Source organism: Chryseobacterium sp. 27AL (assembly GCF_057815395.1).
In genome coordinates this window covers 1-57,671 of record NZ_JBYRIW010000012.1, presented here as the reverse complement: position 1 = coordinate 57,671, position 57,671 = coordinate 1, and the positions used below count along the sequence as shown (strand labels likewise).

51 protein-coding genes (1 of these 51 running past the window's edge) are annotated in these 57,671 nt (G+C 37.1%); 24 read left to right on the top strand and 27 right to left on the bottom strand.

The features are described 5' to 3' along the window. On the top strand, positions 1-213 hold the final stretch of the coding sequence (locus AC3WV0_RS14765; protein WP_488846859.1) for a DUF2062 domain-containing protein. 960 nt of this gene lie to the left of the window's left edge; only the last 213 of its 1,173 coding nucleotides appear in the window; the start codon falls outside the window, past its left edge; its stop codon occupies positions 211-213. Here AC3WV0_RS14765 and AC3WV0_RS14760 read toward each other — a convergent pair. After that, positions 210-1,928, bottom strand: coding sequence for a helix-turn-helix domain-containing protein (locus tag AC3WV0_RS14760; protein ID WP_488846858.1), 1,719 nt, complete (start codon positions 1,926-1,928; stop codon positions 210-212). The two genes, AC3WV0_RS14765 and AC3WV0_RS14760, sit on opposite strands and share 4 nt — an antisense overlap. 240 nt (positions 1,929-2,168) lie before the next feature. Between AC3WV0_RS14760 and AC3WV0_RS14755 the strand changes: the two genes are divergently transcribed. The 5 genes from AC3WV0_RS14755 (at position 2,169) to AC3WV0_RS14735 (ending at position 5,115) form a co-directional block, all read left to right on the top strand. After that, a complete protein-coding gene (locus tag AC3WV0_RS14755; protein WP_488846857.1) occupies positions 2,169-2,387 on the top strand; it encodes a hypothetical protein in 219 nt (72 codons plus the stop codon). 88 nt (positions 2,388-2,475) lie between these two features. Further along, the gene (locus AC3WV0_RS14750; RefSeq protein WP_488846856.1) at positions 2,476-2,772 is read left to right on the top strand and encodes a hypothetical protein; all 297 of its coding nucleotides are present in this window, start codon (positions 2,476-2,478) and stop codon (positions 2,770-2,772) included. Positions 2,773-2,859: 87 nt separating this feature from the next. Continuing rightward, positions 2,860-3,390 (top strand): hypothetical protein, encoded by a 531-nt coding sequence (locus tag AC3WV0_RS14745; protein ID WP_488846855.1) that lies wholly within the window; start codon positions 2,860-2,862, stop codon positions 3,388-3,390. 116 nt (positions 3,391-3,506) lie between these two features. Next, a complete protein-coding gene (locus tag AC3WV0_RS14740) occupies positions 3,507-4,304 on the top strand; it encodes an HTTM domain-containing protein (RefSeq protein ID WP_488846854.1) in 798 nt (265 codons plus the stop codon). Further along, positions 4,249-5,115 (top strand): GLPGLI family protein, encoded by an 867-nt coding sequence (locus AC3WV0_RS14735; protein WP_488846853.1) that lies wholly within the window; start codon positions 4,249-4,251, stop codon positions 5,113-5,115. Before AC3WV0_RS14740 ends, AC3WV0_RS14735 begins: the two co-directional genes overlap by 56 nt. A gap of 62 nt (positions 5,116-5,177) precedes the next feature. On the opposite strand, the gene AC3WV0_RS14730 is transcribed toward AC3WV0_RS14735, so the two are convergent. The 9 genes from AC3WV0_RS14730 to flxA all read right to left on the bottom strand — a co-directional run bounded on the left by AC3WV0_RS14730 (position 5,178) and on the right by flxA (position 16,971). Beyond that, complete coding sequence (locus tag AC3WV0_RS14730; RefSeq protein WP_488846851.1) at positions 5,178-7,190, bottom strand: FG-GAP-like repeat-containing protein; 2,013 nt, start codon at positions 7,188-7,190, stop codon at positions 5,178-5,180. A gap of 28 nt (positions 7,191-7,218) precedes the next feature. Further along, positions 7,219-8,313, bottom strand: coding sequence for a hypothetical protein (locus AC3WV0_RS14725; protein WP_488846849.1), 1,095 nt, complete (start codon positions 8,311-8,313; stop codon positions 7,219-7,221). A gap of 225 nt (positions 8,314-8,538) precedes the next feature. Beyond that, on the bottom strand, positions 8,539-10,332 hold the full coding sequence (locus AC3WV0_RS14720) for a C45 family autoproteolytic acyltransferase/hydrolase (RefSeq protein ID WP_488846848.1): 1,794 nt from the start codon (positions 10,330-10,332) through the stop codon (positions 8,539-8,541). Next, on the bottom strand, positions 10,322-11,860 hold the full coding sequence (locus AC3WV0_RS14715; RefSeq protein WP_488846847.1) for a phytoene desaturase family protein: 1,539 nt from the start codon (positions 11,858-11,860) through the stop codon (positions 10,322-10,324). Before AC3WV0_RS14715 ends, AC3WV0_RS14720 begins: the two co-directional genes overlap by 11 nt. Positions 11,861-12,056: 196 nt before the next feature. Further along, positions 12,057-12,941 (bottom strand): lysophospholipid acyltransferase family protein, encoded by an 885-nt coding sequence (locus AC3WV0_RS14710; protein WP_488846846.1) that lies wholly within the window; start codon positions 12,939-12,941, stop codon positions 12,057-12,059. An 85-nt stretch (positions 12,942-13,026) separates the two neighbouring features. Next, entirely contained in the window at positions 13,027-13,281 is a 255-nt protein-coding gene (locus tag AC3WV0_RS14705) for an acyl carrier protein (RefSeq protein ID WP_312902629.1), read from the bottom strand. Positions 13,282-13,285: 4 nt separating this feature from the next. Next, on the bottom strand, positions 13,286-14,506 hold the full coding sequence (locus tag AC3WV0_RS14700) for a beta-ketoacyl-[acyl-carrier-protein] synthase family protein (protein ID WP_488846844.1): 1,221 nt from the start codon (positions 14,504-14,506) through the stop codon (positions 13,286-13,288). A 137-nt stretch (positions 14,507-14,643) separates the two neighbouring features. Further along, positions 14,644-15,375, bottom strand: a complete 732-nt coding sequence (gene flxB / locus AC3WV0_RS14695) for a flexirubin biosynthesis SDR family reductase FlxB (protein WP_488846843.1) — start codon at positions 15,373-15,375, stop codon at positions 14,644-14,646. Between the two features lie 75 nt (positions 15,376-15,450). Continuing rightward, a complete protein-coding gene (gene flxA / locus AC3WV0_RS14690; RefSeq protein WP_488846842.1) occupies positions 15,451-16,971 on the bottom strand; it encodes a flexirubin biosynthesis tyrosine ammonia-lyase FlxA in 1,521 nt (506 codons plus the stop codon). Between the two features lie 98 nt (positions 16,972-17,069). Between flxA and AC3WV0_RS14685 the strand changes: the two genes are divergently transcribed. Further along, positions 17,070-18,314 carry an NAD(P)/FAD-dependent oxidoreductase gene (locus AC3WV0_RS14685; protein WP_488846841.1) on the top strand — a complete coding sequence of 415 codons (1,245 nt, stop codon included), beginning with the start codon at positions 17,070-17,072 and terminating at the stop codon, positions 18,312-18,314. Positions 18,315-18,346: 32 nt separating this feature from the next. On the opposite strand, the gene AC3WV0_RS14680 is transcribed toward AC3WV0_RS14685, so the two are convergent. After that, positions 18,347-18,946: a hypothetical protein gene (locus AC3WV0_RS14680; RefSeq protein ID WP_488846840.1), complete on the bottom strand. Its 600-nt coding sequence runs from the start codon at positions 18,944-18,946 to the stop codon at positions 18,347-18,349. A gap of 63 nt (positions 18,947-19,009) precedes the next feature. Beyond that, positions 19,010-20,302, bottom strand: coding sequence for a flexirubin biosynthesis putative acyl-CoA ligase FlxY (gene flxY, locus AC3WV0_RS14675; RefSeq protein WP_488846839.1), 1,293 nt, complete (start codon positions 20,300-20,302; stop codon positions 19,010-19,012). Positions 20,303-20,835: 533 nt separating this feature from the next. On the opposite strand from flxY, the gene ileS reads away from it, so the two are divergent. The 7 genes from ileS to trpS all read left to right on the top strand — a co-directional run bounded on the left by ileS (position 20,836) and on the right by trpS (position 27,790). After that, positions 20,836-24,300 carry an isoleucine--tRNA ligase gene (gene ileS / locus AC3WV0_RS14670; protein WP_488846837.1) on the top strand — a complete coding sequence of 1,155 codons (3,465 nt, stop codon included), beginning with the start codon at positions 20,836-20,838 and terminating at the stop codon, positions 24,298-24,300. 60 nt (positions 24,301-24,360) lie between these two features. Beyond that, positions 24,361-24,741 (top strand): TraR/DksA family transcriptional regulator, encoded by a 381-nt coding sequence (locus AC3WV0_RS14665; protein ID WP_027378898.1) that lies wholly within the window; start codon positions 24,361-24,363, stop codon positions 24,739-24,741. 81 nt (positions 24,742-24,822) lie between these two features. Continuing rightward, a complete protein-coding gene (locus tag AC3WV0_RS14660; protein ID WP_488846836.1) occupies positions 24,823-25,068 on the top strand; it encodes a DUF6576 domain-containing protein in 246 nt (81 codons plus the stop codon). A 15-nt stretch (positions 25,069-25,083) separates the two neighbouring features. Further along, the gene (locus AC3WV0_RS14655) at positions 25,084-25,275 is read left to right on the top strand and encodes a DUF2683 family protein (RefSeq protein WP_488846835.1); all 192 of its coding nucleotides are present in this window, start codon (positions 25,084-25,086) and stop codon (positions 25,273-25,275) included. Then, positions 25,275-25,913, top strand: coding sequence for a lipoprotein signal peptidase (locus AC3WV0_RS14650; RefSeq protein ID WP_090000666.1), 639 nt, complete (start codon positions 25,275-25,277; stop codon positions 25,911-25,913). The genes AC3WV0_RS14655 and AC3WV0_RS14650 overlap by 1 nt, the downstream gene beginning before the upstream one ends. A 15-nt stretch (positions 25,914-25,928) precedes the next feature. After that, positions 25,929-26,573 carry a SanA/YdcF family protein gene (locus AC3WV0_RS14645; RefSeq protein WP_488846834.1) on the top strand — a complete coding sequence of 215 codons (645 nt, stop codon included), beginning with the start codon at positions 25,929-25,931 and terminating at the stop codon, positions 26,571-26,573. A 248-nt stretch (positions 26,574-26,821) separates the two neighbouring features. Next, a complete protein-coding gene (gene trpS / locus AC3WV0_RS14640; protein WP_488846833.1) occupies positions 26,822-27,790 on the top strand; it encodes a tryptophan--tRNA ligase in 969 nt (322 codons plus the stop codon). Between the two features lie 51 nt (positions 27,791-27,841). On the opposite strand, the gene AC3WV0_RS14635 is transcribed toward trpS, so the two are convergent. The 5 genes from AC3WV0_RS14635 to AC3WV0_RS14615 form a co-directional block, all read right to left on the bottom strand. Further along, positions 27,842-28,537 carry a YjjG family noncanonical pyrimidine nucleotidase gene (locus AC3WV0_RS14635; protein WP_488846831.1) on the bottom strand — a complete coding sequence of 232 codons (696 nt, stop codon included), beginning with the start codon at positions 28,535-28,537 and terminating at the stop codon, positions 27,842-27,844. 201 nt (positions 28,538-28,738) lie between these two features. Continuing rightward, positions 28,739-29,329: an RNA polymerase sigma factor gene (locus AC3WV0_RS14630; protein ID WP_042720730.1), complete on the bottom strand. Its 591-nt coding sequence runs from the start codon at positions 29,327-29,329 to the stop codon at positions 28,739-28,741. A gap of 195 nt (positions 29,330-29,524) precedes the next feature. Beyond that, a complete protein-coding gene (locus tag AC3WV0_RS14625; protein WP_488846830.1) occupies positions 29,525-30,016 on the bottom strand; it encodes a hypothetical protein in 492 nt (163 codons plus the stop codon). A 98-nt stretch (positions 30,017-30,114) separates the two neighbouring features. After that, on the bottom strand, positions 30,115-31,395 hold the full coding sequence (gene metK / locus AC3WV0_RS14620) for a methionine adenosyltransferase (RefSeq protein ID WP_090000660.1): 1,281 nt from the start codon (positions 31,393-31,395) through the stop codon (positions 30,115-30,117). Between the two features lie 236 nt (positions 31,396-31,631). Next, positions 31,632-32,582 carry a LysR substrate-binding domain-containing protein gene (locus AC3WV0_RS14615; protein WP_029296423.1) on the bottom strand — a complete coding sequence of 317 codons (951 nt, stop codon included), beginning with the start codon at positions 32,580-32,582 and terminating at the stop codon, positions 31,632-31,634. A gap of 132 nt (positions 32,583-32,714) precedes the next feature. Here AC3WV0_RS14615 and AC3WV0_RS14610 point away from each other — a divergent pair, with 132 nt between their 5' ends. The 5 genes from AC3WV0_RS14610 to AC3WV0_RS14590 all read left to right on the top strand — a co-directional run bounded on the left by AC3WV0_RS14610 (position 32,715) and on the right by AC3WV0_RS14590 (position 36,981). Next, on the top strand, positions 32,715-34,202 hold the full coding sequence (locus AC3WV0_RS14610) for a catalase (RefSeq protein ID WP_488846829.1): 1,488 nt from the start codon (positions 32,715-32,717) through the stop codon (positions 34,200-34,202). A 107-nt stretch (positions 34,203-34,309) separates the two neighbouring features. Further along, positions 34,310-35,077, top strand: coding sequence for an enoyl-CoA hydratase/isomerase family protein (locus AC3WV0_RS14605; RefSeq protein WP_488846828.1), 768 nt, complete (start codon positions 34,310-34,312; stop codon positions 35,075-35,077). A 48-nt stretch (positions 35,078-35,125) separates the two neighbouring features. Continuing rightward, on the top strand, positions 35,126-35,548 hold the full coding sequence (locus tag AC3WV0_RS14600; RefSeq protein ID WP_090000656.1) for a deoxycytidylate deaminase: 423 nt from the start codon (positions 35,126-35,128) through the stop codon (positions 35,546-35,548). A gap of 6 nt (positions 35,549-35,554) precedes the next feature. Then, entirely contained in the window at positions 35,555-36,466 is a 912-nt protein-coding gene (xerD, locus tag AC3WV0_RS14595; protein ID WP_488846826.1) for a site-specific tyrosine recombinase XerD, read from the top strand. Beyond that, entirely contained in the window at positions 36,466-36,981 is a 516-nt protein-coding gene (locus AC3WV0_RS14590) for an NUDIX hydrolase (RefSeq protein ID WP_488846825.1), read from the top strand. The genes xerD and AC3WV0_RS14590 overlap by 1 nt, the downstream gene beginning before the upstream one ends. 85 nt (positions 36,982-37,066) lie before the next feature. Here the strand turns inward: AC3WV0_RS14590 and AC3WV0_RS14585 are convergent, their stop codons facing one another. From AC3WV0_RS14585 to AC3WV0_RS14570, 4 genes are all read right to left on the bottom strand, one after another. Then, positions 37,067-37,525, bottom strand: a complete 459-nt coding sequence (locus AC3WV0_RS14585) for a heme-binding domain-containing protein (protein ID WP_488846824.1) — start codon at positions 37,523-37,525, stop codon at positions 37,067-37,069. A gap of 2 nt (positions 37,526-37,527) precedes the next feature. Beyond that, a complete protein-coding gene (locus tag AC3WV0_RS14580) occupies positions 37,528-39,291 on the bottom strand; it encodes an Ig-like domain-containing domain (RefSeq protein WP_488846823.1) in 1,764 nt (587 codons plus the stop codon). Positions 39,292-39,316: 25 nt separating this feature from the next. Further along, positions 39,317-40,579 carry a serine hydrolase domain-containing protein gene (locus AC3WV0_RS14575; RefSeq protein ID WP_488846908.1) on the bottom strand — a complete coding sequence of 421 codons (1,263 nt, stop codon included), beginning with the start codon at positions 40,577-40,579 and terminating at the stop codon, positions 39,317-39,319. 111 nt (positions 40,580-40,690) lie between these two features. Beyond that, entirely contained in the window at positions 40,691-41,641 is a 951-nt protein-coding gene (locus tag AC3WV0_RS14570) for a 2-hydroxyacid dehydrogenase (protein WP_488846822.1), read from the bottom strand. 92 nt (positions 41,642-41,733) lie between these two features. On the opposite strand from AC3WV0_RS14570, the gene AC3WV0_RS14565 reads away from it, so the two are divergent. After that, complete coding sequence (locus AC3WV0_RS14565; RefSeq protein WP_488846821.1) at positions 41,734-42,090, top strand: DUF1648 domain-containing protein; 357 nt, start codon at positions 41,734-41,736, stop codon at positions 42,088-42,090. Here AC3WV0_RS14565 and AC3WV0_RS14560 read toward each other — a convergent pair. From AC3WV0_RS14560 to AC3WV0_RS14545, 4 genes are all read right to left on the bottom strand, one after another. Beyond that, positions 42,083-42,607 carry an acyl-CoA thioesterase gene (locus tag AC3WV0_RS14560; protein ID WP_488846820.1) on the bottom strand — a complete coding sequence of 175 codons (525 nt, stop codon included), beginning with the start codon at positions 42,605-42,607 and terminating at the stop codon, positions 42,083-42,085. The genes AC3WV0_RS14565 and AC3WV0_RS14560 overlap by 8 nt on opposite strands. Next, positions 42,595-43,380, bottom strand: coding sequence for an HU domain-containing protein (locus tag AC3WV0_RS14555; protein ID WP_488846819.1), 786 nt, complete (start codon positions 43,378-43,380; stop codon positions 42,595-42,597). The genes AC3WV0_RS14560 and AC3WV0_RS14555 overlap by 13 nt, the downstream gene beginning before the upstream one ends. 323 nt (positions 43,381-43,703) lie before the next feature. Continuing rightward, positions 43,704-45,809 (bottom strand): TonB-dependent receptor, encoded by a 2,106-nt coding sequence (locus tag AC3WV0_RS14550; protein WP_488846818.1) that lies wholly within the window; start codon positions 45,807-45,809, stop codon positions 43,704-43,706. Positions 45,810-46,106: 297 nt separating this feature from the next. Next, positions 46,107-46,904, bottom strand: coding sequence for a WG repeat-containing protein (locus AC3WV0_RS14545; RefSeq protein ID WP_488846817.1), 798 nt, complete (start codon positions 46,902-46,904; stop codon positions 46,107-46,109). Positions 46,905-47,006: 102 nt separating this feature from the next. Between AC3WV0_RS14545 and AC3WV0_RS14540 the strand changes: the two genes are divergently transcribed. The 4 genes from AC3WV0_RS14540 (at position 47,007) to AC3WV0_RS14525 (ending at position 52,916) form a co-directional block, all read left to right on the top strand. Beyond that, positions 47,007-49,277, top strand: coding sequence for an aconitate hydratase (locus tag AC3WV0_RS14540; RefSeq protein WP_488846816.1), 2,271 nt, complete (start codon positions 47,007-47,009; stop codon positions 49,275-49,277). Between the two features lie 109 nt (positions 49,278-49,386). Continuing rightward, positions 49,387-49,533, top strand: a complete 147-nt coding sequence (locus AC3WV0_RS14535; protein WP_488846815.1) for a DUF5694 domain-containing protein — start codon at positions 49,387-49,389, stop codon at positions 49,531-49,533. Between the two features lie 274 nt (positions 49,534-49,807). Further along, a complete protein-coding gene (locus AC3WV0_RS14530) occupies positions 49,808-50,623 on the top strand; it encodes a DUF5694 domain-containing protein (protein ID WP_488846814.1) in 816 nt (271 codons plus the stop codon). 58 nt (positions 50,624-50,681) lie between these two features. Then, positions 50,682-52,916, top strand: coding sequence for a TonB-dependent receptor domain-containing protein (locus AC3WV0_RS14525; protein WP_488846813.1), 2,235 nt, complete (start codon positions 50,682-50,684; stop codon positions 52,914-52,916). Between the two features lie 1,179 nt (positions 52,917-54,095). Here AC3WV0_RS14525 and AC3WV0_RS14520 read toward each other — a convergent pair. Together AC3WV0_RS14520 and AC3WV0_RS14515 are read right to left on the bottom strand one after the other, a co-directional pair. Then, positions 54,096-54,830 (bottom strand): DNA-binding domain-containing protein, encoded by a 735-nt coding sequence (locus tag AC3WV0_RS14520; protein ID WP_488846812.1) that lies wholly within the window; start codon positions 54,828-54,830, stop codon positions 54,096-54,098. A gap of 115 nt (positions 54,831-54,945) precedes the next feature. Continuing rightward, complete coding sequence (locus AC3WV0_RS14515) at positions 54,946-57,372, bottom strand: beta strand repeat-containing protein (RefSeq protein ID WP_488846811.1); 2,427 nt, start codon at positions 57,370-57,372, stop codon at positions 54,946-54,948. Positions 57,373-57,671 lie beyond the last annotated feature (299 nt).

Below are 57,671 nucleotides of genomic sequence, written 5' to 3'. Positions count from 1 at the left end.
ATTCCCTTTATTATTACCGCTTCTTTGTTTTTAGGCGCACCATTTGTCGGCGAAAACAGCAATATCCTGAGCCAGGATCTGAATTTTGAACTGGTAAAAAATAATCTACTGCAATACCTTATCGGCAGTGCAATATTATCCATTACAATGTCAATAATTTCTGGGATTGCTACTTTTCTTTTTTTAAGTAAGGTAAGTCCTGAAAATGATTAATTATCCAGTTCACGTTTTCTATTTTTAATAAAATCCTTCGGGCGAACCCCATTGATTTCATAGAATAAATTAGAAAAATTTTGTCTCGATGCAATTCCACATTCTTCAGCATAGCTTTCAATAGTGTAATTAAGGTATGTTTTGTTATTATAGATCTGTTTTGTGATATAATGAATTCTCAGTTCGCTCAAATATTTATTAAAATTCGTTCCTTTATATTCATTAATGACCTGCGAGAGGTAGTTTGCATTAGTACCAAACTTTGTTGCTAGTTTTGTAATGGTAAGCCCTTTTTGATTAAACTGTTTCTTTTCTTCAAATTCTTCAAGTTTTTCCAGAATATTATGAACCTTATCACCATCAATCTTATGTTTTCTTTCCTTAAGATATTGATTATCGGTTTCATTTGCAATATTATTGTCTTTTGAATAATCTTTACGGATTCTTTCCTCAAGTAAAGTATATTTTTTTCGGATATTCTTTTCTCTGTTATATTTAATTATCAATAGCATTATGAGAATTATCATCGACACAACAAGTCCATAAATAATAAAAACACCCCATAAATTCTCTCTTTTAAGCTTATTTTTCTCGTCACTCAGCAGCTTTGCATCATATTCTTTATGAATTTTTGACGATAAGTAAATTAGATCTTTCTCAATAATACTATCTGCTTTTAAGAGTTGTTTGGTATACAATAATTCTTGATTTACATCTTTATATTTTTTGCTATAATTTATTAATAATTTGTAGTTTTCTCTAATCTCATTATGAATAAAATGATATTTCTGAAAGATAGAGTCAACCTTTTTAAAATTTTTAATTGCCATTTCTTCTTCGTTAAGATTAAGATAGCTAACTCCTAAATAAAAATAATTTACAGAAATCCACGAAAAATTATTGTTTTTGAGCATTCTGGGCAATGATTGGTTTAGATATATTATAGCGTTTTTATATTCTTTGGTATGAAAAAACAATATACCCTTACACTTTAAAAAGTAACTTTCTTCCTGGCTATAATCAGCGGTTCCTGATGTATTTTTCAATCCTATCTTTACCAGAGAATCAGCTTTTTTATAATCATTAATATTCCGATAACACTCTGCCATCTGATGAATACTATTGAAGTAGCCCTTCTTATTATTAAAAATCTCATTAGAGTGAAGCCTTTTTTCTTTTATCATGGAAGAAAAGTGATCTGCACATTCTTTGAAATGAACGATTGCATCTTTATAATATCCGAGATAGCTTTTTACAACCCCTAAATGATAAATAATCTTATGCCTAAGATATCCATCCTTTATGTTCTTAGAGTATTGGTAAGCTTGAAGATATTCATTCAGAGCAAGTTGATACTTTCTGTAATTAAAATAAAAAACAATTCCTTTTCCCAGATAAGCCATACTAATAAGTTCCTTGTCCCGAGATAATTTAGCTGCCGAAATAGTGCTATCTGCGTAGGCTAATTTATTTACATTTTGAGAAGAATAGAAAACTCCATCTTTGTAGCCTTGTACAAGCTTAGAATAATTCTTTTCACTTTTTGCTTTATTGATGTATTGATTAACATAATAAAAAGCATTACCATTATTCTCTTCATAGCGTTCATATTTACTTCTAATATTTTCGAAACTTTCATCTTTTTTTACCTGAGACTGTAAAAGATTAAAAAATATTAAAAGAAATACCAGAAATATAATTCTTTTAGTACTCATAAATGATATTAGTTTTCAATATAAAAATAAGCAAAATCAACAAATTATCACTGCATATAGAATAAATCTTCCAATCCTTTTATCAGTAAGGCATAGAAGGGAAAACTTATTGTATTAATTCGCAAATTAGTCCGTATTAATTCCCAAATAGTGACAAAAGTTATTTTCCGTGTGTTTTTATTTGCCATACCTTTTCAAAACAATAACCACCTATATCCCAACAAATTAAACAACAATACCATGAAAAACTATTTACTTTTAATCATTGTAACAATAACTTTTATATCAATATTAAGCTCCTGCAGACAAGATGACAGTATGCTCGAATCAACCGCAGAAGATATTATGTATGATAATAAAAAAAGTTCAGAAACTTCCAAAAAAGACAGCATGGAAAGCCTAATCATCTCCACAGATCCTCCTGTAAAAGACGGACAACAGTGGAGATTTAAAAAATAATTATCATTCATCTGATGTAGTGCGCAATACAGTAAGACGAATTCTAATAGTGTTAATCAACTAATTTTTAATTTCAAAATTTTAAGCCATGAAAAAAATTCTTTTTGCATCAGCTGGAATTTTAGCAATTTCACTAATGTCCTTCACAGGAACAAACGACAAAAAAGTAGGACCTGTTATAACAGTATCAGGAAAAACAGTAACTGTTACTAACACGCAGGCTGTACGAGCTGCTGATTTAAATTTCCTTGCTCAACATCTAGTAGGCTGGTCTGTTTGTGATTACCAATCTATGAGTAATGAGTGCACAACACGGTACAGAGATTTTCCGGATGATGCTCAAACGACTGCTCAGATCAAGCAGATCATTGCAAAGTATCAATAATTTCAAATTTAGACAGGGTACGCAGCAATGTTGTACCCTGTCTATTTTTATTAAAACATCAAATTATTATAACGTTAAATAAATGTAATGATGTCTCATAAGCCAAATAAAATAGAAATTGCTGTATTTATGATAATTATTCTGAAAGTATTTACTACAGGAATACTAACAACAATTTCAAGTTACTGCGAATTTTATGAGTTTAAACAACCCGCAATAGCAGAAAAGATTAATAATAGCTTAATATCTAGAAATTTTATTTTTACTTATACAGGTTACGACACGGGTTACGGATTTTTTGCCCCTAATGTTTCCAGTAATTTTGTCATTTTCAGTGAAAATTCAGATAACATATACAATTCTTCAGACCTATTAAATACCAATGAAGGTAAAACGAGATTCATCGGCGCCAATGATGTATTCTTCAATAATTTCGGAAATAAAAAAAACGAAGATAAAATTGCAGCCAATAAGATTATTCTTAAACGAATCAATAATATGTTTGAGAAAAAGTATAATTCTAAGTTTACAACTACGGTTTACTTATATGAATGTCCAAAATTGGGCGAGACAAACAATAAAGAAGAGCATTTAATAAAAATTGATGAAATAAAATGAAAGCATTTAACAATTTCTTTTCAAAGTCATATTCTTCTGATTTCATAGTCTTCTTCAGAGTTGCTATAGGAATCATCGTACTCATCCATTTCTTATCTTTCTGGAACGATTTTGATTTGCTTTATACTGACAGCAGTATTATTCCTTTAGAATTACACACCATTTATGGTGCTTATCATATTGTGACGGTGGAAAGCATCTTATTATTTTTAAATAATTTTTTTGATTACCATGAATCTATATTATTTTTTAAATTTTCCTATATTTTCTTTTGTCTCATGGTGATTTTAGGATTTTTCAGCCGCATTGGTGCGATAATACTTATTATCCTGCAAATTTCATTTATAAAATCGGGAAATCTTTTCTTTTATGGAGTAGATTTTTTCACAAGTATGTCATTATTTTATATTGTAATCTTCCCATCAAGCTCTTATTTTTCGATTCAAAAAAAACTATTTCCAAAATTTTCAGAAAGCAGGCAATCAATAACACTATGCAAAAGATTAATTCAGATGCACTTATGCCTCGCCTATTTTTTTTCAGGTTTAGATAAAATTTTAGGATTTAACTGGTGGAATGGAGAATCAATATGGAAAGCAGTTCATCTGCCTAATCTCTATAGTTATGTAGAAATTGGAAATTACATACAAAATCCTGCTTTTTATATTTTATTAGGGTGGGGAGTGATTATCATAGAACTTTTTTACCCTATCTTTATCAATATAAATAAAACGAGAAAGATTTGGCTTATGCTTACCATTTCAATGCATTTAGGAATTGTTCTAAGCTTTAACCTTTTCTTTTTCTCTTCCATAATGATTGTATGGAATCTAACATCATATTATTTTAATTATTACCATGAAAACAAAATTATTCCGCCCAATCCTGATGCTTCTCCTAGTCGTATTTACTAATTCCACTGCACAATCATATAAAATAATTTATGATTTTAAATGGAAATCAGAAAAAAAAAGTTCAGCATTTAATAATGAACTTTGTGCGTTAATAACCAATGAAAATCAGCCCTCTTTTTTTGAATCTTATGGCAATTTCAGATCCGATTCTTTAAAAACAAAAATAATAAGCGATTACAGTAAAAATAATAGCAAAGGACCTTTGCGCCTTCCATCTGATGATAATAACTCTTTATTCCGGTCTCTGATCATTAAAAACCCTGCAAATAATACAATAACAGTAGAAGAAAAAGCATATGTAAAATTATTTTCGGTAACATATACCTGTCCTCTACAATGGAAAATAAAAACAGATGCTACAGAAAAAATTCTGGGATATAAAACTCAGAAAGCAGTTTGTGAATTTGGCGGGAGAAAATGGACAGCATGGTTCACCAATGAAATCCCTATTGCGGATGGGCCATACAAATTCTATGGGCTTCCGGGACTTATACTAAAAATTCAGGATTCTGAAGAGAATTATATTTTCGAAATAAAATCAATTATCAAAGAAAACAATAATATTGAACATCGTAATTTCGGATCTTCCAAAGTAACCAATCTTACTCCTAAACAATGGAAAACGTTTTGGGATAACTACAGAAAACAACCCTCTATGGTCCTCGAAAATCTAAATACAGATAAAACAACCTACGTAATAAATGGAAAAGATGTTAATAACCGTGAGGTAAAAGATGCATTTAATGAAAAAGAATGGAAAGCCATGAATTTTTTTAAAGATCCTATAGAATTAACTACAACATGCAATTAATATTTAAAAACTGCAAAGTCATTTGACCTTGCAGTAATTATTTTAGTTAATCCTGATGTATTCTACTTTACTGTTAATTTCTGTGACTGTCTTTTTCCATTTTTGTCTGTTAAAACCAGCATATAGTTTCCTGCATTAAGTTCTTTTACGGAAATTGAATCGCGTTCAATTTTAGTTTGTAATACAAGTCTTCCGGTAAGATCATATATCTTAGCTTCAACCGGAATAAAATCTTTTTGAGATTTAAAATAAACCAGATCATGTGCAGGATTAGGATATAGAGTAAGCATTTCCTGAGCTTGCTGTACTTCTTTTGTATTCAGGAATGATCCTTCCACAACATTCAGCGTTGTGTTTGGCGTCACATTATTTATCACATCTACCACTCCTGAAGGCCATCTTACAATAACTTTTGTAATGGCTGTAGCCTGACCGATTCCGAAATGAACATTCAAGGTGCTCATATTTCCGAAGCCGGTTCCGCTCTGTACATCTCTGATTTGTTTGCCCCAAGAACCATATATTTCCACTCTGGCACCGATCCCGTTTTTGTTACTCTGGGTTCCCTTGAGAGTTACTTTCAGCCATTTATTTGTATTTCCGGCATTCATCATGATGACATTTCCATTCTGAATATCCAGGAATCCGTCGTTATTCAAATCTCCGATAGGACGATCATAATAACTTAGATTGTAAGGTGTTGCATTAGGAGTAAATGTAAAATCACCATTTCCAAACATAATTGTATTTCCTGCGCCCAACACATCCAAGAAGCCGTCATTATCAAAATCATGGGCTACATATTCCCGGCTTAAAGCGTTTGTGTTGTCATAGCCGGAACCTGCCGATTTATCTGTAAATGTGCCGTCACCATTATTCTTCATCACTTTACTTAATCCATTACTGGTGGAATTGATTCCTACCACTGCATCCATCCAGCCGTCGTTATTAAAATCGCCCCATGCCGTCGACCATGTCTGAGTAGGATTTGCCATATTTGCGGCAGCCGCAACATTGGTATAAGTTCCGTTACCATTGTTTCGGTGAAGCTCATCAATATTTCCTCCGGGTCCTGAACCGCCTCCGCTACATTTCGCTATGAAGAGATCCATATCTCCGTCGTTATCATAATCGATCCATATAGAGCCATAATTTCCTCCGGAAGGAAAATCTCCTAATCCGCCCTGGCTATGATTCATATCTGTACCGTCATTTATATAATATCTGTTTGGCGCATTATCATCACAAACAAAAGCATCCAGCCTTCCGTCATTATTGATATCTATAAAATTGGTTCTCTGTACCAAAAACGACTGTGATTTTCTTTCAGAGGTGAATCCCGTACCGGTAGAATTAGCCTTTAAAAAAGCAACTCCGCTACTAGAACCATAGATCAGGTCATTAAAACCATTATTATCATAATCTCCTGCCGCAATGCTCCACGAAGGAGTTATGATCGTAGAAGGAACCGTATAGGACACATTATTAAATCCACCCCCTGGCAATTGATAAGAGATCACAATGTGTGTAGCATCTACTACAGAGACAATATCATCAAGATAGTCCGCATTCATATCTACAACACAATTATTATAAGTCCCGGCTGCTTGTACCGACTGCGCTACAAAAGATAACCGATCCGGAACCACCACCACTTCAGAAAGTGTAATATTAAAGCCTAATGAAGAGAATTTATTATCAAATACGATATAATAAGTTGTCCCTGCAACTGCATTAAAGGTAACCTGAGAAAATGTTCCTGTATAATCATCGTTTGCTGCAATGCAACTTAGATTACCACAGTTTCCCGTAAATACGATCAGACGCGTATCAACACTTTGCCCTGCAGCTGAAGTAACAACTTTAATTGTTTTATTTTCTGTAGGGGTATATTTATACCATAAACCTTTTGTTCCGGGAACGCCAAGTGAACAGGCCGTTGCAGGTGCGTCTCCCGTAACATTCGGGGCAGTAACTGTTCCTATACCGATAGGAACGGCTGTAGCACAGGTCAATTGTGCAAACATCCATGTACTATTCAATAACAATACAAAAAGGGGGAATATTTTTTTCATGAATTAAAAGTTTTATTATTAATTTATCTTACGGACAAGTTTGATTCAGTGAAGAAATCCATTGTTGTAAAAGTTCAACACCCTCGTCATGTACGATGGTCCTTCCCAGCAGTGGCATTCTGTTATTTTCATTGATAGAGCTCAATCTGAAATGCATCACCGATTTGGCAGGATTTCCGGGTGTAATAATTCTTTCTAAAGTTGGACTAAGTGGCTCATCTGCCGATACACAAACACCCAGTTTGGTCAGGTTTGAGGTCTGGCTGAAACTTAAACGTATTGGCCGGTAGTCACATCTTGCGTTGTCCTGATGACAATGTGCACAGTTGATATCAAGATAAGATCTCAGACGAATATCCAGAGGCTTGCTGGTATCTTTATAGTTCACGGTAGAAGTAATGGTAGAAGGATAACTCTGCAGATAGCCTTCATCTACCAATTTTTGTAATTGATTTTTAATCCCGTTAGGATAATTGTAAGTTACATTTATATTTTGAGGTTTTACACCGATCGGAATAGGTTTATTATCTAATTTATGACAGGCAAGACATTCGGTTTCTGAAGGAATTCTGTAATCGGTAGTAATGATTTCTCCATTCTCTTTTTTAAATGAAATATTTTTAGAGCTTCCGCTTTCAAAATTGCTTCCTGTTACAAGTTCTGCTTCTGTCTGCGCATCATTCCAGAGGTATTCCGCAAAAATCCATCCGGTAGATTTTTTGATCATTAAACGTGTTTCAATGATTTTCGTAGTATTTCCCGGCTGTATCGTACTGTAATAAAAGTTTTTTATAAGAACGGTGCCAACAGGAAAATTTAATATTTTATCATCTGCGTCATAATTTGCCTTCGTACCACCCGGCATCCAGATAAATCTCTTCTTTGAAGCATAATCTGTAAACAGTGAGCTGGCAGGCTCATAAGGGATAACTTTGGTATTGGGTTGAAGATTTTTCAGATCTCCTGTAAAGAACATATACGTTGATAATTTTGCATACGGAACTGCATCAATATTAAAATTAACAAAAGAACTTTCAGTTTCTATGCTTTCGATTTTTTCATCGCTTTTACAGGAAAATATAGTCAGAAAACAAAATAAATACAGCAAGTAGATTTTTCTCATTCATTAACAATTTAAGGAAACGAATATAAATAATAAATCTAATCAAAAACAAATTTTTATCAATAAAATCATAATTATAATTAAAAATACGTAAAATACAATAATTTTTTAGGCATTTAATTTGTTAAAACAAGCTTATAGATTATAAAATAAAAATTCAAACAAAAAGTCAGTTAATAAAAACAACCAAAACAATAATGATATAATTTTAAAATATCATAAAGCTTATTTTAATTTTTTAACTGCTTTATGCAAATATTTTTCTACATTTTTTCTGTCTGGGATCGTAGTGATTTCTTTAGCTAAAGCTGTTTCAAATTCAGTTTTTGCTTTAGAATATTCTTTCTTATTGAAATAATATTTTCCTGCCTGATAATAAACAAGCCAGAAATCCGGATTTAAAGATTGATAATATGGAATAAAATCATCTGTGATAGTTTCTTCTCCATCAACAGCTTTATTTACTTTTGAGCTCATTATTTTGTACTGCTCGTAATTTTTATATTCTTTTGAATCTAAAAAAGGATCCTTCGGAATATTTAATTCAGATTTAGAAAATTTTACGTTATCAGCTTTTTTATCAGAAAAAATTTCATTTAGATCATAACATACAAATTCTCCTAATTGATAAGGGTTAGCAGAAACCCAGATAAGCTTTTTCTGAGGCGAAAAGATCACCGCATGATGTGCCAGCAACTGATTGATTGCTTTTTCGTTACCATATCCAATTTTTTCACCTTTCAGCCCTGATTTATCCCTTAAAATGGCAGCCATTTTATCAGGATTTAGCTTTTTATTTTCCTGTAAAAGTTCCTGCAGCTTTTCGTAACGGTATTCGGAATGACTTTCCAAGATATGCTTCTTGTTTCTTTTATCATTTTGGTAAGCCTCCGATTGGAAATGATTGGTACAAAACACTTTGCTCGTATTTTCAACCTTATACACTCCAAAATTATCCGGAGAAACCTCAATGATTACCGCATTTTTATCATTCGCACTTCCTACCAGAATAGATTCCGAAACGAAAACTTTCCTTTTTTTTGCAATGGCAATCGCTTCGTCAATAGTTGTAGCATACTGCAAAATTTCCCTTGTTACCAGAGAAATAGGTGTTTTAGCCGTTAGCGGGATTTTAGATTTTCCGGCGTTGATTGTAACAGTAATCCCTTCTTTATTCATTCCTGAAACCACTCCGATCATTCCCGGCCATGCGACGGACATATAAGGAATTCCCTCTTCAGGCTCTACAAATTCAACCAATTTGTTTTCTGCGAAATCATCTCCCACATAAAAATCAAAGTTTCTCCCGATCAGCAGCTCTCCGTCTTCTGTATTTTCGTTCCATACTGCCAATGACGTGCAGCCAACCATCATCAGATCCTGCATGGCGTGACCGATATCGTGAGCTCCATGAAGATAGAGGTTGCGGAGATATTTAGGTGCAATAAAGTTATATTCATCCGAGGAATACCGGGACAATCCATAGAGTTCTGCCTGATAGTCTTCCCTTACATTCAGATACATTTTCCGGTTATACCATTTCAGGAAGCCTCTCAACAGATTTTGCTTGAATTTAGAGGGTACAAATCCTTCAACTTTTGAAAAGAAAATTTTTTCCTGCTTCTGCATCAGACTTTGTGTCAACGCTCCATTATTATATCCTAACTGCAATGGGTTTCCTTTAACATACAATTCCCAGAGGCCTTGTCTGTTTTTCGTTAAATAATTTTTTTTAAAACTAAAAGTAGAATCGTTGATTTTTGTAACTTTTGGAATTTCAAGGGAATACTGCTTCACCTCGGGAAGATGATGTATCGATTTTTGGATTCCGCAAGAAGTGAGGTTGAAGATAAAGCTCAGGCTGAAAATAAATAAAATTAAAGATCCATTATTGCGAAAACATTGAATCTTGTCATTCTGACAAAGGAAGAATCTCGACAAAAACAATTGAGATTCTTCACTCCTCTTCGCTTCGTTAAGAATGACAACCCGCATATTTTTTCTTTTATTATTCTTCATTTTTAATTTTATAAATTATATGCATCAAACGTTCATCGACTAATTCTTTTCCTAAAATCTCTGCACAGGTATTGAACGCTCCGATCGTACAACCCAAAATACCATGCATATTAACAGATTGTCCTGTAAGAAATAGATTATCAATTTTTGTTCTTGGAGAAACCATTGTTTTTAATGGATTTTCGGAGCTTTTGCTGTAGCCGTACATATTTCCGTTGAAACTTCCGATGTAATCGCGGTATGACAGCGGTGAAGATGTATAAATCTTTATAATACAATCTCTTAAACCAGGAATTTTCTTTTCTAGGGCATTTATCATTTTTTCTGCTTTCTCTGCTTTAAAAAGATCATATAATTCTCCTCTTTTCTGCTCATCTGCAACCGTATTAAATGTATTTTCCCATTCTTTTACTTCTTCAAAATCCATATAAGAAATGGCAGTAAGACTTTCTGCAAAACCGGGGTAATACTTTGATTCTGTTGAAGAAAGCATGTAAGTTTCCGGCCATTCATTTTTATCATACTGATAGGCATTCCAGATCATTTCTTTAGAGGAAAAATGATAAATATTGTAATTGAAATTACGAACCGTTTTAGGTTTCAGAACAAAATATACACTAAAACATGAGGGTCCGGGCTGCCAACTCAGTATCCGGTTTAAAAATGACTTCTTTAAACGCTCCTCACCAATCAATTTTATTGTTGAACGAATTTCTATATTGGAAATAAACTTTTCTGCAAAATATTCCTTCCCTGCGTTTGTTCTGACACCCGTTAAAATATTATTTTCATTAAAGATAAATTCTGAAACCTCAGCATGTTTGTGAACCTCAGCGCCGTGTTCACGAAGTCTGCGAATGAGCAGTTTTGAGATCTGACTTCCGCCATTTATACATTTGTAAGCACTTTGAATGTAAGAATTGACAGTCAGCGCATGCACATAAAAAGGCACATTTTCCGAATCACCGGCATATAAAAAATTGGATCCTAATAACACAGCCTGTAGTTTCCCGTCCGGGGTAATCGATTCAATAAATCTTTTGGTATTTAAGTGGAGAATTTCTTCGTTGTAATGGTCTTTTCCAACAACATTATACCTCGGAAACTGGCTGCAAACCCGCTGAATTTCTTCACAGTAGTTTTCCAGATTTTCTTTTTCCTCCGGGAAATATACGGATAATTGTTTTACAAAATTTTCATAACCCTGTGCGTGAGGATATTCGGTTTCATCATCTCCGAAAGTAATTTTATCATATCCGTCCTCATCCATCTTCTGCAGCTTCAGTTCATCTATGATATCCAGATAGGAAAAAAACTGGTGAAGATTCTGCCCTTCCGAGAGACCGCCCAAATAGTGAACTCCCGTATCGAAAATCAGCTTATCCCTGGAGAAAGTCTGTAGATTTCCTCCGTATTGGTTATTTTTTTCCAGGACACAGACTTTCCGACCTTCTTTCGCTAAAATAAGAGCTGAAACAAGACCTCCCAATCCGCTGCCGATTACAAGTATGTCAAATTGTTTTTTCAAAGGAGAAGATGGGTTTTCTTTTAAAGCTAAGAATTTAGAATCAATTGTTTTCTGTCATGCTGAAATCATCTCAACATTGTTTTAGATTCCTGCGGAATGACAAACGATGCGGAACAATCATGGCACTTCAAATAATAATTCTAAACCTTAATGTTTGAGTTAAATATTAGTTTTTACGGAAGTAAAAGTAGGAAATTTAATCAATATCATCCCAAAAATCAAAATAATTGAACCATTGAAGCGGATATTTTTTAATCATGGATTCCAGATTTTCAGTGTACGAATTTAAAAGTCCCTGGGCATCGCGCTTTTTCACATTTTGTGCGACTCTTGCATACAAATGATAATGCAGGTTTTTCTCTTTCATCACATATACATATACTACAGGAACACTCAATCTTGAAGCAATGAGAAACGGGCCGGCCGGGAATTTTGCCGTTTTACCCAATAAATTTCCTTCTAAAAATTTAGATCCTTCAAAATAACGGTCGCCGGTGAAACAGATGAGCTCATTTTTGGATAGCGCTTCATTAATTTCGAAGATATGCGACATATCATCTTTTACATAAATGAATTTCACTGTGCTTTTTTTTACGGAAACACTTTCAAGATACTCCTTTATGACCGTCACTTCCTGATCTGTTGTCACTAAATTAATCTGAGCATCAAAATCGATATCGGCAAAAAAATGTTCTGCAATTTCAAAGTTTCCGATATGTGCACTGATAAGCACACCGCCTTTTTTTTCTGCTAGAAGATTCCTGAGATTTTCAATTCCATCGAATTCGTAGGTATATTTTTCTCTCAAACCAGCTGAAATTGCGGTTTTGTCGATAAGAACCTTTCCAAAAGTAAAATAACTTTTAAATACAGAAATTTTAGCTTTCCAGAAACTATAGTGCAGTCTTTTTGTAAAGTAATATGAAATATACCGGTTACTCTTTTTTTCAAAAATAAAATAATAGGCCGCTACGAAATAAAGCACAACATATGAACTTCGGATTCCAATATTTCTAATACACCAGACGAATATTCTGTAGCCCAGAATCGTCCCTTTAGATTTACCTTTCCACTTGTTCATAACATTAATTTAGCAATGTATCATTCTAACAATGTAACAATATTTAACATTGATAAATTACAGATTGATGTATTGTTAGATTATTTTATGCGTTTTTTTCAATGATTTTATTTTCAATAGTCGTATAAAAATCATCAAACGTGACCATTTTCTTAAAATCTGCCTCGCCTAATTTTACCCCGAAATTGGATTCGATCACGACTACCATATCGATATAATCTAAGCTGTCTAAGCCCAGTGTTGTTTTCAGATTTGCATCATTGCTGATCTCATCGCCGTCCACTTCGAATTCATTGACTAAAAAGTCGTTGACGATCGCAACAATTTTTTCCCTTTCCATGTTTTTAATTAAATTTTTTAACGATTAATGCGGAATTGGTTCCCCCAAATCCGAAAGAATTCGACAAAAATACGTCAATTTTTTGACTTTTTGTTTCAGCGATCAAATTTATCTTTTTTGCTTCATCGTCAGGATTTTCCAGATTAATATTCGGTGCGATAAAATCATTCTGCATCATCAGAATAGAATAAATAACCTCACTGGCTCCTGCCATCCAGCATTCATGGCCTGTCATTGATTTTGTAGAGCTCACCGGAACTTCATTACCAAAGATTTCATAAATCGCTTTTGCTTCATTGGCATCGCCGATTGGCGTAGAAGTCGCGTGTGCATTAATATAATCAATCTCTTTTGCCATTAAGCCTGACTGTTTCAAAGCTCTGTCCATTGCCAAAGCCGGGCCGTCAACATTCGGTGTTGAAATATGGCCACCGTTTGAAGAAAAACCATAACCAACGATCTCTGCAATAATATTGGCGCCTCTTTTCTGTGCAGATTCAAGACTTTCAACAATTAAGGTTGCTGCGCCTCCGCTTGGAATCAAACCGTCTCTCCCGGAATCGAAGGGCCGTGAAGCTTTGGTAGGCTCATCTTCTCTTACAGAAAAAACGCCCAGTCCGTCAAAGCTTGCCATGGAATATTTGTTGGTTTCCTGCGCCCCTCCACAAACGATCATATCCTGAAAACCGTTTTTAATCATCATGAAAGCCAGTCCTAAAGAATGAGAACCGCTCGCACATGCCGCACTGATGGTCAAATTGATTCCTCTCAATTTAAAAATGGTGGAAAGATTCATCGTTACGGTAGAGTTCATGGATTTGAAAATCGCTCCTGAACCCATTAAAGTAGTGTCTTTTTTCTCTCTTGCAATGTCTATGGATTCAACAACTGCCTGAGAAACACTGTCGTTTCCGTATAAAATTCCGACTTCATGCTGGTCTAAAAATTCCTGGTCGATATTTGCCTGCTTTAAAGCATCAAGTGTTGCAACGTATGCATATTCGCTTTCCTCGCCCATGCTTACACGCTGTCTGCGGCTCAAAAGATTCTTTAAATCCGGCCTTGGAACCACACCCGTTAATCCGGATCTGAAACCAAACTCTTTTCTTTCATCCACTAAATAAATACCGGATTTTCCCTGAAATAAAGATTCTTTCACCTCTTCCAAAGAAGTTCCGATGCAGGAATAAATTCCCATTCCGGTAATGACAACCCTATTTTCCATGTTAAAAAATGTAACAGTTTATCAATTTAACAGTGTAACAATTCAAGTTTTGTGACCATAATATATTCTGTCATTCTGAACGAAGTGAAGAATCTCACTATTTTGGTACATTGTTAAATTATTACATTGCTAAATTATTATGAGTAGATTCCTCCGTTAATATTAATCACTTCACCGGTAATGTACGATGATTTTTTTGAAGCTAAAAATGCAACCAGATCAGCAACTTCTTCTGCTTCACCAAATCTGTTGGCAGGAATCATCGCCTTTAATTCATCTTCATTGAATTCCTGGGTCATATCTGTTTTAATGAATCCCGGCGCTACCGCATTTACGGTAATATTTCTTTTTGCCACTTCCTGTGCCAACGCTTTTGTCGCACCGACCAAAGCCCCTTTTGCCGCAGAATAATTGGTCTGTCCTGCTGTTCCCTTTACTCCGGAAACAGAAACCATATTGATGATTCTGCCGTATTTATTACGCAACAGTTTTTGAATAAAGAAATTGGTCACGTTGAAAAAACCATTTAAACTGGTGTTAATCACAGCGTTCCAGTCTTCACTCGGCATCCACATGAACAATCCGTCTCTGGTAATTCCGGCATTGTTTACAATAACCTCAACAACTGCTTTTGGATTATTTTCCTGCCACTCTGCTAAAACTTTTTGGGTTTCTTCTGCATTTCCTACATCAAATTTCAGGATCTCGCCTGTAGAGCCCAAATCTTCAACTTTAGCCAACGTTTCCTTTGCTGCTGCTTCATTTGAAGTATAATTTATCAGAATATGATAATTTTTTTCTTCTGCCAGTTTTATACAGATTGCCCTTCCAATTCCCCTAGAGCCACCTGTGATGATTGCACATTTCATGTGTTGCGTTATATGTTAGTTTTTGTTTTTAATTAATTTTATATTATTTAAAAGACAACTGATTTCAGTTAAAAATTACATGGTCTTTAAATATTTTTTTACTTCTTCCAGATACGGATACATCACCATATCATTGGAAAATACCGGAATAATGCTTCTTATTTCGTCATACAATTCCTTCGTTGCGGTCGAAACTTTATCCTGAAAACCAAGATATTCAATCGCCTGAACAATGGTAATCGCTTCAATCGTCAGTACTTCAAAAGCATTTTCAATAACCTTCCTGCAAATTACGGCTGCATTTGTCCCCATGCTTACAATATCCTGATTATCATTGTTATTAGGAATACTGTGAACATACATGGAATTTGACAGCATCTGACTTTCGGCCGTCGTAGAAGTTGCCGTAAACTGAACACCCTGCATCCCAAAATTAAAGCCTAATTTACCCAAATTTACAAAAGGCGGTAAAATTTCATTGATTTTAGAATTTAAAAGATAATTCAATTGCCTTTCTGCCAACATTGTCAGTTTGGTAACAACGATTTTCAGTTTATCCATTTCTAAAGAAATATAATCTCCGTGAAAGTTTCCTCCGTGATAAACATGCTGATCTTCAACATTAATAATCGGATTATCATTCGCTGAATTGATCTCATTCTCCAACACTTTTTCCGTATACTCAAGCGTATCTAAAACAGGTCCTAAAATCTGCGGAACGCATCGTAAAGAGTAATATTCCTGAACTTTTTCTTTGAAAACTTTTTCCTGCTCTTCAAAATGGGTATATAAATGATCTGCTCTTTTTCTGATTAATTTGCTATCAGATAAATGAGCACGCATTTTTTCTGCAATTTTCTGCTGTCCTGCGTGAAGTTTTGTTCCATTTAAAACTTCCGACAAATGATCATCATACGCCTGAACAATTTCATTAATAGCACATGATAATTTAACAGAAATATCAGTTAGTTGATTGGCTTTATGAGCATTAACAACACCAATTCCTGACATCACAGAAGTTCCGTTCATTAGAGCCAGGCCTTCACGTATTTCAACATGGATCGGTTCTAAACCTTCAATTTCGAAAACTTCTTTGGTCGGTTTTCTTTCACCTTTATAAAAAACTTCACCTTCACCGATTAAAACCAAAGCCAGGTGAGCCAATTGTACCAAATCTCCGCTTGCTCCGACACCCCCGTGCTCGAAAATCAATGGCGTAATATCTCTGTTTATTAACTCTTTAAGTAATTCCACAACAGAATGATGCACTCCCGATTTCCCCAGAGACAATGTATTCAATCGTGCCAGCATACAAGCTTTTGCCTCGTCAGCCGGAAGCGGATTTCCCATACCGGAAGAATGGCTTCTGATCAGATTATACTGAAGCTGATGGGTATCTTCATCACTGATTTTGAACTGTGCCATCGGTCCAAAGCCGGTATTCACACCATATATTACTTTATTCTTTGAAAACTCTTTCAAAAACTGAAAACTTTCATCCACTCTGGTAAGAAGCGTTTCATCCAGTTCAATTTTTTCTTTTTCAATAATGACTTTTTTAAAGTCTTTCAGTTCTAAAAAGCTATTTATTTTCATTAATTAAAAGTAATAATATGATAATTTTGTTATTATTAATTAATTGTCATTAATTTTGCGGCAAAGATAGAAGTTATTTATAAAATAAAAAATCAAAGATGAGCAAAGAGTTTGTTGACGTACTTGTAATCGGCGCCGGCCCGTCCGGATGCGTATCTTCTTCATACTTAAAGAAGAACAACGTCAACGTAAAAGTTGTTGAAAAGACGAAATTTCCGAGACTGGTTGTCGGGGAAAGCCTTATTCCGCGTGTAATGGATCATTTTGATGAAGCAGGATTATTTCCTGCGCTTGATAAAATGGGTTTTGAAAAGAAACTGGGAGCACGTTTTTTAAGAGGCGATGAAGTCTGCATTTTTGATTTCAGTAATAAATTCGGAGAAGGCTGGGACTGGACCTGGCAGGTTCCCAGAGCAGATTTTGACGATGTTCTTGCTCAGGAAGTGATCAGAAAAGGAATTGATCTTGAATTTGAAACGGAAGTCATCGGCATTGAATTCAACGGGACAGATTCTGTGACTACCGTAAAAAACAAAAACGGAGAAACAAAAGAAATACACGCTAAATTCGTGATTGATTCCAGTGGTTACGGAAGAGTGTTGCCCAGACTTTTAGATTTAGAAAAACCTTCAAAATTATCTCCCCACTCCGCCATTTTTTCTCACGTAAAAGATATCAACCGAGAAGAAGGAACGGAAGGAACTTTAATTTCTTTTGACATTATTGAAACAGAAGTCTGGCTTTGGGTCATTCCTTTTTCCAACGGAAATACGAGCGTGGGGATAGTTGGCCCGACTGAATTCATTGATAAGCTATCTGAAAATGGTGATACTGCAGAGGCGCTGAGAAAAGCCATTTCACTTTCGGACTATTATGTAAAACGTTTTGGTGATGTAGATTTTCTTTTTGAACCAAAGCATTTGAAAGATTACTCCTGCTCAGTAAAAAGTCTTTTTGGAGATGGTTTTGCCTTAACGGGAAATGCTTCAGAATTTCTTGATCCCGTTTTTTCTTCGGGGATGGCTTTTGCAACAGAATCAGGAATGCTGGCAGCAAAATTAGCCTTAAGACAACTGAACGGCGAAAAAATCGACTGGCAAAAAGAATATTCGGACTACATTTTATACGGCGTTGATGTTTTCACAACCTATGTAAAAGAATGGTACACCGGAAATCTCCAGGAATTATTTTTTCATCAACCGGAAAATCCAGATGTAAAGAGAAAAATCTGTGCAGTACTCGCAGGTTATGTATGGGACAAAAAAAATACTTTTGTAAGAATACATGATACTGCGATAAAAAATCTCGCAGAATTTATTAAAAAAGAAAAAGAACAAGCATAAAAATCCGCTTCCTTAAACGGGAGCGGATTGTTTTATTTTATTTTCTTTTCTATCATATGAGCCAATGTTTTTGCCGTTTTTGCGTATCCTTCAGAGATCCTGTCATTATTATTCGGTAATCCTACGAAATTGTCACCGGGAGCATTTTTACTTTCGATCTCTAACAAAACATTAGATGGATCTGTTTTGTCTACGAATTTTAAAACAGTACTCAGTTTTGATGGCTGATTCATTACACCAGCAAACCATCCTGGATAAATCCATACGGTTTCTACTAACAAGGTATATTTTGCAGATGGATTGTCCACTGAAGTTCTAATATCTGTATTTTTATTCATAGAAGCCAGAAACTTATCTACAAATTGAGTATTTTTAGAATATTCCCAATCCTTCTTCCATACTTCAAATTCTTCAGGGCTTTTATTGGCTTTCTGAATATCTTTTTCCTGCTTGGCAATATATGCAGCCTCATCCATATTTTCTTTATAAAATTTAATATGACTGTAATCCATCTGCAAATTCAGTTCCTTCTCTCCTTTAAGAAAGTCGAAATTTCCGGAAATAACTTTCATTTTTTGTGCATATACCACACCAGTTAAAAAGATCAAAAAGACCAATAGTAATTTTTTCATAGTTTATAAATTTATTTTTAAAGTTTATTTTTTGAATTAATTTGTATTATAAAATGTATTAGTTTACCGTAAATCTATAAATGTTATCGGCTTCCTGCTGTTCGGATTGAAAACAATTTTAGACAAAACATCAAATTCAACAATTTCAATTTTTGGGCTTACCCTTAATTTTGCACGGAAATGATCTCTTACCTCATTTACAAAATTTTCCGAATCGCTGTCGGTGCTGATTTTAATGATAATTTCATCCAAACCGATTTCATTCGCCTGAATAACGATTTGATAACACAAAATATTGTTGAAATCATTCAGAATATCGTTCATTGCCGGCGGATACAACGTGGTTCCTTTATATTTGATCATCTGCTGTTTTCTTCCGATCACAGGCCCGAGTCTCATCGTATTTCTTCCGCACGCACAAGGCTCATAATGTGCTTTTACAATATCTCCTGTTTTGAATCTTAATAAAGGGATCGCTTCAACACCTAATGTTGTAATTGTTAATTCTCCACTTTCGCCTTCCTTAACCAAATTTCCATCGTCGTCAAGAATTTCTGTAATGATGAGTTCCGGATGCTGATGGCCGCCAATCTGCTCCTCGCATTCTGTGAAAGCTGTGCTCATTTCCGTGGAAGCATACGTTGAGAACAATTTAATATTCCATTTTTCTTTAATTTTCTGCGATAAAATATTATCGGTAAAATCCTGATTTTTAATACTTTCTCCAATACAAACAGCACCGTAAACACTGGAATTTTTATAATCGATTCCGTGTTTTTCGGCATAGTCGATCATTTTCAATAAAAAAGACGGAACGGTAATTAAATATTTTGGCTTATATCTAAAAATCGAATCCCATTGCAATTCCGGAATTCCTGGCCCCATTCTTACGACGCTGGCACCCATTTTTCTTAATCCTAAAAAATAAGCCAGTCCGGCCATGAACCGTTTATCGATCGTTGTAATCATCTGTACCACATCTCCTTTTTGAATTCCGGCACAGGCAAAGGAAATGGCTTCGTTATAAGCTAATCTTTCCAGGTCTTTATCTGATAACCCGAAAGTTACAGGATCTCCCAACGTCCCTGAAGTCGTGCTGTAATCCACAATTTTATCGGGTGTGATACAGAAAAAATCGTCATTATTCTGCTGAATATCGTTTTTTGTCGTTGTCGGGATTTTCTGCAGATCTTCCAGTGTCTGAATATCAGCGATCTTGATATTGTTTACTTTAAATAATCTTTGGTAAAAAGGAGAGTGAGTTTCAAGATAAACCAAAAGTTCCCGAAGTTTTTGCTCCTGAAACTTTTTTATTTCCTGAATGTCTGCTCTTTCGATGGATGGATAGAATTCCAATGGTTGTTATTTTTAGAGGACAAATTTATTTAAAATTAAAAGATTGAATGATTAAAAAATTTAAAAATTAAATTCCGTTATGAATTTCAGAGATGATGTAAACGCAAAGATTTAGTTATTGTAATGTTGATTCAAGATGGGCAAAGGCAAATAAATTTGCTGCGCGAAACGTGAAAACAAAGCTTCATCAAATCAGATTGTTGATTAGCTCTTTGCCTCTTAAAATATGTAGAAATTCAAATAGTTCGCATTTAAATCTAAAGGAAAAATAAGTTTGGGTTAAAACCAATGCGCGCGGTTACAATCTAAAAGCGGGCTAAAGCCCGCTCCTATTGATACAGAGATTTCCATATTCGTTTCTGCTTAAAATTGACCCTAAATATTGACTTATTCACTACTGACCATTCACCATTCTTCTATATTTCTGAAACAGAACTTTTTCATTGGAAATATCAAAATAAAACATATATTATAAACCGGTAAATTTTAGTAAATTTGCCAACTTAATTAATCAACGATATTGATATATTACAATGAGCCAATTTAAAGAGTACAAAAACCTCAACCTTATTGACGTAGCCGAGAACATCGCAGAATTCTGGAAACAGAACAAAACTTTCAATAAAAGTGTTGAGATTCGTGAGGGGCAACCTGAGTTTGTTTTTTATGAAGGTCCGCCTTCCGCAAACGGTATGCCCGGAATTCACCACGTAATGGCCAGAGCGTTGAAGGATATTTTCTGTCGTTATCAGACCCAGAACGGAAAGCAGGTTTTCCGTAAAGCGGGTTGGGACACGCACGGACTTCCGGTAGAGCTTGGTGTGGAAAAAGAATTAGGAATCACTAAAGAAGACATTGGCAATAAAATTTCAATTGAAGATTACAATAAAGCGTGCCGTGAAGCAGTAATGCGTTACACAGACGTTTGGAACAACCTTACCGAAAAAATTGGTTACTGGGTTGATCTTGACGATCCGTATATCACGTACAAATCAAAATATATGGAGACCGTTTGGTGGCTGTTGAAACAATTGTACGATAAAGGATTATTGTACAAAGGCTACACGATTCAGCCTTATTCTCCGAAAGCAGGAACCGGACTTTCTTCTCATGAAGTGAACCAGCCGGGCGCTTACCGTGATGTTTCTGACACCACGGTGGTGGCACAGTTTAAAACATTGCCTGAAACGTTACCTTCATTTTTACAAGGTTTTGGGGATGTACATTTCCTGGCATGGACGACAACTCCGTGGACGTTGCCTTCCAATACAGCGTTGACAGTAGGACCGAAAATCGATTATGTTTTAGTTAAAACTTTCAATCAATATACTTTTGAGCCGGTAAATGTTGTTTTGGCTAAAGCTTTAATTGGGAAACAGTTTGCAAAAAAATACTGTGAAGGTACAGAAGAAGATTTCGCAAATTACACTTCAGAAAGTAAAGTTATTCCTTATCAGATTTTAGCCGAATTTAAAGGTTCTGATTTGGTTGGAATTAAATATGAGCAGCTTTTACCTTATGCACTTCCGCATCAAAATCCGGAAAATGCTTTTAGAGTAATTTCAGGAAACTTCGTAACAACGGAAGATGGTACAGGTATCGTTCATACAGCGCCTACTTTCGGTGCTGATGATGCGAAAGTGGCTAAAGAAGCGACTCCTGAAGTTCCGCCAATGCTTGTTCTGGATAAAAACGGAAATCCTGTTCCACTGGTAGATTTACAGGGAAGATTTTTACCACAAGTAAGCGATGAAATATACGGTTTTGCGAATGAATATGTAAAAGGAGAATACCTTAGTGAAGCAGAAAAAGATGCGGAATTGAAAATTCAGAAGGAAAATCTCAAGTCGATCATTTCAGATCTGAAAACTTATCTTTCTGTTGACGAAAGAATTGCTTTAAAATTAAGAAAAGAAAACAAGGCTTTCAAAGTAGAAAAATACGTCCACTCGTATCCGCACAGCTGGAGAACAGATGAGCCTTTATTATATTATCCGTTGGATTCATGGTTTGTAAAAATGACCGCCGTGAAAGACAGACTGGTAGATTTAAACAAAGAAATCAACTGGAAGCCAAAAGCAACTGGAGAAGGCCGTTTCGCCAACTGGCTCGAAAATGTAAACGACTGGAATCTTTCCCGTTCAAGATATTGGGGAATTCCGTTGCCAATCTGGAGAACAGATGCGGGCTCAGGACAAATTGAAGAAAAAATCATTGGTTCTGTAGAAGAATTATACAACGAGATCGAAAAATCTGTTGAAGCAGGATTGATGAAAGAAAATCCGTTCAAAGGTTTTATCATCGGAAATATGTCTGAATCCAATTACGAACTTGTTGACCTACATAAAAATGTAGTTGATAAGGTCATCTTAGTTTCAGATTCGGGAAGACCAATGAAACGCGAAAGTGACCTGATTGACGTATGGTTTGATTCTGGTGCTATGCCGTATGCACAGCTGCATTATCCTTTTGAAAATAAAGAATTAATTGATACAAATAAGGCATTCCCTGCGGATTTCATTGCGGAAGGTGTTGACCAGACTCGTGGTTGGTTCTATACACTTCATGCGATCGCAACGGCAGTTTTTGATTCGGTGGCTTATAAAAACGTCATGAGTAACGGACTTGTTTTGGATAAAAACGGTCAGAAAATGTCAAAACGTTTAGGTAATGCTGTAGATCCGTTTGAAACACTTGCTGTTTACGGTCCGGATGCAACACGTTGGTATATGATATCGAACGCAAATCCTTGGGAAAACCTAAAATTTGACATCGAAGGAATTGATGAAGTGAGAAGAAAATTCTTCGGAACACTTTATAACACCTATTCATTCTTTGCCTTGTATGCGAATGTTGACGGATTCAATTATTCTGAAAAAGAAATTGAAAACAGACCGGAAATCGATCGATGGATTTTGTCTGAATTAAATTTATTAATCAAAGAAGTTAAAGCTTTCTACGAAGATTACGAGCCGACAAAAGTGGCCAGAGCTATCAATACTTTTGTGAATGATAATCTATCAAACTGGTATGTAAGGTTATGCAGAAGACGTTTCTGGAAGGGTGATTATTCTGAAGATAAAATTTCAGCCTACCAGACTTTATATACTTGTCTTGAAACGGTTGCTAAATTATCTGCGCCTATCGCTCCTTTCTTTATGGATCAATTATACCAGGATTTAAATAAAGTAACAGGAAAAGAAACTGCAGAATCTATTCACTTAACGGATTTCCCTGTCGCTAATGAACGTCTTATCGATCAGGATTTGGTTGAAAAAACGCATTTGGCACAGAATATTACAAGTATGGTTTTCTCGTTGAGAAAGAAAGAAAATGTAAAAGTTCGTCAACCGTTACAGAAAGTTCTAATTCCGGTTTTGGATTCAAAAACAGAAGAGCAGATTTCTGCGGTTTCTGAATTGATCAAACAGGAAGTAAACGTTAAAGAAATTCAGTTAATTAATGCAGAAGAAGCGGCGCATCTTATTGTAAAACAGATAAAACCGAATTTCAAAGCGTTAGGTCCTAAATTAGGAAAAGACATGAAAATGGTTGGTGGAGAAATTTCCAATTTTGATGCTGAACAGATTTCTACGCTTGAAAAAGAAGGAAAATTAGACATCCAAGGTTATGAAATTACGATTGAAGATGTTGAAATTTCTACAAAAGACATCCCGGGATGGACGGTAACTTCCGACGGTAAAACGACTGTGGCACTAGATTTGAAGCTAACAGATGAGTTAAAATCTGAAGGGATTGCAAGAGAATTTATCAACAGAATTCAGAATCTTAGAAAAGATAAAGATTTTGAGCTGACCGACAGGATAAATATCTTTATTGAAGAAAATTCTCCGTTTATCAATGACATCAAGAAAAATGAAGAATATATTTCATCGGAGGTCTTGTCAGATAAAATAGAAATTGTATCTTCACTTTCAAATTTTAACGAAATCGAAATAGATGAGGTTAATTTTAAGATAAATGTTGAAAAAAATTAACATATAGTTATTGTTTTTCAAATTCCATTTCATAATTTTATTAAAAAAGAGAAAATGATTATGTCAGACGAAAGAGTAAGATACAGTGATGCAGATTTGCAAGAATTTAAAGCCATCATTAAGGAAAAAATAGAAAAAGCAGAAAATGATCTTAAACTGATTAGAGAAAGTTTCATTAATGATCAGAACAATGGTACCGATGATACTTCACCGACGTTTAAGGCGTTTGAAGAAGGTGCTGAAACGCTGAGCAAGGAACAAAATTCTATTTTAGCAGGAAGACAGGAAAAATTCGTCCGTGATCTTAAGAACGCTCTGATAAGAATTGAAAACAAAACGTACGGTGTTTGCAGAGTCACAGGAAAACTGATTCCTAAAGAAAGACTTTTGGCTGTTCCTCATGCTACGCTGAGCATTGAAGCGAAAAATATGCAGAAATAACCGAAAGGTTTATCAAATAAATTTGGGTTTATATTGTATTTTTGACAAATACTTTATAAACCTAATTTTTAGTATATATCCATGAGCGAATTGGTAATTGTAATCATTATTGTAATAGCCATTCTGGTTTTTTTCAACAGAGACCGGATCAGGGACAGATTTTTCCCTGACAAACACCGAAACTATACGATAGATGATCAGTTTAATTCTGATAAACGCGAGAGGGAAAAAGAAATCGACAGGCTTTTAAGCAAAATGGGCAAAAACGGAATTAACGATCTGTCACCAAAAGAAAGAAAAAGGCTTGATGAGCTGTCCAAAAAATAACTTAAACTTAAAAAAGTGGAATCCATTATTGTACACACTAAAAATGCAATGGAACTGAACGCACTGAAAAGCGTTTTAAAAGAAATGAACATTAAGTTCGAGAAATTCCATACCAAGAATACGCATCACAATCAGAAAACGATCAAGAAAATCGTTGACAAGAAAAACGAAAAGATAGGAAAACTTTCAAAACCAAAAGGACTGTAATGAAAAAGATAGTATTTGTCACTTTTCTTATTTTACTGATTGATCAGATATCAAAAATCTACGTAAAAACACATTTTGAGCTTAATGACAGTATTTCCGTATTTCCGGGGTTTCGGCTTACTTTTGTAGAAAATCCGGGAATGGCGTACGGTCTTCATTTCGGAGGCGTAATTGGTAAATATTTCCTGGTTATTGTAAGAATTTTCCTGATTGGCGGAATGATCTATTTATTCAAAAAATGGTTACAACGTGGAGAATCTAACTACCTTCTGATCCCGATGGCGATGATCTTTGCAGGAGCGATCGGAAATCTGATTGACGGAATGTTCTACGGCTTAATTTTCGACAGCGGTACCGTATATGATCAAAGTATTGACCGATGGATAGGCTACGGCGGTATTTCCCATTTTACAAATTTCGGTGAGGGTTATTCTACTTTTATGAAAGGCTGCGTGGTTGACATGCTCCATTTTCCCCTTGTAGACTGGAATGTCCCTGAAAGCTGGCCTTTGATCGGAGGAAAACATATTGAATTTTTTAAGTATATTTTTAATGTTGCCGACTCAGCGATTACGGTGGGCGCCGCATTATTATTGATTTTCAGAAAAAAAGCTTTCCCGAACGGGTTGGAATTTTAAAGAATCTTACACCGGATGAAAAAATTAGTTAAAAACGTATTTAAATTTTTCCTGCTTCTTTTTGTGGCAGGAATTATTTTTATAGCCTGGGCAAATTACAGCATTAAAGTAAGCAGCGATCCTTACATTTCTTATGAGACTGCAGATCTTCCGGCAGCCAAAACAGCACTTCTGCTGGGAACCAGTAAAACACTCAACAACGGTTTTCCAAATGTCTATTTCTATAACAGAATTTATGCTGCTGTAGAATTGTATAGAAGTGGAAAAATACAGTATATCATTGTAAGCGGTGACAACAGCAGAAAAGATTATAATGAGCCTGAAGATATGCAATTTGCCTTAATGGAACGCGGAATTCCAAAGGATAGAATTTTTCTGGATTTTGCCGGTTTCAGAACATTGGATTCCGTTGTGAGAGCAAAAGAAATATTCGGCCAAAAGAAAATAATTATTGTTTCCCAAAAGTTTCATAATGAAAGAGCCGTATTTCTGGCCAGGCAAAACGGAATGGAAGCCTTTGGCTACAATGCATTAGATGTAAATCAATATGCAGGTTTCAAAACCAATATGAGAGAATACTTGGCTAAGGCAAAAGCTTATTGGGATTTGATTTTTGGTGTTAAGCCTAAGTTTGGAGGAGAGAAAGTCCTTATTCCGTAATTTTTCTAGCGTGATTTTTTCATGCAAGTTTTTAAATTCAAGTGAGCAAAGAACAAATCAACAAGTTGATTTGATGAAGTAGTGTTTCAAGCTTTGCGAAGTAAATATATTTACCTTTGCTCTCTGATATTAAAATTACACTCTTAAAACCTTACGATTAATAAATTTAAACTTACTTTAGACTACTCTATCTTTTAGAGAATTAATTAAATTTGCAATTCATTAATTTTAAATATAAATTTTAAACAATGTCAAGAATTCTTACCGGCATTCAAGCCACCGGAACACCACACTTGGGAAACCTTTTGGGTGCAATTATTCCTGCAATTGAGCTATCAAAACAGGAAGGAAATGAATCATTTTTATTCATAGCAAATCTTCACTCTTTAACGCAGATTAAAGATGCAAAAGAGCTTAAACAAAATACCTACGAAATTGCTGCGGCTTGGCTTGCTTGTGGGCTGGATACCGAAAAAACCTACTTCTACAGACAGAGTGACATCCCTGAAACCTGTGAACTTTCTTGGCATTTATCATGTTTTTTTCCGTATCAGAGACTGACTTTAGCGCATTCATTTAAAGATAAGGCAGACCGGTTACAGGACGTTAACGCAGGTTTATTTACCTATCCTATCTTAATGGCCGCAGATATTTTGTTGTATGATGCTGAAATCGTACCTGTTGGAAAAGATCAGCTACAGCATCTGGAAATTGCCCGTGATGTAGCTTCCAGATTTAATAACCAAATGGGTGAAGTTTTTGTTTTGCCTCAATCTGAGCTCCAGGAAAACACAAAGTATGTTCCCGGAATCGACGGCCACAAAATGTCCAAATCGAGAGGAAATATCATCAATATTTTCTTACCTGAAAAAGAACTAAAAAAACAGGTCATGAGCATCGAAACCGATTCCAAATCGCTGGAGGAACCAAAAGATCCTGAAACAGATAAGGTATTTGCTATTTATCAATTAATTGCAACCCCTGAGCAAACAGAAGAATTGAGAGCAAAATATCTCGCCGGAAACTTCGGTTATGGCCATGCAAAAAAGGAACTCCTGGATTTAATTTTAACAAGATTCGAAAAGGAAAGAGAACTGTTCTCTTACTATATGAACAATCTTGAGGAACTGGAAGCAAAACTTCAGGAAGGAGCATCCAAAACGAGAGTGATTGCTACTCAGACAATGAAGAGGGTGAGAGAAAGTTTGGGATTTTAATATTTTGAACCTGATATAGTTTCGGCGGCACCTTTGGTGCCGCCGAAACTTTTATAAATACTCTTTTATCTGCAAAAGATGGGTAATCACCTTCAATCCGTCTTCTTCCCTGTTTTCGTGCAGAACATTAAAGAAAATTACGTCCATCCCGAAATTCTGCGCCCCAATAATATCCGCTATCCAGTCATCTCCTATCAGAATACTTTCATCTTTTGATGCATCTGCAATCTTCAAAGAATATTCAAAAATTTCAGGACGTGGTTTTCTGACACCCACCGTATCTGCACTGGTAATAGTCTGGAAATATTTATCAATTCCTGACAAAATGCACTTTCTTTCTGTAACTTCTTTAAAACCGTTGGAAATAATATGCAATGTGTAATTTTTAGCTTTAAGATACTCTAAAATATAGATTGTTCCTTCTACAAGCTCATTATGATTAAGAATTTTATCCAGAAAATGTTCTTCAAAATATATTGACAGTTGTTCATCATCAACATTAAAATGTCTGAAGGTATCATAAAAACGGTGCTTTCTCAAATATTCTTTATCAATAATTCCATCCCGGATATCTTCCCAAAGTTTCTCGTTAATTTCATGATAAACGGCATGAAACTGTTCAAAATCGATGTTATGTTTTAATGTAATTTCTTCTTTTTCAAAAAGGTCTTTAATCGTTAAATAGGCATTGCGACGATGATCCCAAAGTGTATTGTCGAGATCAAAAAAAATGTGCTGAATTTTCATACAGCACAAAATTAATTTTAATTTTTGGAAATCGGATAATTCTTGTTCTTGGTTTTTACAACCCCAAGATTCTTCGAAAAATTGAGCAAAAACTCAATCGTTTGTTTTTTTGGTTTCAAAGTTTTCACTTTTAAGGAATCATTTTTTCTCATAGGCGATTAAATGTTTTTCCTTAAAACGAGAATTTTCCGAAATTATTATCTATCGTGTCAAGACAATATGATTTTCTTCCATGATTTTTCTCAGGTTGATGAGTGCATACCGCACCCTTCCCAAAGTCGTATTGATACTCATATCGGTATGATCAGCAATTTCTTTAAAACTCAGCCCGTCAAAAAATCTTAATTTAATCACTTCCTGCTGATTTTCAGGCAGAAATTGAAGCATTCGCAAAAGATCTTCCTGAATTTGATTAGTAACCAGTTGATCTTCAATATTTTCGGAAGGTTCTTTCAAAAGGTCAAAAATAGAATATTCATCAGTTTCAAAAGTTGTTTCCGAAACCTTGATATTCTTTGCCTTTGCTCTGAAATGATCGATAATAAGATTGTGAGCGATCCTTTTTGCCCACAGAATGAATTTTCCTTCTTCGTTATAACGTCCTTCTTTCAGCATAACGATAATTTTCATGAATGTATCCTGAAAAACATCATTTGCCAGATCTTCATCATTAATTTTGTAAAAAATGAATGTAAACAGTTCTCTTTGATGGCGGTGAATAAGGGTAGACAACGCCTCTTCGTCTCCTTTTTGATAAAGGGAAATTAGTAAACTATCCGATTTTGATTTCATAACTCTTCTCAATACTATTTATGCTGATTATATACATTCCAGATTTTTTACCTGGCTTCAGCTGTAAATACAAAACAATTCTTCAGAGTAAAGTCTAATCAATAGGCGGATACAATTTTTAATGATGTAAATATAATGATTTTTTAATAACTGTTAACCTATTATTAAATTTTTAAGAGAAAAATTTAAAAAAAATCATTTAAACATGTCGTGAATGAATACAGTAGGGATATTTAGTGTAAAATTAATATTCAGCCCTTTCAATTCTTTGCCGTTAATTCCGCTATTTCCTACTGGAAAAGCGTAGCCACCTGTGAGATCAAGCATCCCGAAAAAAGTAAAACCGACTTTTGGAGCAACATATTTGTTGGTTCCCTCAGCGCCGATTAAAAAATAATAAGAATGATAAAAATCCACATCCTTTTGGAAGTTCAGTAAAACATCAGCAGAAACTTTCGGCATGATTGCAAATTTGGAATTTGCAGAACCCATTAATGCAGAAGCGCCGAGCCTGTAGATCACATCATCATTTTTCAGAAAAAGCAGTTTTCCTCCCACATCACCGAAACTCTGGTTTTGATAAGTGTATCCCACGGTTATCATTTTATGCACAGTAAGCTGCGCCTTTGTAAAAATACCAAAGAAAAATATAGAAAGGATCGTGATTGCAAATCTGGTGTTTATCATTTTAATTTATTTAATCGTAAAATTAAAAAAAACTGCTTTACCGGAAAGATAAAGCAGCGTTTATTATGAAACGTTTTAGTTTATTGTAAATTTAAAAATTAAATTCCGAAAGAAGCCTTAATCTCCTCCACTTTATCTAATTTCTCCCAGGTAAAGAATTCCAAGCCGGTAAGTGTAAGCTCATTTTTCTGCCCTTTATTGAACGTTTTATCAGCTACATAATGTTCTTTTCCCATATGTCCGTAAGAAGCTGTTTCCTGATAAATAGGATTTCTCAGTTTCAGGTTCTGCTCAATCGCGTAAGGTCTAAGGTCAAATATTTCAGAAACTTTTTTTGCAATGTCTCCGTCATGGAGGTCAACTTTCGCTGTTCCATATGTATTGATGTATAAGCCGCAAGGCTCAGCCACACCAATTGCATACGACACCTGAACCAAAACTTCATCTGCAACACCGGCAGCTACTAAATTTTTAGCAATATGTCTTGTTGCATACGCAGCACTTCTGTCAACTTTTGAAGGATCTTTTCCGGAGAAAGCACCACCACCGTGAGCACCTTTTCCACCGTACGTATCAACGATGATTTTTCTTCCTGTAAGACCTGTATCTCCGTGAGGACCACCAATGACAAATTTCCCGGTAGGATTGATGTGATATTTGATCTGATCATTAAACAACGCTTTAATTTCATCAGACTGCAAAGCTACTACTCTCGGGATCAGAATATTTTTGATGTCTTCTCTGATTTTGTTCAGCATCTCTTCTTCAGATCCGAAATCATCATGCTGGGTAGAAACTACGATAGAATCAATTCTGATTGGTTTATGATCATCCGAATATTCAATTGTCACCTGGCTTTTTGCATCCGGACGAAGATATTTAATCTCAGAATCTTCTCTTCTGATCGCGGAAAGCTCTTTAAGAATAGTATGTGCAAGGTCAAGTGCCAAAGGCATATAATTGGCCGTTTCATTGGTAGCGTAGCCGAACATCATCCCCTGATCTCCTGCTCCCTGAGCATTCGCCTTTGCTTCAAAAGATTCGTCTTCTACCGCTCTGTCAACTCCCTGGTTGATATCCGGTGACTGCTCATGAATCGCTGAGATCACGCCACAAGAATCACCATTAAACATATATTCACCTTTCGTATATCCAATCCCGTTGATTACTTCTCTTGCAATAGTCTGCACATCAAGATAAGCATCCGATTTTACTTCACCTGCAAGTACTACCTGCCCCGTTGTAACAAGTGTTTCACAAGCTACTTTCGAAGATTTATCGTATGCTAAAAAGTGATCTATTAATGCATCAGAGATCTGATCGGCAATTTTATCCGGATGTCCTTCTGAAACGGATTCAGACGTAAATAAATAAGACATATTATTCTATTTGTTTAAAGATTAAAATTCACGAAGAAAAATAAGAATAATTGTCGGAAAGGCTAAAAAGAAATACTGTTTTAGCATTTTTTTATAGAGGTTGCAATCAGGTCAAATTTTTCCTCGTTCGTAAACGTGCGCAAATTTAAGTACTATTTTTTTAATACTCAAATTTTTGCTTACTAATTATAATTTTCTTGAAATTAGCGGTTTATCAGGTCTTTAACAATAAAAAACTATTGCGGTTTTATGCTTACGAATTCTTTCGGGTTTTCGTGATAATTAAGTTTTTTCTCTAGTGAAGTTCTGATAGAATGTGACAATTCATCAATGATCTTTTGCTTAAATGTAGGCTTATAGTAAATAATACTGATTTCCCTGTATGGAAAAGGCTTCTTAAATCTAAATACATTTTCTTTCTGCTGGTCCGACAGCTGGCTCAGGGCAAGTTCCGGCAAAATGCTGATTCCACCGACTTTATCCACCATATGCACCAACGTCTGAATATTGGAAGCCAGAAAATCTAAATTTTTAGGCTTTAATGTATTTTCTTTTAGGTGGCAGATGTTTTCAAACTGGTTTCTCAGGCAGTTTCCTTCTTCCAGAAGCCATACTTTTTCTACATTCAGCTCTTCAGGAACCACGTAAGAGTTTTTCTTATTCGCTTCCGTATCTGAGCTGTAAATCATTAATTCTTCATTAAATAAAAAATCCTGATAAAATTCGTCTGCAGAATCGTAAGGAGTGGAAATAATTCCCGCATCAAGCTCACCGGCTTTCAGTGCTTTGATAATATTATCGGTTGTCATTTCCTTTACATTCATCTGGATTTTCGGATTATCTTCCAGAAATTTAAAAATCTCAGTAGGAAGGATAAAAGATGAGACGGTAGGAATGATTCCTATATTGATTGTGCCTCCTAAAATATTATTCAGAAGATTGGCTTTATTCTTCAGTTCATTGACAGATTCTATAATCACCTTGGCCTGATCGATGATCTGAAGCCCTACATCAGTCGTACGGATCGGGTGAGTGGTTCTGTCGAATACCTTCACATCCAGTTCATCCTCAAATTTTTGTATCATTGCACTTAACGTAGGCTGCGTAATGAAGCATGCTTGAGCCGCTTTTCCAAAATGTTTATACTTATCTACAGCGATAAGGTACTCCAATTGCTGAATATTCATGTGATTAATATTATCTATGACAAAGATAAAACGTTTTTGCTATTTGTAATTAAAAATTAAAGTAAATTTGATATTTAATACGACACTATAAACTGATCCAAGATCAATATCAGCAAAACAAATCATAAGTATATGGATTCTAAAAAATTAACGTTAAGTAACGGAGCTCCTTATTATGAACATCAGGATTCTCAGACAGTAGGACCAAGAGGTCCGGTATTATTGCAGGATTTCGTTTTACAGGAAAATCTTGCCCATTTTGTAAGAGAAAGAATCCCTGAAAGAATCGTTCATGCCAAAGGAACCGGAGCTTACGGAACATTTACAGTAACACACGACATCAGCCAATATACAAAAGCAAAATTGTTTTCAAAAGTTGGCAATTCATGCAGGATGTTTGCCCGTTTTTCTACCGTTGGAGGTGAAAAAGGAAGTGCTGATACCGCGAGAGATCCAAGGGGTTTTGCTTTGAAATTTTATACCGAAGACGGAAACTGGGATCTGGTAGGAAACAACACACCGGTTTTCTTTATTAAAGATGCCAAAAAATTCCCGGACTTCATTCATACTCAAAAAAGAGTTCCGAAAACCAACCTGAAAAGTGCTACGATGATGTGGGATTTCTGGAGCCTTAATCCTGAATCGCTGCATCAGGTTCTGATTTTAATGTCAGACAGAGGAACACCTTACGGATACCGCCACATGCATGGTTTCGGATCTCATACTTTCTCGATGATTAATGACAAAAATGAAAGAGTGTGGGTAAAATTCCATATGAAAACAAAGCAGGGTATCAAGAACTTTACCGATGCTGAAGCCGTAAAAATGGCAGGTGAAAATCCTGATTTTGCTCAGGAGGATATGTGTAATGCTATTGAAGAAGGCAATTTCCCGAAATGGACCATGTACATTCAGGTGATGACTGAAGAGCAGGCCAGAGATTTCAGATGGAATCCTTTTGACATTACAAAAGTTTGGTTCCAGGGAGATTTTCCTTTAATTGAAGTGGGAGAAATAGAGCTGAATGAAGTTCCTGTAAATTATTTTGCACACGTAGAGCAATCCACTTTCTCTCCAAGCAATCTGATCAACGGAATCAGTTTTTCTCCGGATAAAATGCTTCAGGGAAGATTATTCTCCTATCCTGATGCTCACCGATACAGAGTCGGTGTTAATGCACATCATCTGGAAGTAAACAGATGCCCTTTTGCTGTAAACAATTATCAGCGGGATGGCTTTATGGCAGACTCCAGCCACTATCAGGATAAGCCTAATTATCATCCGAACAGTTTTGACGAAATCAAACCTGATCCTTCTTATAAAAATTATGAATATGAGCTGGACAGCGCCCACGTTGCCAATTACAGCAGAAATGAAAATGATGATGATCATTACACACAGCCCGGATTGCTATATTCCAAAGCGATGAGTCCGGAAGACAGACAAAATCTGGTGAGTAATATTGTGGGAAGTATGAAAGGAATTACAGGTCCTAAGAAAGATGAAATCATCAACCGTCAGTTATGTCACTTCTTCAGAGCCAATATTGAACTGGGTATGAAAGTGGCAACCCAACTTAATGTTGTGATTGATGCCAATATGATGAATCATTCCAAATAACTATCTTGAACAGCAATTTCAATCAAAAGGAAAAAAAGTCAACATTTTTTCCTTTTTTTTATAAAAAATTTATAATTTGCAAAGAATAATATTTTATAAGTTGAAAAATGGGTTACGAAAATATATTATTGAGCAAGGAAAATAAAATAGCTGTTATTACTATTAACCGTCCTGAAAGTCTGAATGCATTAAATGCAAAAACGATCAGTGAGCTTAGTTCTGCTCTGGAAGAATTAAACGCTGATACAGCATGCAGAGTAGTCATTCTTACGGGAAGCGGTGAAAAGTCTTTCGTGGCCGGAGCTGATATTAAAGAATTCAGTGATTTCGGGCAGGACAGAGCAGAAGAACTTTCCAGAAACGGACATAATTCATTATTCAACAAAATAGAAAATATGACCAAGCCTGTGATTGCAGCCGTAAACGGATTTGCACTGGGCGGCGGTCTTGAGCTTGCTATGGCATGCCACATCAGATATGCATCGGAAAACGCAAAGCTTGGGCTTCCCGAAGTAACCTTAGGATTAATTCCGGGATATGGAGGAACCCAAAGACTTCCGAAGCTTGTAGGAAAAGGTATTGCCAATGAAATGATCTTCTCTGCCAAAATGATTCCGGCTCAAAGAGCAAAGGAAATCGGATTGGTAAATGAAGTATACCCAATTGAAGAACTACTAACCAAAACACGAGAATTGGCCACTACTATTGCCAGCAATTCCCCAATGGCAATATCCAAAGCGATTCATGCTGTAAATTTATCAGACACCGAGAAAGGTTTTGAAACCGAAATCAGATATTTCGGAGAGCTTTTTGACATGGACGATAAAAAAGAAGGAGTCTCGGCGTTTCTTGAAAAAAGAAAACCGAACTTCTAAAAAACTGCTTCCTTAATACAAATTATTTCGAAAAAACAATGCTGCTGTATGAATAAGTTTGATAAAGCTTATCTAAAAATGGCTCAGGAATGGGCAAAACTATCCTACTGTAAACGAAAGCAGGTAGGAGCTCTTATCGTAAAAGATAGGATGATTATTTCAGATGGTTATAATGGTACCCCTTCAGGGTTTGAAAACTGCTGTGAAGACAGCGAAGGCAAAACACACTGGTATGTACTTCATGCGGAAGCCAATGCAATCTTAAAGCTGGCAGCTTCCACACAGTCTGCAAAAGGAGCCACGTTGTATTTAACGCTCTCTCCATGTAAAGAATGCAGTAAGCTTATTTTACAAGCAGGCATTACAAGACTTGTATATATCAATGAGTATTCAGATGACGACGGAATATCATTTTTAAGAAACCACAATATTGAAATAGTCCAGATTTCGGATTGTGAACTAAAAAAATAACACAACATGACTTGGGATGAAAAAATTAAGGATTTTGAAATCTTTCTTCGCTTCGAAAGAAACTTTTCAGAAAACACTCTCGATGCCTATATTCGGGACATCAAAAAACTAAAAGAATACGCAGAAGAAGATCTGGAAAATGTAGGACCTGATACCATTCGTTATGAAAATCTCCAGGAATACATCTTCAATCTCTCCAAACAAAAATTCAGCGAACGCTCACAGGCAAGATGGATCTCTTCTATCAAAGCATTCTTCAAATATCTTGTGGAAGATGAATTCCGAGCAGATAATCCTGCGACATTACTTGAAGGGCCAAAGCTAGGCCTTTACCTGCCGGATACATTAAGCCTTCCGGACATCAACAAAATTATCAGTGCTATCGAGCTGAATTCTGATCTTGGAAAAAGAAACCAGTGCATTATCGAGGTACTCTATGGCTGCGGACTCCGTGTTTCGGAACTGATCGAGCTGAAAATCTCCAATATCAATTTCAGGGAGCATTATATTAAAATCCTTGGTAAAGGGAACAAAACGCGCTTCGTTCCGTTAGCAGATTATACAGCTAAATTACTTCAAAGCTATATTTCTGAAATTCGCTCAAAAATTAAAGTAACGAAAAGACATGAAGACACCCTCTTCCTTAACAGCAGAGGAACATCGATGTCAAGGGTAATTGTATTTTTAATCATAAAAGAACTGACGGATAAAGCGGGGGTCAGCAAGAAAATTTCACCCCACACCTTCAGACATTCTTTTGCAACGCATTTATTACAGAACGGTGCAGATCTTCGTTATATCCAGGAAATGCTGGGTCATTCCAGTATTGCCTCAACGGAAATTTATACCCATCTGAAAACAGAAGAACTTCGGGATGTTATTTTAACGTATCACCCGAGAAATATTAATACGGTCTAATGAAAATATTGAAATATTGCCCAAGCTGTGGCAAAGAATCTTTACAATGGGATGGAGAAAAGAAATGGAGCTGTCCCAACTGCAATTTCACCCTATATAATAATGTAGCCGGAGCCGTAGCTGTGGTTATACGTTTTGAAAATGAAATTTACCTTACCCGAAGAAACAGAGAGCCTAAAAAAGGTAAGCTTGACCTTGCAGGAGGATTTGTAGATCCACGGGAAAGTGCAGAAGAAACCTGTCGGCGGGAACTTTATGAAGAGCTACAGCTTGATATCGATATTTCAAATTTAAAATATCTGAGAAGTCTTCCGAATGTCTATCAGTATAAAGAAATAGATTATAACACGATTGATCTTTTTTATGAATACAGCGTTCCCGAAAAATTTAAGGTGAATCTCGAAACGTCTGAAATATCGGAAGCAATCTGGGTTCCTTTACAACAATTAGATCTTGAAGATATTGCTTTTGATTCGCAGAAGATATTCTTTAAAGAGTATCTGAAGAATATTTAAAATTTCATTTCATTAAATCAATTCTCCCGTCGATTAAATCAATATTTTACTTTATTCGGCGGGGTTTTGTTAGTATTTGAATTAATCAATATTGTTTTGAGGTTAGCATTTCGTCAAAATACTTTATCAATAAAGCTCTTTCCGCATCAGATAAATTGGCTTTGTCATGATAAACGATATAACCGGGCATCGGCATCGTTTTATTTTGGATGGTCTGGATCGATTTCTCCAGCATGCTTTTTTTAAGATCCTCATTATAAGTTTCCCAAACTGAAAAATTGAGACGTTCTCTCCCTTCATTCACATGGCTTTTAACGGACCAGGAAACAGGCGCTACGTAGGCATATTTCGGATATACCGTCTCATTGGAATGGCAGTCATAACAGGCACCTTTAATAAGTTCTGCAATCTTCTGCGGTGTTTTTTTTACGTCAACAAAATTTGCTTTATGGTCGACAGGCTCGTTCACTTTATCAGTTGTAACAAACTGAATAAGCACGAATCCTATCAAGCACCAGAAAAGTATTTTTTTAAATGTTTTCATGATTATCTGGTGGGTGTCAGCACAGCATTATCCGTTGGTAAATCTGGTCGGGTCGCATTATTTGGTGATATTGCAGATTGCGTCGACGAGTCATCCGTTTTAGGAGTACTTATTTTTGAAGTATCCAGCACTCTCGTATCTTTCAGATCCCAGTTTTCATTGCTATCCCACAGAGGTCTTACGACCGCCGTCTTGTAATAAATGTAAGAATCTTCTGCAAATACATCGTTCTGAAAATCTGCTTCATCCCAATATTTATTCTCATTATTATCGACCAGTATCCGTACAATATATTCACCAGGCTTAAGAATATCAAACTTAACCTCGCTGCCTTTTGTATATTTTTGATAAAGAACCTTGTCAGAAGGATCCATCAGCTGAATCCAGTAACTTGAAGAGGGAGCATTTTCAAGTTTAAAGGCTAAACTTCCGTAGTTTTCAACTTTATCGACTTCAAAATCAAAACGTTTTGACTGGTAATTTTTAGCATAAAAAGAAGATATTGTTTCTTTCGGAACGGTAAGCTGATATTTTTTACCTGAAACAAATTCTGCATTCACGATAATCTGATAAGGATTCGTTTCAGAGATTTTTGCTGTAAAAGGTAATGTATTCAGGCTATCTCCTTCCGCCCTGAAAATCCACTTATCGGTATTAATCTTATCGATGTAATAGTTTGAGCTGAGTTTAAAATCCTGTTTCGGAGCCAGCACTCCTCCACCGTTATCACTGTTTACATCCATTGTATTCTTGGCATTGTAGCGGTAAAAAAGAGAAGCATTGTAAAGCGTATCTTTTTTCGTTCCGACACCAGCATTATACCCGAATTTCAAATTCTCCACAGCATTCTGCCCGATATTGCTTTTAACAGCATCAAACCAGATTCTTACCGTATCCGATTTTGGAGCATGCGTTACCTGATAATCGGTGAGTTTTTCATTTTGAGATTTTACCCTCACACTGTCGGGTCTGCCTTCGAAAGCCATCGAAACCCCTCCCGGCGCTTCCTTCATTTCAAGATATCTAACCGGTTTTTTAGACGGATAAACTTTTAAATTCAATCCTGAAATCGATTTTTCTACCACTACAGGATCTTTCTGAAAGCCAACTTTTTCTTTTCCCTGATCAAACATTGAGTTTCCGTTCTCATCTTCAAAAGCAATAATTCTGTATTTTCCGGGAGCAAGATAATTCAGCTCAAAGTATCCGTCATCATCTACTTTTGTGATATAATACGGTTTTTGCTTGTAATCTATGGTATCCTTTACCGGATAAAGACCTACAACAAATTTATTTTCTGACGCTTTTTTAATGGATAATGCATCTCTTACATCCCCACTGATATAAAGATCATCAAGCTTGTCACCCGTAGAAAATGCAAAATTGAAATACCTTAAAATATTATTCTCATTATTATCTGCAATAGCGTTTCCGAAATTGAAATTATAGGTTGTATTCGCCTGCAACGTATCTTTCCACTGAATAAGAACAAATTTATTCGCGATATTCGAAGGAATAATTCTGGTAATATTTTTAATTGGTGGAGAAATGCTGAGGTTTTTATAAATATCTTTCAGCGTAACGTACTCATCGAAATCAATGCGCAGCTCCCTAATATCTCTTGGAACATTGATCCGTGTCGTATCTATATTTGAACCTAAAAATTTGGGAGCCAGGGAATCTTTCGGCCCTCCTACAGGTGATCCTACTCTTGCACAGGATTGCAAAAGAAAGCCAATGACCAATAATAAAAGAAGTCTTTTCATGAACATGTTTACGCAAAAATAAACATTATTCTCCATAAACTTCACCATGACCTTTTAATGTATCTTTATCATCGCTCATGACGCTGTGAAGTTTATCTTTCTGAGGCGGAAAATCTTCGAACAATCCGGAAAGGGCAAGTGCCGTATAGACCTTACCGGAATACCTGTTTCCGATGGCAATGATCGTAACTTTTGATTTCAGCAGGTGCGCAAAAACCGAGTTTGTCCCGTGCCACCAGCCATTGTGATAGGTAAGCTTTTCACCATTGTCAAAAATTTTCATTCTAAAGCCAAGTCCGTAGTTATTCGTCCCGAACTTTTCGTTGCTGTACGGTGTAAAAACCTGCTCCATCAGTTCCGGTTTTAGGAAATCTTTCGAAAACATGGCTTTGGAAAAATTATAAAGATCTCTTGGCGTTGTATACACATTTTTGTCTCCATAAATTAAATCAAGCCTGTCTAAAGGATAAAGCCTGTTTCCACCATAATAGAACGATTGTGATGCGGTGGGAATATCTTTTTCCTGAAAAATAAAGGTATTTTTCATCTTCAAAGGGTCGAAAACCATTTCTTTCATAGCCTGTGGAAAAGGTGTTTTCGTTACTTTTTCAATCAGCAGTGCCAGCATGGCAAAATTTGTATTGCAGTACATAAATCCGGTATCTGTTTCTCTTGCCAGTTCAGGTTTGTATTTAATAATCATATTTAAAATATCCTGATTGGTAATGAAAGCTTTCGAAAGCTCAGCAGGAGCTGGCTGTATTTTTGTGATAAAGTATTCGTATTTCGGAAGACCACTTCTTTGATCGAGCAATGTCTTAACGGTTACATTAGGATAGGGAAATCCCGGAAAAAACTGCGTCAGGTGATCTGAAAGTTTTATTTTACCCGCTTCTACAAGCTTAAGCATAGCCATTGCCGTAAGTGTTTTCGACACGGAAGCCACATGCAGAGGGGTATTTCTGTCTATAGGATTCTGATTGCCCTCTCTTGCAAAACCTCTGTAATTTTCATAAAGAATATCATCTCCTTTTGCCACCAGAATTCCGCCACTAAGATTTCCTCTTTCCCAGACTCTTTTGTAGTATTGATCGATATATCTTGTAAGTGATGCTTTATCAGGAATCTGACTGTCTGCTGCAGTAAAAACTTTACTTAAATCTACATTTCCATAATTGGGAAGATTGGTCGTACTTTCAACGACAGCTTCTTGATTTTCAGATTTGTTTTTACAGGAAAAAATAGCCAGGCAGGCCGTGATAATAAGTACAAAATTACGCATCCTCATGAATTTCAAAAATGAATGGCAATTTAATAAAACTCAAAATAATTACTGAATATTGGCTATAAATTATGAATTATTTAACATAAAATAAAACTCAAAGATCGACTTCTGAAATTAATGAATTGACTGAAAATGATCTGAAAATTGCGCCCGGATTTTGTCAACAATCACCTGCGCAAGCTTTTCCTTGCTTTGAATAGTCCAGCCTGCGATGTGCGGTGTAACAATTACTTTTTCAGATTCCAGAAGAAACTGCAGATCTTCATTTTCGGTTTCCAGCTTTTCAAAGGATGACTTTTCGTATTCCAGAACATCAAGACAGGCTCCTTTTACTTTTCCGGCTTTTATCGCCTCAACCAGACTTTTTGTTTCCACATTTTTCCCTCTGGCGGTATTTACGAAATAGAAATCATTCTTCATATCTGAAATGAAAGGACCGTCGATCAGATAATACGATTCGTCAGTCAATGGAATATGAAGGCTCAGGACTTCTGATTTTTCTTTAAGTTCTTCCAGTGAAACCTGTGTCGCATATTCATCAGAAAGCCCCGGAAGAATATCATGAAAAATCACTTTACATCCGAAACCGGAAAGTCTCTTTGCCGTGGCTTTCCCCATATTTCCATAGCCGATAAGACCTACTGTTTTGCCCAGCAACTCATCGCCCCTGTTTTCTTCACGAAGCCAGATGCCATTTTTTACTTCCTGAGAAGCAATAAAAAGACGGTTCATAAGGATCAGCAGCATTCCGACAACATGTTCCGCCACGGAATCACGGTTTCCTTCCGGAGAGTTGATCAGTTGAATGCCCAGCTTTTCCGCCACAGGAATATCGATATTTTCCATGCCCGCTCCTACTCTTGCAATGAATTTCAGATTTTTTGCTTTTTCCAAAAAGTTTTTGTCTAAAGGAATTCTGCTTCTGATGATAACCCCATCATAATCTCCAATTTTCTTACAAACCTCATCGTAGGAAGAGGTGAAATCTTCTTCAAGAATAAATTTTTTGGCTAAAAGCTGTTCCGTAATCAGAGGATGATTTTTATCAAGAAGTAATATTTTCATGGAAGACATTATTCGTTATATTTGTGATGCAAAGGTAAGTCACAAGGATTTAGAAACCGCTTTTGCAGGATAGATTTTTTCAATTCCCTTTCATGAAGCTACATAAAATTATCTTCGGAATCTCCATACTGCTACTTTTAATATCTGTCATTGTGTTAAGTGTAAAATTTCCGTCTGTGCCGGAGACTATACCCATTCATTATTCGGGGAATGGCCCGGATGCTTTTGGAAGCAAGAACTTTTTATGGCTTGAAGCAGGAGTTAATTTCATAATTCTTTGTCTCTTTGCCCTACCGATATTCTTTCCAGAGAAAATGTTTAGTAAAAATAACAGTTATTTGGAGACCTCTTCGGAATCCGCAATAAAAAACCGACAAGTATTCCTGTCGGTTCTATCGGTAATTGTAACATTAATTTTTTGTGGCCTTTCACTGAAAGAAATTATTTAGAATCTTCCTGGAAAAGCTTTTTAAGCTCAATCGATTCAGACGGCTTCATTCTTCCGGAAAGAATAAGCGAAAGTTCTTTTCTCCTTAAAGCTGCCGCATACCTTTCTTTTTCGAGATCAGTTTCCGGCTCCATTTCCGGAATCGGGATAGGACGGTTAAACTCATCTACCGCTACAAAAGTGTAAATTCCTTTATTGGTCTGAATTTTTTTGCGGTTGATAGGATCATCCAACCATACATCCACATAAATTTCCATGGAAGTAGAGAATGCTCTGGAAACTTTAGATTCCATTACAACGATTCCGCCTTCAGGAATCGGATGATCGAATGAAACATGGTTCACCGAAGCAGTTACTACTCTTCGCTCACAATGTCTCGTCGCTGAGATAGATGCACATCGGTCCATCCTTGCCAATAGCTCGCCTCCGAATAAATTCCTCAATTGATTGGTATCATTGGGAAGGACGATATTGGTCATTACCGTCAGGGATTCTGACGCCTTTTTTATTTTTGCCATTTCTTTTTAGTGTTGTATAAAGGGGCCTTTGTTTTTACCGCAGGGCCTGATGCGGGCTGAATATTCTGTTTTACTACAGAATCTTTTCTTAGGGAATCTTTTTTTAAAGAATCCGCTGGTATCGGTGGAATCACTTTCTGTGCTTTCAGCGTATCGTTAGGGATCCTATGCGTTGTGGTCTGTACCGAAACCGTGGCGGGATCAAATGATTTTTTCCCAAACAGAAGTTTCTGCTGTGTAAACGCTACATACAAAATTCCCGCAACAGGAATAATGATAAGGAAAATCCAGAGAATAGACTTATTAAACTTGTAATCTTTTTCAGGCTTCCCGGCAGTGGCAGTTTTAGATTCTTTGTTGCTGATATCTGAAAGTTTAATTTCCTCCAACCCATAGAAATCCGGATGATCTGATTGCAACCGGTTTCCTTTAAAATGAGTTTCACCATCTTCAATAAATATCGTGCCCAACCCTTGAATTTCCAGCATCTGTTCGGCCTGCAGTTTTTTCTTCCAGAAATCGGTCTGAATCTGCAGATCTGTTCCCGATGCTTCAAGAGTCATGTGTTTATGACTGGCAATAAAAGCAGCCAGATCGTCAGATTTCACCCTGTAATCGGGAGTATAAACAATTTTACTTGCAGGAGGAAGAATGCTCCCATTTTCGGAATTGATAATTGCCTTGGACTTTTCCAACAAAAATATCCCAAAATCCGGAACGGTAACGGTCCCGAACTGTTTCAAATATTCTAAAATGTAAGCTGAAATATTCATTTGGTGGCAAATTTATGACTTTTTCATGACTTTTTGTGAGATTTTATTTCAGTGTGGCGATGAGTACCGATGTCACCTGGAAGTCCGGTTTAAACTTTTGAATTGTTATCGCGACACTACCCCTAGCCCCGATAGAAACGGCATCCTTTTGGGTTGCGGCCGGAGTATAAATTGAAAATTTACGAACGCAGTTCAGGAGGCCGTAACCCAAAAGATATAGTGGATAGCGGGATAAAGCTTCTTAAAAACAAAAAGGCCGCCGAAGCAGCCTTAAAAATCTAACTTTACTTTTTACTATAATTATTTCAATATAGCCTGATGAATTACTGAATTTTCCAGCTGATCCCAAACATAAAGTTGGTTCCCGCCTGGGAAAAATAGTAAGGAGAGCCATCGTACACAGCGCCGTTGTTGACATATTTTTTATTGAAAATATTGTTTACCAAGAGCTTGAGGGCGATGTCATTATTATGAATTTTGAATTGGTATTGAGCATTAAAATCGGTAAGAAAATAATCTTTCAGCTGGAGATTTTGGTCTTCAGAATTGTCGAGATACTGCTTTCCGACATATTGGTTGGTAAGGGCAAACTGAAAGTTTTTATCAGGATTAAACCTGATCCCGAGATTGGCAATCACGTCTGGTGAGAAGGAAATCTGAGTATTCCCGAGATCCTGCACACCATTTTCATTTTCCACTTTAAAGTCTAAATTTCGGTTGTTGCTGAAACTCACATTCCCGGTAAGCTCCCATTGCTTGGAAATTTTGGCAAGGGCACCCAACTCGATTCCGCTGCGGAAACTTTTTCCTGAGTTGGTTCTGATGAATGCGCCTACATTATTCAGCTCACCATTCAGGACAAGCTGATTAACATAATACATATAATATAAGTTTGCGGTAAAAGATACAGGCCCAAACTGCCTTTCCAGACCGGCTTCAAAATCGTGCAGTTTTTCTGCTTTTACATCATTGTTTGCCAAAAGGTCGTCACGGTTCGGCTCCCGGTGAGCATGGGCGTAGGAAACAAAGATTTTTCCATTGCCAATTTTATAATTGATTCCCAGTTTCGGGTTGAAAAATAACCAGTTTTTATCTAAATTGGCGCCTTCATCATCTCCTGAGGTAATGATTTTCGTATTGTAATCAACATTTCTCAGCTGAAGATCTCCGAAGAATTCAAAATCATGTACCCTTACCAATGCTTTTGCAAAACCTGCTACTTCGTTCTTAACCGAGCGGTTTCTGTAATATTCATGTTCATCAATTTGCGGAAGGAAAACTCCGGTCACATTTCCGAAATGCCTTCCGTAGTACTGATTTGCCACCGCACCAAAATTTAAATCAACAATTCCCAGTTTTCCATAAAGGGTTGAGACTACTCCATAGAAGTCGTTATTCAGCCATTTTTTTCTGATAAAATCTGAATATTCTTCCCCATTAAAATCCGGCAAATTATATCTGGCAAATGGATCACCCTGTTTATAATTTTCGTAATATCCTTTTCCTTTTGTATAGTGAAAGGTAGTTTCAAGATTCCATTTGTCATTAAACTTCTGCTGCCAAAGCAACTGATAATGATTCTGTCGGTAGTTGTCCATTTCATTATCATAAAATCCTACAATATTTTCCCAATTGGCATCGTATATCGCCCCGGAGTAATTGAATTTCGGATCAGTTTCCCAGGTTTTTCGGTCGATTCCGTTCCAGGCCTGGTAGGTTTTCTCTTTACCACCGAAAGCCATCAGACGGATTCTGGTATTTCCTTCTTCGTACAAAGCGGTAAAGTTGTAAGAATGTAACTTTGAAAATGCCCTGTCGATATATCCATCGGAATTGATATGCGTATATCTTCCCATTACAGAGAGACGGTTGCCCCAGAATTTCCCGGAACCTATTTCTGCTGAGTATTTATAGGTATTAAACGATCCATAACTATCATCTGTTTTTACATAAAACTTGTCTTCCGGATCTTTTGAAAGCACATTAATACTTGCTCCGAAAGCCGCAGCTCCATTATTTGATGTTCCCACACCCCGCTGAATGACAATTTGCGATGCAGAGCTTGTAAGATCAGGAACATTCACAAAGAAAGTACCCTGACTTTCAGAATCATTGTACGGCACTCCATTCATCATCACATTGATGCCACTTCCCGAGACCCCACGGATCCTGAAACCGGTATAGCCAACGCCATTTCCTGCATCGGAAGTTGAAATAACGGATGTTTGATTTTTAAGGAGAATCGGCAGATCCTGCCCAAGATTTTTACTGTCAAGATCTCTCTGAACATTAATGATCTCTTTGGCAACAGGAAGTCTTTTCGTAAAGTTAACGGCTTCAATTTCCTTTATTTGTAAGGAATCGGTATTCTGTGCCTGGATAAAGGCCACTGAGCCTATGGTAAGGCTTAAAAAAAATAATCCTTTCATTCTATAAATTTTAACATTTAATGAATAAAAGGGGCGGATTAAATTAATGTAAAAATGTATCAGTTTACCAGTCCAACAATAAGAATTGGTACATTGTTATACTGTTCTATTGTTACATTTTTTTAAATTCCCTAAACGGCATTACCCGTTCCAGGTTCATTGGGTATAATCTCAGCTTGTTAAAGCACCCCTTTATATCTGCCGCAAAAGTACAAAAATATTGGCAGAGAAGATCAGCCGTTAAGAATGAATTTTGAATTATTTTTTAATGTAACCCTATTTTTTCAGTACCTCTTTCTAATAAGTTCTGTTGTTTGAGTCGATATAATAATAATTTTTGCCGTCTTTGGAAACATCAAACATTTTTCCGAGCTTCCAGCTGAAGTTGCGCTTGATGTCGTCATACTCAAAAGGGATGACAATTCTATTGTGAACATCAATAACTCCAAACATATTGTTTTTTGAGGCAATGATCATAGGATTGGCCACATCATCGCCTTCAAGAATAAAGAGATAATCATATTGAGGATAAATCTGAAACTGTCTGTAATCCGCCGGATTCTTAAAAGTAGCTTTTTCAATAATTCCGTAGAACCCATTTAAAACATAAGCCTGATAAAGCTGTTGTGTATATTCTTTGTGCACACATTTACCGAGATCTTCCTGCCTGAAACGATATACTCTTTTTCCCTTTTTATCTACTCTGTATGAGATTTCGTCTTTCTCTACCGTTGCATAATCCGCCGTTCCGAATTTCCTCAGTTTTTCATACGGAGCATTCAGCAGGTTGCAGTCTTCATAAAAGAAAACCGCAATATGATACTCTGGTTTTATAACAAATCTTCCTTTCTGATCGACATACCCGAAATTACCATCTTTCTTTTTTGGAATTAAAAGAGGAAGATCCTCATTAACGACAGGTAAAACAGTATTTTCCCTGACAACCATTACTTTCTTTTTTACAGGTGCTTTTTTCGGAGTTGATTTTTGACAAAAAACAGTAACTGAAACCAACAGACATAGAACCTGAATTATATTTTTTATACCCATATTGCCTGCAAAAATACGTTGAAAAATAGAAATTATAAAATTCATATTTATAAAGAATCTAAATAATATAACCTTTATAAAATATTAAAAATTCGTACTTTTGGGAACATTTATAATTGTTTGATAATTTTAAAACGTTTTTGAGATATGACATTTGATATCGATATGATCAAAAAAGTGTACGAGCGTTACCCTGAAAGGATTGCAGCCGCAAGACAGATCGTGGGAAAACCTCTTACATTATCAGAAAAAATATTATACACTCACCTTTGGGAAGGCAATGCTACACAGGCTTATGAAAGAGGAAATTCTTATGTAGACTTCGCACCGGACAGAGTAGCAATGCAGGATGCAACTGCACAGATGGCACTTTTGCAGTTTATGCAGGCTGGAAAAGCTAAAGTAGCCGTTCCTTCAACTGCTCACGCAGATCACCTGATCCAGGCAAAGGTAGGTGCTGATAAAGATTTACAAGAAGGTATCAATAAAAACTCGGAGGTTTTCAACTTCCTGAGTTCTGTTTGTGATAAATACGGAATCGGTTTCTGGAAGCCGGGAGCCGGAATCATCCACCAGGTAGTACTGGAAAACTATGCATTCCCGGGCGGTATGATGATCGGAACTGACTCTCACACGGTAAACGCAGGAGGTTTAGGAATGGTCGCTATCGGTGTAGGGGGTGCTGATGCAGTAGACGTAATGGCAGGTATGGCATGGGAACTTAAAATGCCTAAGCTTATCGGGGTAAAACTTACCGGTAAAATGTCAGGATGGACTTCTGCGAAAGACGTTATCCTTAAAGTAGCAGGTATCCTTACCGTAAAAGGAGGTACCGGATGCATCGTAGAATATTTCGGAGAAGGAGCAGAGTCTCTTTCCGCAACCGGAAAAGGAACGATCTGTAACATGGGTGCTGAGATCGGTGCTACGACTTCTACTTTCGGATATGATGATTCCATGAGAAGATATCTTGCTTCTACCGGAAGACAGGATGTCGTAGATGCTGCTGACCAGATTGCAGAACACTTAACAGGCGATGCTGAAGTATACGCAAACCCTGAACAATATTTTGATCAATTAATAGAAATCAACCTTTCTGAACTTACCCCTCACTTAAACGGACCTTTCACTCCGGATTTGGCAACACCTGTTTCTGAATTCCGAGCAAAAGCAGAAGCTAACGGATGGCCACTTGAAGTTGAATGGGCATTGATCGGATCTTGTACCAACTCTTCTTACGAAGATTTATCAAGAGCTGCTTCTATCGTGGAAGATGCCGTTGCCAAAGGCGTAAAACCTAAAGCAATCTTAGGGATCAACCCTGGTTCTGAGCAGGTAAAATATACTGCTGAGAGAGACGGATTCTTAGACTCTTTCAGAAAATTTGAGAATGCAAGAATCTTTACCAATGCTTGCGGACCATGTATCGGTCAGTGGGACAGAGAAGGTGCTGAAAAAGGAGAGAAAAACTCTATTATTCACTCTTTCAACAGAAACTTTGCGAAAAGAGCAGACGGTAACCCAAATACCCATGCATTCGTAGCTTCTCCTGAAATGGTTGCTGCTGTAGCAATCTCCGGAAGATTAGACTTCAACCCAATCACAGATACTTTAACAAACGAATCAGGTGAGCAGATCAAATTAGACGAGCCAAAAGGTTCTGAATTGCCATCAAAAGGTTTCGCTGTAGAAGACAACGGATATCAGGCTCCATCTGAAGACGGATCTCACGTTGTGGTAAATGTAAGCCCTACTTCAGACAGACTTCAGTTATTAGAAGAATTCCCGGCTTGGGACGGTAAAAATATCGAAGGTGCTAAAGTTTTGATCAAAGCATTCGGAAAATGTACAACCGACCACATTTCTATGGCTGGGCCATGGTTGAAATACAGAGGTCACTTAGATAATATTTCCAACAACATGTTGATCGGAGCGGTAAACGCTTACAACATGGAAACCAACAAAGTGAAAAACCAGCTTACCGGTGAATATGGTGAAGTACCTGCTGTACAAAGAGCTTACAAAGCTGCAGGAGTTCCTTCAATTGTTGTAGGAGACCAGAATTATGGGGAAGGTTCTTCAAGAGAGCATGCTGCGATGGAACCAAGACATCTTGGTGTAAAAGCAGTATTGGTAAAATCATTTGCGAGAATCCACGAAACGAACCTTAAAAAACAAGGGATGCTTGGGTTAACTTTCGCTAATGAAGCCGACTATGATAAAGTGTTGGAAGATGATACCGTTAATTTCCTAGATCTTGAGCAATTTGCTCCTGGAAAACAACTTACTTTGGAATTCGTACACGCAGACGGAAGCAAAGACATCATTATGGCAAACCATACATATAACGATCAGCAGATCGAATGGTTTAAGGCAGGTTCTGCACTAAACCTTATCAAGCAACAAGAAAAAAATTAATTGTTAGATTTTAATTAATGATAGAAAAAGCAACTCCGGATCGGGGGTTGCTTTTTTACTTGAGGCGGCTCAAAAAACTCATCTTATAATTCTCACCGATCGGGATCTCGTGGTCAGGGCCAATATTCAGAATATTCCGCATAATCCGGAAGATAGATTGCTGGTGATTGTCGGCAATGGCCACGCCTCCGTTTTGAGACAGCTATTCACTTCTTCCCCTGACTTCAATTATGTAGAATTCAATTCTTTGAAATAAATCAATATTCTTTTGAGAATAAAATCGTTTAAACTTATTTCAGAATTAACCGCAATAGAGACAAAAGATGAGTTCAATTTTATCTAAAGTTGATGACTATAAATGAAAAAGATCACAATAGTTTAAAAAAATCTTTGATTTATTCTATTAAGAACTTTGAATATTCTAATCAATGCTTTAAGATTATCTTTTGTGACTTTTTGTGGTTAGGTAAAAAGTTTAAACAAACTTAATGCTTATGTCACAAACCTTCCCTTTTCTATAACCATTTACTATGAAAACCATACATATAACTTTGCTTACCCTTGCTTTCGCCGTTTCCGTGCAGGCACAGCAGTTTCAGTTTAAAGACAAATTTGATGACGCCGTTCCTGTCTTAAATATAGCCACCTTCCATATGGGAACAACATCTGATGCCAATACAACTGCATTTGATGAGCACAGCGCGGAAAATAAACGGAGAATCCATGAAATTGCGAAAGAGATCGCCGCCTTCAGGCCGACCATTATCGTTGTGGAAGAATTGCCCGAAAACAATGAAAAGCTTCGTAAAGCTTATTTGGAATATCTGGACAACCCTGAAAAGAAGTATGAAAATCCTGGCGAAATAGAATTGCTGGCCTTTGAAATCGGAAGACTTTCCCATACATCTAAAATCTTCGGTATAGATTACAAAGAATCGTATAACTATAGCCTGTATTATAATCTTAAAAACAAACTGGAAGACGAAACCTATCAGAAATATGGTGAACTCGTGGAAGAAAGCGAAAAAAAGTATCCTGAAAATCAAATGACTTTCCGGGAGTTATTTAAATTCAATAATCATCCTCAGGTATTAGATATGCTGATCAACATCAATGCTGATATGCTCACTTATGTCTCGACAAAAGATAAAAACGAGGGAGCCGACGAAGCCGCTAAAATGTATCACAGAAATCTGGTGATGTTTTCCAACTTCAATAAGATCAGTATTAATAAAAATGACCGAATCGTACTGCTTATGGGAGGCACCCATACCGCTTTTTTCATGGATTTCCTAAAACGAAGCCCTAAATATAAACCAGAATCCGTTTTAAAATATATAAAATAAAGCGAACCCCTGTAACAAAAAACATTTTCATGCGTCTAACCTGATACGACAAGACATTATGAAAAAAACAATTATTGCTTTATCGTTTCTGGGTACAGTCTTTATGTATGCTCAGGAAAAGATCAATAACCAGGTTAAAGAAAAAGAAATTGAAGGGGTTACCATCACCAAAACTAAAAAAGCCGTTGAGCAGAAAGCCGACCGTACGATCTTCGACTTTTCGGAGCAGCCACAACTTAATAACGGTAATGTTTTAGAAGGGATTAAGAAACTGCCGGGGCTGGTATCTACTGATATCGCCGGAATGATGTACCAGGGAAAGGTGCTGGATGTATACCTCAACGGAAGACCTTTAAATATCACTTCTAATGAGCTTAACTCGTTCCTTGAAGGAATGCCGGCCAATTCCGTAGACAGAATTGAGGTGATTACCCAGCCGGGAGCTGAATTTCCCGCTACTTCAGGGGGCGCCATCATGAACATCATCACCAATAAGAACGCCAATAAATATTTAACGGCTACGTATTCCGGAAACTACTCATTCACGAACTATGATAAATTCCGAAGCAGAACGAGTAATTCATTAAATTTAAATGCGAGAAATAAAATCTTCGGATGGCAGCTGAATGTCGGTCAGAACTACCGTGAAAGTACGCTGAGTGGCAAACAGGATGATCTCTTGACCAGCAATACCGACCGATTCGGAAGAGGCTACTTCGCCAAATCGGGGATCACTTTTGACCTCGGACAAGATCGCCTGCTTTTAAACTATGACATCTACCACAACAACAATGACAATTATACCTTAAGCGACGGTATCGGCGAGGAAAAACAACAGATCCCCGGATCCGACCCTGCGGCGTATACGTACCGGAATTTCCGTTTTGACGCTTCCGATGCGGCCCATACCCTTACCACAAGACAGGAAGCCGTGGCAACCTACCAAAAGCGCTTTACCGACAAATCCCAGAAGCTGGATTTCCAGTTTGGCTATACCCGTTCCAACAGCAAGTTTGCCCAGGATAATATTTTCAGAGATAAAACCTATGAAGATATAAACACTCCAGAACCACGGATCTCTTTAGGAAATGTTTTAGATAATAAATCCGACATGAGAATTGCCAATTTCAAAGTGGATTATTCACAGCCACTCAACCTTCTTGACGGGGGAAAAGTAAGCTTGGGCGGGTTGTACGAACATCAGAAGTTTGATACTGAAAGTAAAGGCATTACCAATCTCGATTACACAAGGCAAACGACATCCACCTATCTTGAATTCCAGGCAAAGCTGAAGAAATTTGATTTCATCCTGGGAACCCGTGCTGAGAATTATGACATTTCGGGGATTACCAGATATTACGATAAAAATAATACACTTACGGAAGCCGATCTTATTCCTTTCAATAAGTTTAAATTATTCCCGAATGCCAGTGTTCAGTACAACCTCATGAACCAGGTTTATGTGGCAGCCAATTATAACAAAAAGATCAGCTTACCAAGTATTTCTGCCCTAAACCCGAATAACGTGACCTTCCAGGGACCTAATACCCAGGTTAACGGTAACCCGAATCTTCAGCCGACGATCTTCGATAATTATGAACTGAAGATTTCAGCTTTTGATTATGCATTTATCGGCTACAGCGTGAGTTCAGCAAAAAACCAAGTGGCACAGATCATCAGGAAAGACGGCAGGAATTTATTTAATGAGCAGATTAATATTTCAGACATGAGAATTCATAATTTCAATGTCGGGTTGCCTGTTCCGTTTATGATTTTTAGTAAGCCACTAAGCGAGATCATGAAGTTTAATTTTAATCCTGATAAAATTAATTTCATGTACTTATACGCCGGGTACCAGAAACATGATATTGACAATTTGAACAACAAAGGCTTCTGGATCTTCAACATCATGACGCAGATCATTTTACCAAAAGATATTAAGCTGACCGCCAATTACAGTTACCTAACCCCAAAAGCAGGATATTTCTACTTCACCGCAGAAAAACCGTTCAACAACTCTTTTGATCTCACAGTAACAAAGAAATTCATGGATAATCGCTTAACGGTTTCCATCTTTGCAAATGATATCTTCAACGGACAGGTGATGCAGGTACGGTCAAATCCTCCTACGGGTGAATCGGTGTACATCAAAAGTAAATACGACACCAGAAACTTCGGTCTTTCCGTCAATTACAAGATTCCGACGAAAAACAAGCTGGCGAAGGAAGATGCCAACATCCTGAACCAGACGAAGAAAGAAGAAAGTGGCGGCGTGATGCAGCAGGGACAATAATCGATATACTAACGGCTCCGATTTGGGAGCCGTTATTTTTGGCTTCGACTCCGCTCAGCAGCCAGTTGTAACGCGACCCTTCGAGAACCTCAGGGTCCGCCAGTTGACTACTTTCTGTCGTTCTGTAGAAATATCCATAAACCTAAGACGCTGAAACGCTCATACTCTAAAACTCCCGAAAACTACCCACACACTTTGTCATTGACTACGTCGAATCTGTGATTTCCGTAGGAATCTCGGCATCGTTAACATTATCCTGAAAAGATTCAGGCTTAGATCCCTACGGGATAACAGGGGAGCGTGGTGGCCTCCGTTCAATGGTGGCTGAGGCGACTCGAAGCCACCTGTCCCTCCAGTCTAACGCGACCCTTCGAGAACCTCAGGGTCCGCCAGTCGACTGCTTTTTGTCGTTCTGTAGAAATATCCATAAACCTAAGACGCTGAAACGCTCATACTCTAAAACTCCCGAAAACTACCCACAAACTTTGTCATTGACTACGTCGAATCTGTGATTTCCGTAGGAATCTCGGCATCGTTAACATTATCCTGGAAAGATCCGGGCTTAGATCCCTACGGGATGACAGGGGAGCGTGGTGGCCTCCGTTCAATGGTGGCTGAGGCGACTCGAAGCCACCAGTCCCTCCAGTCTAACGCGACCCTTCGAGAACCTCAGGGGTCCGCCAGTTGACTGCTTTCTGTCGTTCTGTAGAAATATCCATAAACCTAAGACGCTGAAACGCTCATACTCTAAAACTCCCGAAAACTACCCACACACTTTGTCATTGACTACGTCGAATCTGTGATTTCCGTAGGAATCTCGGCATCGTTAACATTATCCTGGAAAGATTCAGGCTTAGATCCCTACGGGATGACAAGGGAGCGTGGTGGCCTCCGTTCAATGGTGGCTGAGGCGACTCGAAGCCACACCTCACAAAAAAAGCTCCGGAAGGGAAAGATTTCCCAACCGGAGCCACACACTGATGAAAAATACCAATCCCTCATGATGGAATGCTTTTGCGCTGATATATATCTTAACTGTATAATATAATTGCAGTATTAGGATATGTTTGTTATCACAAACCGGTTGCATGCTCCCTTGCAATCATCTTGCAAGCCTCCTTGCAATACCCTTACAAGCGCCCTTGCAAACCTCTTGCATGCACCGATGCAATCCGATTGTTATTCTACGGCCAATTCTCTGTCAAAGATTGCGATGCGAGGTTCCTTTAGAATAATACTGCCTGCATATTGTGTTACGATCTCTATTCTATAAGCTCCCGCCGGTAATGCGGGAATGATTACCATAACCTCCGAAGGATTGTTAGTAACAATATCACTTTGCTCTACTTTCGTTCTTCCCTGTGTTGCGGTGTCTACGAAAAAGATCCCTACCAAAGAGTCGTCACCTGCGACTTTGATCTTACTTCCGACAATCTTCAGGTTTCTTCCCGGCGTAAGAAGATCATTTACCGAACCACTTTTCACATCCGTTACCTGTAGGATAACGGCAGAAGCTTCTGCTACGCCCAGAATATTGACTTCAATGTTGGGAATTTCTGCCCTCAGTTTTTCTCCCTGGTTGAACTGGAAAATAATGCTGTGCTTGTCTTTGTTAAACGTCTCCGAAGGACTATCAAATACACCTCTAATGGTAGTACTTGCGGTAAAGTACCCGGTATTAACCGAAAAGCCATCGCAAAGCTGATACGCCATCTCTTTTAGGAATAGCTCGGTAGCATGTTCCATTGAGGAAGCAGAGATATCTGCACCGCCTCTTGTCACTGCTGCCTGGCAGATTTGCCGGACATTAAGGCTTCGCTCACTTACCGTGCGGGCCGTGTAATCATTAGGATTGTCTTTGGTTAAAACGTTATCATAGAGATACGCTTTGATTTTGTGTAGGATGTTTGCCATCGTTGTTTGTTTTAAATGGTTGTTAAATTGTTATTATTTATACCCTAGTAGGATTTTCAACCCTGTTAGGACTAGTCATTAATTTTGTTGTTGCCAAATTGCTGGTGTGAGCATCTTAATTAATATAACTGGCATTAAAGCTCATGGACATAACATCGCATCGCATATTTTGTCCGCTTGTTGCACCATTATTATAAGTTCTCATCATCCTTACATCGACTGTATGACTACCTGCTGTAAGAAACTTCACACTGCTTAAACTGTACTGCGTCTGAGCTCCTGCTATGCCTGGCTCCTGTGTTGTTTGGAAGACGTTAGTTGCAACACCGTCTATAAAAAGTTTTGCCGTGTAATATGAACTTCCGGCTCCAGTTGGAAAAGTACCGTAATCGACACCCAGCATAAAATTTAGAAATACAGCCTTACCTCCTGTAGGAATTGTAATTGTTTGACTAGATCCTGAAACAGTAGTCCACGCTAAATCATTTACATTAAAACCACCACTTGTTGCAAATGCCTCAGATGTTGTTACACTTGCTGCGGTAGGATTTGGAACTGTTATCACATTTCCACTTGCATCTACTCCCAAGGCTTGTCCTGTACCTACTGTGGTAGAAGAATTTAAATTGCTAAACTTTAGTCCCGAAGTATTTGCTGTTCCGGAATTGATTTCGAATCTTGCTGATGGAGCATTCGTTCCAATCCCCACATTCCCGGAAGATTTTATTACCATTCTGGAATCATAATCTGTTGCGTTTCTTGTAAAGAAGGAGAGCCCTGCATAGTTGTTGGTAAAGTCCCTGTCGATCCCCTGTATAGAAGCACCGGATGGATCTGTTGGATCTCCCCCCGGAACAAAATCAATAGAAGCAAAAAGGCTATTGTTTGTATGTATATTATTAAGGACAATATTTTTTGCTGTCCCTTGACCACATCCTGCCCCACAATTAACACTGGAAAAAGCAGCTACCGGAGCAGCAGAGCCTGCCGGAGATTGCACCTGAAGTAATGTTTTCGGGGCTGTTGTCCCTATTCCTACCCTCCCGTTTTCATCGATCAGCATACGATCGGTTCCGCTGGCATTAAACGTTATATTTGAAAGGTTTGTAGTACCATCACCTTTATATCTGGTTATAATACTCGAAGTAGTAGTTGCATTTCCTCCTATTCTACCTGAAGACATGATATTTGCCAACTCATCGCCATTTTGTAAATTGGCTGGTGCAGCAGCAGTACCACGTGCTGTCCTGAATATCAGTCCTGGAGATGGAGAACCTGTTGAGTTATATGAGCTGAGAGAGATGTCATCTTGTCCTCCTGTTCCTTTATTATCAGCAACAAGATCTAATAAAGAGCCGGGTGTCGCAGTGCCAATACCTATCTTTCCGTCATCTTTCAGTACCACATCGGTTCCTGCAGTTCTTGCTGTACCATCAGCTTTTGATCCAAGTTTTATCATCGAATTGGTGGTGTCATTAACCCAGCCATCATTAGTAGTATCTCCTGAGGAGGTTGCCAAGATCCTCTGCCAAGCACTGCCATCAAAAAAGTAGTAACCTGCTGCGGTAACGTTAGCCGTCTGGCCTGCAGGAGTTGCAGGAGCCGCCGTTACATAAACAATCGCTCCTGTCTGTGATGAGGTATAAGTGAAACCCTGGAGCTGAGTCCCGGTCAGTCTGGGTGCGATAAGCCCTTCGGCAACGCTGCCATTGCTCCCGGCTTTAATGTCTAAAGTTGCCTGAGGAGTATTGGTTCCTATTCCCACTTTGTTGGTAGGGCCGTCAATAGATAGCGCTGAATTGCCCGTAGCAATATTGCCCCCTAATCTGAAACTATTGTCAACACCTATCGTCATACGTCTGACACTATTAACTCTATCTGTAATATTGAATGACGATTGTCCTGGTATCCCGTTTTGTCCTCCTGCATTTTCACTTCCTAATGCCCAATCTGAAGATGAGTTTGTCAGTCTGAGATGATCGCCACTTGTTCCCGAAATATGCATTATGGCTTGGGGAGAAGTTGTGCCGATTCCTACCCTGTTATTCGCAGCATCTACAGAAAGTGTAGTTCCATCTACAGAAAACCCATTCGTGGCTGTAGAAGTAAAAGCCAACGTATTGGCACCCTGTGTCACGATGGTATTACCTGATAAAGAACCACTTCCTTTGTAGATTCCTCCTACTCCTGTAGAAAGATCTGCATTGGCTACTTTTCCGGTTATAATTTTCTGCCATACCCCACCATCAAAAAAATAATAGCCTTCAGCGGTAATATTAGCTGTTGCCCCGGTAGGATTGGTATCAGCTGAAGAGGCATAAACAATAAGTCCTTTCTGTGCTGCTCCATAGACGGCGTTGGCTGTTGCCGTATGGATATTATCACCGGATAATTTTGGGATAATCAATCCTTCGGGTTTGCTGCCGTCGGTTGCTTTGGCGGTAATGTCAAGGGTTGCTTTGGGAGAGGTATTATTAATCCCCACCTGTGCGAATGTGGTGATGCTGAAAAAGATCACAGCGGTTGTAAATATATTTTTCATTGTTCTGTATTTAGGTTGTTATATTTTTTAAATTGTTTTTTTAAACACAAATCACCTGGGTTTCTAGGATTAGCGTGACATTGTGAACACGAAGCACACTAAGATTTTCTTATTACGATCTGTTTTTTAGTTTCACAAAGGCGTTCTGCTTAAAAGAGCGCACTAAGCCGGCTCTTTAACACGAAGTACACTAAGACTCTTACACGTTGTGCATTTAGATTCACTCCGTCACTTCGAGTAGATTTTGAAAAAATCGTATCGAGAAGTTTATAAGTTTGATTATCAATTTCATTCTCGAT

What these genes read in the sequence shown, in the direction of transcription:
- AC3WV0_RS14760 (WP_488846858.1), bottom strand. Translation starts at nt 1,928, where the DNA reads ATGAGTACTAAAAGAATTATATTTCTGGTATTTCTTTTAATATTTTTT.
- AC3WV0_RS14755 (WP_488846857.1), top strand. Translation starts at nt 2,169, where the DNA reads ATGAAAAACTATTTACTTTTAATCATTGTAACAATAACTTTTATATCA.
- AC3WV0_RS14750 (WP_488846856.1), top strand. Translation starts at nt 2,476, where the DNA reads ATGAAAAAAATTCTTTTTGCATCAGCTGGAATTTTAGCAATTTCACTA.
- AC3WV0_RS14745 (WP_488846855.1), top strand. Translation starts at nt 2,860, where the DNA reads ATGATGTCTCATAAGCCAAATAAAATAGAAATTGCTGTATTTATGATA.
- AC3WV0_RS14735 (WP_488846853.1), top strand. Translation starts at nt 4,249, where the DNA reads ATGAAAACAAAATTATTCCGCCCAATCCTGATGCTTCTCCTAGTCGTA.
- AC3WV0_RS14730 (WP_488846851.1), bottom strand. Translation starts at nt 7,190, where the DNA reads ATGAAAAAAATATTCCCCCTTTTTGTATTGTTATTGAATAGTACATGG.
- AC3WV0_RS14725 (WP_488846849.1), bottom strand. Translation starts at nt 8,313, where the DNA reads ATGAGAAAAATCTACTTGCTGTATTTATTTTGTTTTCTGACTATATTT.
- AC3WV0_RS14720 (WP_488846848.1), bottom strand. Translation starts at nt 10,332, where the DNA reads ATGAAGAATAATAAAAGAAAAAATATGCGGGTTGTCATTCTTAACGAA.
- AC3WV0_RS14710 (WP_488846846.1), bottom strand. Translation starts at nt 12,941, where the DNA reads ATGAACAAGTGGAAAGGTAAATCTAAAGGGACGATTCTGGGCTACAGA.
- AC3WV0_RS14705 (WP_312902629.1), bottom strand. Translation starts at nt 13,281, where the DNA reads ATGGAAAGGGAAAAAATTGTTGCGATCGTCAACGACTTTTTAGTCAAT.
- AC3WV0_RS14700 (WP_488846844.1), bottom strand. Translation starts at nt 14,506, where the DNA reads ATGGAAAATAGGGTTGTCATTACCGGAATGGGAATTTATTCCTGCATC.
- flxB (WP_488846843.1), bottom strand. Translation starts at nt 15,375, where the DNA reads ATGAAATGTGCAATCATCACAGGTGGCTCTAGGGGAATTGGAAGGGCA.
- flxA (WP_488846842.1), bottom strand. Translation starts at nt 16,971, where the DNA reads ATGAAAATAAATAGCTTTTTAGAACTGAAAGACTTTAAAAAAGTCATT.
- AC3WV0_RS14685 (WP_488846841.1), top strand. Translation starts at nt 17,070, where the DNA reads ATGAGCAAAGAGTTTGTTGACGTACTTGTAATCGGCGCCGGCCCGTCC.
- AC3WV0_RS14680 (WP_488846840.1), bottom strand. Translation starts at nt 18,946, where the DNA reads ATGAAAAAATTACTATTGGTCTTTTTGATCTTTTTAACTGGTGTGGTA.
- ileS (WP_488846837.1), top strand. Translation starts at nt 20,836, where the DNA reads ATGAGCCAATTTAAAGAGTACAAAAACCTCAACCTTATTGACGTAGCC.
- AC3WV0_RS14665 (WP_027378898.1), top strand. Translation starts at nt 24,361, where the DNA reads ATGTCAGACGAAAGAGTAAGATACAGTGATGCAGATTTGCAAGAATTT.
- AC3WV0_RS14660 (WP_488846836.1), top strand. Translation starts at nt 24,823, where the DNA reads ATGAGCGAATTGGTAATTGTAATCATTATTGTAATAGCCATTCTGGTT.
- AC3WV0_RS14650 (WP_090000666.1), top strand. Translation starts at nt 25,275, where the DNA reads ATGAAAAAGATAGTATTTGTCACTTTTCTTATTTTACTGATTGATCAG.
- AC3WV0_RS14645 (WP_488846834.1), top strand. Translation starts at nt 25,929, where the DNA reads ATGAAAAAATTAGTTAAAAACGTATTTAAATTTTTCCTGCTTCTTTTT.
- trpS (WP_488846833.1), top strand. Translation starts at nt 26,822, where the DNA reads ATGTCAAGAATTCTTACCGGCATTCAAGCCACCGGAACACCACACTTG.
- AC3WV0_RS14635 (WP_488846831.1), bottom strand. Translation starts at nt 28,537, where the DNA reads ATGAAAATTCAGCACATTTTTTTTGATCTCGACAATACACTTTGGGAT.
- AC3WV0_RS14630 (WP_042720730.1), bottom strand. Translation starts at nt 29,329, where the DNA reads ATGAAATCAAAATCGGATAGTTTACTAATTTCCCTTTATCAAAAAGGA.
- AC3WV0_RS14625 (WP_488846830.1), bottom strand. Translation starts at nt 30,016, where the DNA reads ATGATAAACACCAGATTTGCAATCACGATCCTTTCTATATTTTTCTTT.
- metK (WP_090000660.1), bottom strand. Translation starts at nt 31,395, where the DNA reads ATGTCTTATTTATTTACGTCTGAATCCGTTTCAGAAGGACATCCGGAT.
- AC3WV0_RS14615 (WP_029296423.1), bottom strand. Translation starts at nt 32,582, where the DNA reads ATGAATATTCAGCAATTGGAGTACCTTATCGCTGTAGATAAGTATAAA.
- AC3WV0_RS14610 (WP_488846829.1), top strand. Translation starts at nt 32,715, where the DNA reads ATGGATTCTAAAAAATTAACGTTAAGTAACGGAGCTCCTTATTATGAA.
- AC3WV0_RS14605 (WP_488846828.1), top strand. Translation starts at nt 34,310, where the DNA reads ATGGGTTACGAAAATATATTATTGAGCAAGGAAAATAAAATAGCTGTT.
- AC3WV0_RS14600 (WP_090000656.1), top strand. Translation starts at nt 35,126, where the DNA reads ATGAATAAGTTTGATAAAGCTTATCTAAAAATGGCTCAGGAATGGGCA.
- xerD (WP_488846826.1), top strand. Translation starts at nt 35,555, where the DNA reads ATGACTTGGGATGAAAAAATTAAGGATTTTGAAATCTTTCTTCGCTTC.
- AC3WV0_RS14590 (WP_488846825.1), top strand. Translation starts at nt 36,466, where the DNA reads ATGAAAATATTGAAATATTGCCCAAGCTGTGGCAAAGAATCTTTACAA.
- AC3WV0_RS14585 (WP_488846824.1), bottom strand. Translation starts at nt 37,525, where the DNA reads ATGAAAACATTTAAAAAAATACTTTTCTGGTGCTTGATAGGATTCGTG.
- AC3WV0_RS14580 (WP_488846823.1), bottom strand. Translation starts at nt 39,291, where the DNA reads ATGAAAAGACTTCTTTTATTATTGGTCATTGGCTTTCTTTTGCAATCC.
- AC3WV0_RS14575 (WP_488846908.1), bottom strand. Translation starts at nt 40,579, where the DNA reads ATGAGGATGCGTAATTTTGTACTTATTATCACGGCCTGCCTGGCTATT.
- AC3WV0_RS14570 (WP_488846822.1), bottom strand. Translation starts at nt 41,641, where the DNA reads ATGAAAATATTACTTCTTGATAAAAATCATCCTCTGATTACGGAACAG.
- AC3WV0_RS14565 (WP_488846821.1), top strand. Translation starts at nt 41,734, where the DNA reads ATGAAGCTACATAAAATTATCTTCGGAATCTCCATACTGCTACTTTTA.
- AC3WV0_RS14560 (WP_488846820.1), bottom strand. Translation starts at nt 42,607, where the DNA reads ATGGCAAAAATAAAAAAGGCGTCAGAATCCCTGACGGTAATGACCAAT.
- AC3WV0_RS14555 (WP_488846819.1), bottom strand. Translation starts at nt 43,380, where the DNA reads ATGAATATTTCAGCTTACATTTTAGAATATTTGAAACAGTTCGGGACC.
- AC3WV0_RS14550 (WP_488846818.1), bottom strand. Translation starts at nt 45,809, where the DNA reads ATGAAAGGATTATTTTTTTTAAGCCTTACCATAGGCTCAGTGGCCTTT.
- AC3WV0_RS14545 (WP_488846817.1), bottom strand. Translation starts at nt 46,904, where the DNA reads ATGAATTTTATAATTTCTATTTTTCAACGTATTTTTGCAGGCAATATG.
- AC3WV0_RS14540 (WP_488846816.1), top strand. Translation starts at nt 47,007, where the DNA reads ATGACATTTGATATCGATATGATCAAAAAAGTGTACGAGCGTTACCCT.
- AC3WV0_RS14530 (WP_488846814.1), top strand. Translation starts at nt 49,808, where the DNA reads ATGAAAACCATACATATAACTTTGCTTACCCTTGCTTTCGCCGTTTCC.
- AC3WV0_RS14525 (WP_488846813.1), top strand. Translation starts at nt 50,682, where the DNA reads ATGAAAAAAACAATTATTGCTTTATCGTTTCTGGGTACAGTCTTTATG.
- AC3WV0_RS14520 (WP_488846812.1), bottom strand. Translation starts at nt 54,830, where the DNA reads ATGGCAAACATCCTACACAAAATCAAAGCGTATCTCTATGATAACGTT.
- AC3WV0_RS14515 (WP_488846811.1), bottom strand. Translation starts at nt 57,372, where the DNA reads ATGAAAAATATATTTACAACCGCTGTGATCTTTTTCAGCATCACCACA.